Annotated in this window: 54 protein-coding genes and 1 pseudogene; 41 read left to right on the top strand and 14 right to left on the bottom strand. The window is 62.0% G+C overall.

The features are described 5' to 3' along the window. Positions 1–10: 10 nt before the first annotated feature. The 33 genes and pseudogenes from U5A65_RS35890 to U5A65_RS35730 all read left to right on the top strand — a co-directional run bounded on the left by U5A65_RS35890 (position 11) and on the right by U5A65_RS35730 (position 36,929). Positions 11–844, top strand: a complete 834-nt coding sequence (locus tag U5A65_RS35890; protein ID WP_321949216.1) for a phytanoyl-CoA dioxygenase family protein — start codon at positions 11–13, stop codon at positions 842–844. A 17-nt stretch (positions 845–861) separates the two neighbouring features. Continuing rightward, the gene (locus U5A65_RS35885; protein WP_321917688.1) at positions 862–1,275 is read left to right on the top strand and encodes a RidA family protein; all 414 of its coding nucleotides are present in this window, start codon (positions 862–864) and stop codon (positions 1,273–1,275) included. Positions 1,276–1,354: 79 nt separating this feature from the next. Further along, entirely contained in the window at positions 1,355–2,716 is a 1,362-nt protein-coding gene (locus U5A65_RS35880) for a DUF1329 domain-containing protein (protein ID WP_321917686.1), read from the top strand. A 75-nt stretch (positions 2,717–2,791) separates the two neighbouring features. Continuing rightward, the gene (locus tag U5A65_RS35875; RefSeq protein WP_321949215.1) at positions 2,792–4,624 is read left to right on the top strand and encodes a DUF1302 domain-containing protein; all 1,833 of its coding nucleotides are present in this window, start codon (positions 2,792–2,794) and stop codon (positions 4,622–4,624) included. A gap of 45 nt (positions 4,625–4,669) precedes the next feature. Beyond that, on the top strand, positions 4,670–7,030 hold the full coding sequence (locus tag U5A65_RS35870) for an efflux RND transporter permease subunit (RefSeq protein WP_321917682.1): 2,361 nt from the start codon (positions 4,670–4,672) through the stop codon (positions 7,028–7,030). A 16-nt stretch (positions 7,031–7,046) separates the two neighbouring features. Continuing rightward, a complete protein-coding gene (locus tag U5A65_RS35865; RefSeq protein WP_321917680.1) occupies positions 7,047–8,012 on the top strand; it encodes a WD40/YVTN/BNR-like repeat-containing protein in 966 nt (321 codons plus the stop codon). 89 nt (positions 8,013–8,101) lie between these two features. Then, a complete protein-coding gene (locus tag U5A65_RS35860) occupies positions 8,102–9,589 on the top strand; it encodes a flavin monoamine oxidase family protein (protein WP_321949243.1) in 1,488 nt (495 codons plus the stop codon). Continuing rightward, entirely contained in the window at positions 9,590–10,270 is a 681-nt protein-coding gene (locus U5A65_RS35855) for a c-type cytochrome (RefSeq protein ID WP_321917678.1), read from the top strand. 221 nt (positions 10,271–10,491) lie between these two features. Then, entirely contained in the window at positions 10,492–11,625 is a 1,134-nt protein-coding gene (locus tag U5A65_RS35850) for a saccharopine dehydrogenase family protein (protein WP_321917676.1), read from the top strand. A gap of 58 nt (positions 11,626–11,683) precedes the next feature. Next, positions 11,684–13,237, top strand: a complete 1,554-nt coding sequence (locus tag U5A65_RS35845) for a class I adenylate-forming enzyme family protein (RefSeq protein WP_321949214.1) — start codon at positions 11,684–11,686, stop codon at positions 13,235–13,237. Between the two features lie 25 nt (positions 13,238–13,262). After that, positions 13,263–14,504 (top strand): thiolase family protein, encoded by a 1,242-nt coding sequence (locus tag U5A65_RS35840; RefSeq protein WP_321949213.1) that lies wholly within the window; start codon positions 13,263–13,265, stop codon positions 14,502–14,504. A 178-nt stretch (positions 14,505–14,682) separates the two neighbouring features. After that, entirely contained in the window at positions 14,683–16,026 is a 1,344-nt protein-coding gene (locus U5A65_RS35835) for an FAD-dependent oxidoreductase (RefSeq protein ID WP_321917695.1), read from the top strand. A gap of 102 nt (positions 16,027–16,128) precedes the next feature. Continuing rightward, the gene (locus U5A65_RS35830; protein WP_321917693.1) at positions 16,129–16,971 is read left to right on the top strand and encodes a TetR/AcrR family transcriptional regulator; all 843 of its coding nucleotides are present in this window, start codon (positions 16,129–16,131) and stop codon (positions 16,969–16,971) included. Positions 16,972–17,137: 166 nt separating this feature from the next. Beyond that, positions 17,138–18,427 carry an acyl-CoA dehydrogenase family protein gene (locus U5A65_RS35825; protein ID WP_321917672.1) on the top strand — a complete coding sequence of 430 codons (1,290 nt, stop codon included), beginning with the start codon at positions 17,138–17,140 and terminating at the stop codon, positions 18,425–18,427. Between the two features lie 135 nt (positions 18,428–18,562). Further along, on the top strand, positions 18,563–18,991 hold the full coding sequence (locus U5A65_RS35820) for a DUF4148 domain-containing protein (protein ID WP_321917670.1): 429 nt from the start codon (positions 18,563–18,565) through the stop codon (positions 18,989–18,991). After that, the gene (locus U5A65_RS35815) at positions 18,988–19,737 is read left to right on the top strand and encodes an electron transfer flavoprotein subunit beta/FixA family protein (protein ID WP_321949212.1); all 750 of its coding nucleotides are present in this window, start codon (positions 18,988–18,990) and stop codon (positions 19,735–19,737) included. The genes U5A65_RS35820 and U5A65_RS35815 overlap by 4 nt, the downstream gene beginning before the upstream one ends. Before the next feature lie 14 nt (positions 19,738–19,751). Beyond that, entirely contained in the window at positions 19,752–20,684 is a 933-nt protein-coding gene (locus U5A65_RS35810; RefSeq protein ID WP_321949211.1) for an electron transfer flavoprotein subunit alpha/FixB family protein, read from the top strand. A 405-nt stretch (positions 20,685–21,089) separates the two neighbouring features. Further along, positions 21,090–22,577 carry a flavin monoamine oxidase family protein gene (locus U5A65_RS35805; RefSeq protein WP_321949210.1) on the top strand — a complete coding sequence of 496 codons (1,488 nt, stop codon included), beginning with the start codon at positions 21,090–21,092 and terminating at the stop codon, positions 22,575–22,577. Between the two features lie 9 nt (positions 22,578–22,586). Continuing rightward, positions 22,587–23,243: a c-type cytochrome gene (locus U5A65_RS35800; RefSeq protein WP_321949209.1), complete on the top strand. Its 657-nt coding sequence runs from the start codon at positions 22,587–22,589 to the stop codon at positions 23,241–23,243. A gap of 34 nt (positions 23,244–23,277) precedes the next feature. Then, complete coding sequence (locus U5A65_RS35795) at positions 23,278–23,955, top strand: hypothetical protein (protein WP_321917663.1); 678 nt, start codon at positions 23,278–23,280, stop codon at positions 23,953–23,955. Between the two features lie 43 nt (positions 23,956–23,998). Further along, the gene (locus U5A65_RS35790) at positions 23,999–24,706 is read left to right on the top strand and encodes a hypothetical protein (RefSeq protein WP_321949208.1); all 708 of its coding nucleotides are present in this window, start codon (positions 23,999–24,001) and stop codon (positions 24,704–24,706) included. Between the two features lie 36 nt (positions 24,707–24,742). Further along, entirely contained in the window at positions 24,743–25,039 is a 297-nt protein-coding gene (locus tag U5A65_RS35785) for an EthD family reductase (protein WP_321917660.1), read from the top strand. Positions 25,040–25,129: 90 nt separating this feature from the next. Further along, positions 25,130–26,716: a Re/Si-specific NAD(P)(+) transhydrogenase subunit alpha gene (locus U5A65_RS35780; RefSeq protein WP_321949207.1), complete on the top strand. Its 1,587-nt coding sequence runs from the start codon at positions 25,130–25,132 to the stop codon at positions 26,714–26,716. A gap of 13 nt (positions 26,717–26,729) precedes the next feature. Continuing rightward, positions 26,730–28,145: a Re/Si-specific NAD(P)(+) transhydrogenase subunit beta gene (gene pntB / locus U5A65_RS35775; RefSeq protein WP_321949206.1), complete on the top strand. Its 1,416-nt coding sequence runs from the start codon at positions 26,730–26,732 to the stop codon at positions 28,143–28,145. 98 nt (positions 28,146–28,243) lie between these two features. After that, the gene (locus U5A65_RS35770; RefSeq protein WP_321917655.1) at positions 28,244–28,555 is read left to right on the top strand and encodes a high-potential iron-sulfur protein; all 312 of its coding nucleotides are present in this window, start codon (positions 28,244–28,246) and stop codon (positions 28,553–28,555) included. Between the two features lie 204 nt (positions 28,556–28,759). Continuing rightward, on the top strand, positions 28,760–30,328 hold the full coding sequence (locus U5A65_RS35765) for a methyl-accepting chemotaxis protein (protein ID WP_321917653.1): 1,569 nt from the start codon (positions 28,760–28,762) through the stop codon (positions 30,326–30,328). A 1,108-nt stretch (positions 30,329–31,436) separates the two neighbouring features. Further along, positions 31,437–31,805, top strand: a pseudogene (locus tag U5A65_RS35760) (cupin); the annotation flags it as partial. Positions 31,806–31,940: 135 nt separating this feature from the next. Next, entirely contained in the window at positions 31,941–32,318 is a 378-nt protein-coding gene (locus U5A65_RS35755) for a DUF3564 family protein (protein WP_321949242.1), read from the top strand. Between the two features lie 522 nt (positions 32,319–32,840). Continuing rightward, positions 32,841–33,023 (top strand): hypothetical protein, encoded by a 183-nt coding sequence (locus tag U5A65_RS35750; protein ID WP_321935603.1) that lies wholly within the window; start codon positions 32,841–32,843, stop codon positions 33,021–33,023. A gap of 21 nt (positions 33,024–33,044) precedes the next feature. Further along, a complete protein-coding gene (locus U5A65_RS35745) occupies positions 33,045–34,391 on the top strand; it encodes an MFS transporter (protein ID WP_321949205.1) in 1,347 nt (448 codons plus the stop codon). A 30-nt stretch (positions 34,392–34,421) separates the two neighbouring features. Further along, positions 34,422–35,081, top strand: a complete 660-nt coding sequence (locus U5A65_RS35740; RefSeq protein ID WP_321949204.1) for an RraA family protein — start codon at positions 34,422–34,424, stop codon at positions 35,079–35,081. Between the two features lie 76 nt (positions 35,082–35,157). Beyond that, positions 35,158–35,952, top strand: a complete 795-nt coding sequence (locus tag U5A65_RS35735) for a class II aldolase/adducin family protein (protein WP_321949203.1) — start codon at positions 35,158–35,160, stop codon at positions 35,950–35,952. A 50-nt stretch (positions 35,953–36,002) separates the two neighbouring features. Next, positions 36,003–36,929, top strand: coding sequence for a glyoxylate/hydroxypyruvate reductase A (locus U5A65_RS35730; protein WP_321949202.1), 927 nt, complete (start codon positions 36,003–36,005; stop codon positions 36,927–36,929). A 15-nt stretch (positions 36,930–36,944) separates the two neighbouring features. Here the strand turns inward: U5A65_RS35730 and U5A65_RS35725 are convergent, their stop codons facing one another. Next, entirely contained in the window at positions 36,945–37,901 is a 957-nt protein-coding gene (locus tag U5A65_RS35725; RefSeq protein WP_321949201.1) for a LysR family transcriptional regulator, read from the bottom strand. Between the two features lie 140 nt (positions 37,902–38,041). Between U5A65_RS35725 and U5A65_RS35720 the strand changes: the two genes are divergently transcribed. The 3 genes from U5A65_RS35720 (at position 38,042) to U5A65_RS35710 (ending at position 41,719) form a co-directional block, all read left to right on the top strand. After that, positions 38,042–39,271: a Zn-dependent hydrolase gene (locus U5A65_RS35720; protein WP_321949241.1), complete on the top strand. Its 1,230-nt coding sequence runs from the start codon at positions 38,042–38,044 to the stop codon at positions 39,269–39,271. A 78-nt stretch (positions 39,272–39,349) separates the two neighbouring features. Then, positions 39,350–40,264, top strand: coding sequence for an HpcH/HpaI aldolase/citrate lyase family protein (locus U5A65_RS35715; protein WP_321949200.1), 915 nt, complete (start codon positions 39,350–39,352; stop codon positions 40,262–40,264). A gap of 135 nt (positions 40,265–40,399) precedes the next feature. After that, complete coding sequence (locus tag U5A65_RS35710; protein ID WP_321949199.1) at positions 40,400–41,719, top strand: MFS transporter; 1,320 nt, start codon at positions 40,400–40,402, stop codon at positions 41,717–41,719. Between the two features lie 591 nt (positions 41,720–42,310). Here the strand turns inward: U5A65_RS35710 and U5A65_RS35705 are convergent. The 12 genes from U5A65_RS35705 to U5A65_RS35650 all read right to left on the bottom strand — a co-directional run bounded on the left by U5A65_RS35705 (position 42,311) and on the right by U5A65_RS35650 (position 51,733). Further along, a complete protein-coding gene (locus U5A65_RS35705; RefSeq protein ID WP_321949198.1) occupies positions 42,311–43,012 on the bottom strand; it encodes an aspartate/glutamate racemase family protein in 702 nt (233 codons plus the stop codon). Between the two features lie 7 nt (positions 43,013–43,019). After that, entirely contained in the window at positions 43,020–43,724 is a 705-nt protein-coding gene (locus tag U5A65_RS35700; RefSeq protein ID WP_321949197.1) for a hypothetical protein, read from the bottom strand. A gap of 65 nt (positions 43,725–43,789) precedes the next feature. Further along, positions 43,790–44,857 carry an asparaginase gene (locus U5A65_RS35695; RefSeq protein ID WP_321949196.1) on the bottom strand — a complete coding sequence of 356 codons (1,068 nt, stop codon included), beginning with the start codon at positions 44,855–44,857 and terminating at the stop codon, positions 43,790–43,792. A gap of 1 nt (position 44,858) precedes the next feature. Continuing rightward, on the bottom strand, positions 44,859–45,266 hold the full coding sequence (locus U5A65_RS35690) for a non-heme iron oxygenase ferredoxin subunit (protein ID WP_321949195.1): 408 nt from the start codon (positions 45,264–45,266) through the stop codon (positions 44,859–44,861). Next, positions 45,263–46,201 carry a dihydroorotate dehydrogenase gene (locus U5A65_RS35685; RefSeq protein WP_321935617.1) on the bottom strand — a complete coding sequence of 313 codons (939 nt, stop codon included), beginning with the start codon at positions 46,199–46,201 and terminating at the stop codon, positions 45,263–45,265. Before U5A65_RS35685 ends, U5A65_RS35690 begins: the two co-directional genes overlap by 4 nt. Then, positions 46,195–47,079, bottom strand: coding sequence for a dihydroorotate dehydrogenase electron transfer subunit (locus U5A65_RS35680; RefSeq protein WP_321949194.1), 885 nt, complete (start codon positions 47,077–47,079; stop codon positions 46,195–46,197). The genes U5A65_RS35685 and U5A65_RS35680 overlap by 7 nt, the downstream gene beginning before the upstream one ends. Further along, the gene (locus tag U5A65_RS35675; RefSeq protein WP_321949193.1) at positions 47,076–47,741 is read right to left on the bottom strand and encodes a nuclear transport factor 2 family protein; all 666 of its coding nucleotides are present in this window, start codon (positions 47,739–47,741) and stop codon (positions 47,076–47,078) included. Before U5A65_RS35675 ends, U5A65_RS35680 begins: the two co-directional genes overlap by 4 nt. Next, positions 47,738–49,117 (bottom strand): NAD(P)/FAD-dependent oxidoreductase, encoded by a 1,380-nt coding sequence (locus U5A65_RS35670; protein WP_321949192.1) that lies wholly within the window; start codon positions 49,115–49,117, stop codon positions 47,738–47,740. Before U5A65_RS35670 ends, U5A65_RS35675 begins: the two co-directional genes overlap by 4 nt. Before the next feature lie 10 nt (positions 49,118–49,127). Further along, a complete protein-coding gene (locus U5A65_RS35665) occupies positions 49,128–49,502 on the bottom strand; it encodes a cupin domain-containing protein (RefSeq protein ID WP_321949191.1) in 375 nt (124 codons plus the stop codon). 14 nt (positions 49,503–49,516) lie between these two features. Next, complete coding sequence (locus U5A65_RS35660) at positions 49,517–49,921, bottom strand: cupin (RefSeq protein ID WP_321949190.1); 405 nt, start codon at positions 49,919–49,921, stop codon at positions 49,517–49,519. Positions 49,922–49,967: 46 nt separating this feature from the next. Beyond that, on the bottom strand, positions 49,968–50,387 hold the full coding sequence (locus tag U5A65_RS35655; RefSeq protein WP_321949189.1) for a hypothetical protein: 420 nt from the start codon (positions 50,385–50,387) through the stop codon (positions 49,968–49,970). A 14-nt stretch (positions 50,388–50,401) separates the two neighbouring features. After that, positions 50,402–51,733 (bottom strand): aromatic ring-hydroxylating oxygenase subunit alpha, encoded by a 1,332-nt coding sequence (locus U5A65_RS35650; RefSeq protein WP_321949188.1) that lies wholly within the window; start codon positions 51,731–51,733, stop codon positions 50,402–50,404. A 137-nt stretch (positions 51,734–51,870) separates the two neighbouring features. Here U5A65_RS35650 and U5A65_RS35645 point away from each other — a divergent pair, with 137 nt between their 5' ends. From U5A65_RS35645 to U5A65_RS35625, 5 genes are all read left to right on the top strand, one after another. Continuing rightward, on the top strand, positions 51,871–52,452 hold the full coding sequence (locus tag U5A65_RS35645; protein WP_321949187.1) for a TetR/AcrR family transcriptional regulator: 582 nt from the start codon (positions 51,871–51,873) through the stop codon (positions 52,450–52,452). Positions 52,453–52,617: 165 nt separating this feature from the next. Further along, positions 52,618–53,118, top strand: coding sequence for a TetR/AcrR family transcriptional regulator (locus U5A65_RS35640; protein ID WP_321949186.1), 501 nt, complete (start codon positions 52,618–52,620; stop codon positions 53,116–53,118). Between the two features lie 246 nt (positions 53,119–53,364). Beyond that, entirely contained in the window at positions 53,365–54,672 is a 1,308-nt protein-coding gene (locus U5A65_RS35635) for an MFS transporter (protein ID WP_321949185.1), read from the top strand. A gap of 101 nt (positions 54,673–54,773) precedes the next feature. Then, the gene (locus tag U5A65_RS35630) at positions 54,774–55,928 is read left to right on the top strand and encodes a porin (protein ID WP_321949184.1); all 1,155 of its coding nucleotides are present in this window, start codon (positions 54,774–54,776) and stop codon (positions 55,926–55,928) included. Between the two features lie 94 nt (positions 55,929–56,022). After that, positions 56,023–57,105 carry a porin gene (locus U5A65_RS35625; RefSeq protein WP_321949183.1) on the top strand — a complete coding sequence of 361 codons (1,083 nt, stop codon included), beginning with the start codon at positions 56,023–56,025 and terminating at the stop codon, positions 57,103–57,105. A 184-nt stretch (positions 57,106–57,289) separates the two neighbouring features. Here the strand turns inward: U5A65_RS35625 and U5A65_RS35620 are convergent. Continuing rightward, the coding region (locus U5A65_RS35620) for a LysR substrate-binding domain-containing protein (protein WP_321935630.1) at positions 57,290–57,671 on the bottom strand (382 nt) is incomplete at its 5' end.

Genomic DNA, 57,671 nt, shown 5'->3' with positions numbered 1-57,671 from the left:
GAGTTCAGCAATGGATGAAGCCACACGCAAGGCCTTCGTGGAGGACGGCGCCGTTCTGGTCAAGGGCCTTCTCAGCGAGCAACAGTTGGTCCGGTGCCGACAGGTCTTCGACTGGGGTATAGAGAACCCCGGGCCCATGGCCTGCAGCCTCTTCGAAGGCACAGTGCACAAGACGCACAACGACAACGCCAATCCGTATGCGAAGGGGCGTCTGGACGAGCTCGCTGGCGAGCTGCCGTTCGGCCGACTGTTCGCGGATCTTTGGGGTTCAGACAACGTCTGGTATTTCGCCGAGGAACTGTTTCTCAAGAGTGGGGGTAGTAGCGGCCGCTCGCCTTGGCATCAGGACACGTCCTACCTGCCATGGAAGGGGAAGCACTTCGGCAATGCCTGGATCAGTTTCGAGGCGGTGCCCAAGCAAAATGCGCTCGAGGTCGTGCGTGGGTCGCATCAAGGCCCACGTCACGACGGCACGACCTTTCAAAATGCTGAAGATCCGACTGAACCCTTGCATGGCGGCGATGTCTGGCCTCGCTTGCCAAATATCGAAGTAGAGCGCCGCGCTAACCCGGGTGCCTACGACATCATTTCCTGGGCGACCGAGCCGGGTGACGTCTTGCTATTGCATCCGGGCGTACTTCACGGTGGCGGCGCGGTGGATCCGGCGTTTCCGGATCGCCACACGCTCGTGCTGCGTTTTTTCGGCGACGACGCGGTTTTCAGCCCCCTTCCGCAACCGAGTATCTCGGGCTTCACACCGGCGGGGGTCTTGTTCGTTGCAGAACTCGCCGCGCTGAAAGACGGGGATCCGTTTCGCGCAACGTGTTTCCGTCAACTCGTCTGATCAAAGGAACTACCATCATGGCAATGCCCACTTCGCGGCAATCGATTATCCCGACGTCGTTCCAGGCGTTCTACGACGCCTATCACTTTTCGCCCGCGACTCGCGTGGGGGACACGATCTGGGTCTCCGGTCAGGTTGGCGTCGGCCCGGATATGAAAGCGGGCGAGGGCATGCAGGCGCAAGCCCGCATCGCCTTCGAGTCCCTGAAGCTTGTCCTCGAGACGGCGGGCGCGAGCCTATCCGACGTGGTGGAATTGACCACGTTTCACACTGACCTTCGCGGCGAGTTGGAGGACTTTTCGGAAGTCAAGGACGCGTACTTCCCGGCGCGCTATCCGTCGTGGACGGCAGTTGGCGTAACGCAACTGGCGCTTCCGGAGTTGTGCATCGAGATTCGGGCCGTGGCCGTGGCAGGGTGCGGCGGGGGCTGAGCGGGCTGGTCCGCCGATGTCGGGTTTGAATCAATCAATTTGTAGTGCGAACGAAAGTGGGATAGGACGGAGAGTCAAGATGAGAAAGCACACAATCGGAGCTGCTTCCGCCATCGCGGCCGCATTATTGCTCGTGGCCGGAGTGGCCGTTGCCGAGGACCTTACGCCTTCAGGCGCCGAGCGCGCGGCCAGCAAGGACGGGCTCGTGCCCGCGTTTGCCGGTAGGGAAGCTTCGCCCGCAGGATGGGAATGGGGCAAGGCTCGCGGCGACTTCTGGAAGTACAAGAATGAAAAGCCCCTGTACACGATCGACGCGTCGAACGTCGACAAATATGCCGACAAGCTCTCGCCGGGGCAGACCCAGCTCGTCAAGCAACTGAAGGGCTATCGCATGGATGTCTATCCGTCACATCGTGAATGCCAGTTGCCGGAATTCGCCGAGCAGAATTCGAAGGCAAACCTCACGACGGCGAAACTCGCTTCGGACGGCGAGACGGTGCAGGCTGCAGTGCTGCCGGGGGTCGCCTTCCCGCAGCCAAAAAACGGCGCCGAAGCGATTCTGAATTACGAAACGCGTTACCGCGGCGAAGGTATCGAGTGGTCACCGGTTGTTACCGCCATTTCCCCGCGCCCCGGCAGTAGTGACTGGATCGACGCAATCGGTCCGCAGGCGTTCTATTTCCCAGCGGGCAAGGAAGGCAAGACGTCGCCGCAGGACGTCGACCAGTTCAACCTGGGCGCCTACTTTTCGGTCGATTCGCCCGCTGCGCTGGCTGGTCAGGCATTCGTGCAACGCCAGTACTTCGACAAGGACTCGGAAACGTACTACTACTTTCCCGGCCAGCGTCGCGTGAGGCGTATGCCGGCCTATACGCACGATGCACCGCTGATAGGCTTCGAAAATCAATACCTGATCGACGAATCCAACATGTTCAATGGATCCATTGACCGGTTCAACTGGAAGCTCGTGGGCAAGCAGGAAATGATTGTTCCCTACGATGATTTCGGCATCTACACCTTCAAGGACAAGTTGCACGACGTCGCCACGCCCACCGGCATTTCGTCCGATCATCGTCGCTACGAGGTGCACCGCGTCTGGGTAGTCGAGGCAACGCTTAAGCCATCGGCGCGGCATGTCGCTTCGAAAAAGATCTTCTATCTGGACGAGGACAGCTGGCTCGCGCTCGTGGGCGAGGACTATGACGCGCAGGGCAAGCTCTGGAAGATGCGTGAGAGCTACCCTATACCGGTGTGGGAACTGGGTGGCGCGTGCGACAACGAGCCGATGGCGCAGTACGACCTCAACAACGGACGCTACGTTTTTGATGCATCCTCGATTGGCCAGGGCAAGGATATCCGCTGGTACCAGCAGGTCAATGATCCTCGCTTCAAGACAGATTTTTACTCGGCCGAATCCCTGCGATCGGTGAGCGAGCGCTGAAATCTGGCAAACCAAAAGGGGGGCGGCGCGCACCGTGGCGCGCGCCGGTTATGAAATTGGCGGCAGGGGAGAATCATGAAAGCGAAGACAATAGGAAGGACTGCTACAGTTTCACTGGCTATCGCCGGTGCGGCGGCAACGTCCAGTGCGTACGGCTACGAGTTTACGACCGGGATCAACGATCTCTCGGGTTCGTGGGTGACCAACCTCACGGCAGGCGGAGGCATCCGCACCAAAAACCCGAGCTGCTCGCTCACGGGCGACCCGAACGCGTTCGGCTGTGGAGCAGCGGCTAATGTGAACCAGTGGGGCGTTGGCGACAACGGCGACCTGAACTATCGCAAAGGTCAGCCTTTCAGCACCTACATCAGCGCGACCAGCGAACTGCTGATGAAGATGCCGAGCGAGGGACTCAAGTTCATGATCCGCGGCACCGGCATGTACGACTTTCTCGCCGGTGACACGAACAGAACCCCGCTTTCGAGCAGCGCATCGGCGCAGATTGTTTATGACGTGCAGTTGCTCGACCTGTGGGGGGAGAAGGATTTCACGATCGGTGGCAACGCCGCGCATGTTCGGCTCGGCAATCAGGTGATCAACTGGGGGGAAAGCATTTTCGCGATGGGTGGCGTGAACGCCACGAATTCGCTGGATGTCCAGAAGCTGCTGATTCCCGGCTCGCAACTCAAGCAGGCGCTCCTGCCCGCGCCGATGATCAGCTTCGCCGCCGATCTTTCTCATGGATTCAGTACTGAGGATTACTATCAGTTTCAGTGGAACGGCAACCGCTATCCGCCGGTGGGATCGTACTGGTCAGTGTCGAACAGCCTCGGCCGCGGTACGGAGCCCTATACGGTAAGCACCAACAACCTGAACGTAGCCGGACCGAGTGCGGGCACGATCGCCGGGCCTGCAAGCGGCAACCAGAACGCACTCAATGGTATCTACACCGGGCTCGTGAATGGCGATTTCGCCGGGCCGCCGAACAACGTCATCGGCCTCCCGGTCAACTGGGAGGCACCCTCGAAGTACAAGCCGCAGTTCGGCGTGAAATTCAACTATTCGCCGCGTTCTTTCGACGCGAACTTCGCGATCTATTACCTGAACTACACCGACAAGTCTCCGGTGCTTTCGTCACTGGCCAACGGGACACTTCAGTGGTCGTATCTGCAGAACCGTCAGCTCTTCGGCGCGAGCGCGAACTTCGGGCTCGGCCCCTGGGCGATCGGCACAGAACTTTCGTACCGGCCCCATGACGCCGTGGCGCTCTCCAGTTGTTATGGCGCCGGCGGGCCGCTCGACCTGAATACCAACGGCGTGACCGGCGTCGATTGCCAGCAGTGGGCCGACAAGAAGCGATTCCAGTACGACATCAACGGCATCCTCGCGCTCACACGCAGCGAATACCCGTTTCTCAAACTGATCGGCGCGGACGCTGCGGCGCTGACCTGGGAACTGACGTGGATCTACTACCCGGGTCTGAGCTCGAGCGGCGTCACGCGCACGGTTAACGGGCAGACCGTCACACAGGTGCCGATGGCGGGATATTTCCCCTGGTTGAACAACAACTCGAGCCTGGGTTACCCCATCGCCATGGCGCAGGGCTCGTCGAGCTCGGTAGGGGCGACGGTCGATTTCAACTGGACCTATGACGGCACGCTAATTCACGGCTGGCAGGTAACGCCGGGCGTTACGTTTGCCGATGGCCTGTACGGCTACACCCCGACGCTGAGCGCGAACTACATGCAGGGGGCGAAGTCACTGAACCTCTACGTGCTGTTCAACCAGAACCCCACCGTATGGCAGGCCGGAATCAACTACACCCTGTTCTGGGGAGGGCACAACACGGTCGGACAGCCGTATGCGGACCGAAACTTCGTCGGGATGTTCGTCACCCGCAACTTCTGACGATGCCATGCCGTACGCCATTGAATCATCTGAAGGGATATTGCCGTGTTAAATCGCCTGGTAAAAACGCTGGAACGGTTCTTCTTCGGTCACCGTGCGGCGGTGCTCGTGAGCATCGGCCTGTTCACCGCCGTCATGGCCTTTTTCGCGGTGCAGCTGCGCATGGACGCGGGCTTCGAGAAGCAGATGCCGATCGGCCACGAGTACATCCAGACCTTCCAGAAGTACCGCTCCGACCTGCTCGGCGCCAACCGGATCACCGTGGTCGTGCGTGCACACAAGGGCTCGATCTGGACGAAGGAAGGGTTGACGCGACTGTACAAGGTGACCCAGGCGGTGACGTACCTGCCGAACGTAGACCGCATTGGCGTGCAGTCGCTGTGGACACCGAACGCCTACGTGAACGAGATCACCGAAGAGGGTTTCCGCGCAGAGCCGATCATCTCCGGCACGATCACACCTGACCAGCTCACGCCCGACGTTGTCGCGAAGGTTCGACGTGCGACGACGCTCGGCGGCTATATCGGCACGCTCGTTTCACACAACGAAGACAGCGCGATGATCACGGCCGAGCTCAACGAACGCGACCGTAACGGCAAGGTGCTCGATTACGTGGCGTTCAACCACCTGCTCGAAGCGCAGATCCGCAAGCCGTTCGAAGACGCGGGCTATGAAATCCAGATCATCGGCTTTGCCAAGCAGATTGGCGATATCGCCGATGGCGCAACGGCCGTGCTCGGATTCTGCGGCATTGCGCTGCTGCTCACGGCGCTCGCGGTGTACTGGTACTGCCATTCGGTGCGCTTCACCGTGCTGCTCATTTCATGCTCGCTGACATCGCTCGTCTGGCAGTTCGGCACGCTGAAGCTGCTGGGCTTCGGGCTGGACCCGCTCGCAGTGCTGGTGCCATTCCTCGTGTTCGCGATTGGTGTTTCGCACGGCGTGCAGCAGGTCAACTTCATCGTGCGCGAGATCGCGCACGGCAACAGCTCGTTCGATGCGGCGCGCCATAGCTTCAGCGGCCTGCTGATCCCGGGTGTGCTGGCGCTCGTAACGGCATTCGTATCGTTCATCACGCTGTTGCTCATTCCGATTCCAATGGTGCGCGAACTGGCCATCACTGCCTCGCTCGGTGTCGCCTACAAGATCGTGACGAACCTCGTGCTTCTGCCGGTTGCGGCGTCGTGCTTCAACTTCACGAAGCGCTATGCGGACAGCGCACTCGCGCGCAGCGAGCGGCGCTCAGCGTGGCTGCGCGGGCTCGCGCGCATCGCCCAGCCGCGCTACGCGGGCGTCACCGTGGCATTGACACTGATCGTGTTCGCACTCGCCGCGTGGCAAAGCCGCGACCGCGTGATCGGCACGCTGCAGCCGGGCGCGCCTGAACTGCGTGCGGGTGCGCGCTTCAACCGTGATGCTACGTCTATCGCGAGCAACTACGACATCGGCCTCGACTGGCTCACTGTCGCGATCGAGTCGGCGCAGAAGGGCTGCGACAACCCGGCAGTCGGTCTGTATGAGGACGACCTCACGAGCGCGATGCGCACCGAGCCAGGCGTGGTGTCGGCGCAGTCGTATTCGGCGATGCTGCGCCGCTACAACCAGGGTTACAACGAGGACTATCCGAAGATGAACGTCGTGCCGATTGACCCCGAAAACTACGGCGCGGTGTCGGTGGATGTAGGCCGGGTGAAGGGCTTCATGAAGGCGGATTGCAGCATGACGGGCGTGCATCTGTTCCTCACCGACCACAAGGCCACGACGATCAGCCGGATTCTGGACGACGTGAAGACGTATCGCGCTACGCATCCTTTCCCGGGCATTACGGTGCGTCTCGCGGCTGGCAATGCCGGGGTACTCGCCGCAACCAATGAGGAGGTGGCGGCGAGCGAGCTGCCGATGATGCTCTATGTCTACGCCGCCATCCTGATCCTCGTGTTTCTCGCCTACCGCGACTGGCGCGCGATGCTGGCGTGCTGCCTGCCGCTCTCGGTGGCGACCTTCATCGGCTACTGGTTCATGAAGGAACTGCAGATCGGCCTCACGGTAGCCACGCTGCCGGTGATGGTGCTGGCCGTGGGCATTGGCGTGGATTACGCGTTCTATATCTATAACCGGCTGCAGGTGCACCTGGCGAGTGGGCAGAACATCGTCAAGGCTGTGCAGCACGCGATGCTGGAAGTGGGCGTGGCGACGATATTCACCGCCATCACGCTGGCAATCGGCGTGGCGACGTGGAGCTTCTCGGCGCTGAAGTTTCAGGCCGACATGGGCAAGCTGCTGGCGTTCATGTTCCTGGTGAACCTGCTGATGGCGATGACGGCGCTGCCGGCACTCGCCTCGGTGCTCGAACGCTGGTTCCCGCGCCGCAAACCGGCGCGCGCGCCTGGACTCTTCAGTCACTAACATGGGAGACGCAGTCATGATCAAGATGCTTGTTGCCTGTGCTGCGCTGTGTGCGAGTGCGGCAGTCTGGGCCCTTCCACCAGGAACCGTTGCGGACTGGGCCGCTAAACCGGCGCATTCGTGGACTGCGCCAGCGCACATGATGTTGCTCGACGCCGCGCGTGCCGGTAAGCGCATCGTCTCCGTGGGCGAGCAGGGTGTGATCATCCTTTCGGATAACAACGGCAATACTTGGCGCCAGGCGAGCCATGTGCCAGTTTCGGCCACGCTCTCTGCCGTCACCTTCACGGACGCGCAGCACGGCTGGGCCGTGGGCCAGTGGGGCGTGATTCTTGCGACCGACGACGGCGGTGAGACGTGGCAGAAACAGCGCATGGACATCTCGGTCGACCAGCCGCTGTTCTCGGTGATCTTCACGAACGCACAGGACGGGATTGCAGTGGGCCTGTGGTCGCTGATGCTCGCGACGCACGACGGTGGCAGGACGTGGACGAAGGTGATGGTACCGAAGCCGCCAGGCGCTGGCCGAGCGGACCGCAACCTGTACCACATCTTTGCCGATCAGAAGGGCACGCTCTATATCGATTCGGAACAGGGCATGGTGCTCAGGTCCACGGATGGCGGAGCGAACTGGAGCTATCTGGCGACGGGCGGCAAGGGCACGCTGTGGACGGGCGTGGCGTTGCCTGACGGCCGGATCGTCGTTGGTGGCCTGCTCGGCAGTCTGTTCGAAAGCCGCGATGGCGGGGCGACGTGGGCGGCACTGAACGCGGGCACGAAGAGTTCGATCACCGATCTTGTAGCGACCCGAAACGGACTCGTGGGCGTCGGACTCGATGGCCTTGTGTTCCGGCAACGCGAGGGCGGCACGTCGTTCGAGGTTCAGCAGCGCGACGATCGTGCGACGCTCACCGCCGCATTGATCGATGGCACCGGCAAACCCGTGCTGTTTTCGCAGGGCGGGGTGCTGACGGCCCGTTGAGAAACGGTCGTCGCTGCCGTGTTAAATCGTTCTCCTTAAGAGCGGGCAAGAAAAAGGGAGAAGCAATGATACTGAATTGGGCATCAAGGATGGATCGGAAACGTAAGCCGGACGCACAGACCCGGCGCCAGCTTCTACGCATTACAGCGATGGGCGCGGCGTCACTGGCGACCGGCGGCATGTCGCTGGCACAGGCCGCCGCAACGACCGCAACGAAGCCACCGAACGGCGACATTCTGGACGTCGCAATCATTGGTGCGGGTCTTGCTGGATTGACCGCGGGTCGTGACCTCAAACTGGGTGGATGCGATTCGTTCGTCGTGCTCGAGGCACGCAACCGCGTCGGTGGACGCACGTATAACCATGACCTCGGACACGGGGTTGTTTCCGAAGCGGGAGGTCAATGGATCGGTCCCGGCCAGACGGCGATTTTCGATCTGGCACGTCAACTTGAGATCGATACGTTTCCGAGCTGGTATGCGGGGAAGACCATCGTGATGGCGCAGGGTGCTACGGTGGCACAGGATTTTCACGGCGGTACGGGCGGTGACGACGCGATCGGCAACCGGCTTGCCGAACTCTCGCGCGGCGTGCCGTCCGGCGCGCCGTGGAAGGCCGCGCATCTGGCGGAGCTGGACAAACTCTCTTACGGCGATTGGCTCCTGCAGCAGGGCGTGAAATACGCGGACGGATACTTCCTCGCGCTAGCCGCGAAGCTGACCACGGGCGGTGCGCCAGCACAACTGGGTCTGCTGCACTACCTATCGATGATCAACAGTGCAAGCTGCAACTACACGCAACTCGAAGCGTTTAAGGGCGGCGCGCAGGAAACGCGCATCGTCGGCGGCTCACAGCGTCTGAGTATCAAGATGGCCGAGCAACTCGGCGACAAGGTCAGGCTGTCCTCGCCAGTGCGCAAGATTGCCGGCTGGGACCGCGATGTTGTGGAGGTGCATACCGATCTGGGCGTGGTCAAGGCGCGCCGCGTGGTCGTTGCGATGAATCCTGCCCTGTGCAATCAGGTGGTTTTCGATCCGCCGTTACCCGTTGGGCGGGCGCAGCTCCAGCAGAACTGGCCCACAAGTGCCCCCATGCGCAAGACGGTACACGTCTACGACAAACCGTTCTGGCGCGACGCGGGCTACTGCGGAACGATCTTCCAGGTCGGCGGCCCGGTCTTCATGGCATACGACAACTCGCCGCCCGATGCTTCTCTCGGTGTGATCGCGGCATTCGTTGCGCCGGGGATGTTGCCCAATGATCCCAACATGGCCGAAAAAACGCTTTCGGCCACGTTTGCGAAGGCATTCGGCGACCGCGCGCTGCATCCGGCGCAATTCCACGACTACGACTGGGGCCGGGTCGATCCTTGGACCCTGCATTGCATCAATCCCATGCCACCGGGCTTCTGGTCGAAGTGGGGCAAGTATCTGCATCCCGAAGTGGGCCGCCTGATCTGGTCAGGGACCGAAACGGCCGACATCTGGGCTGGCGCGATGGACGGCGCCGTGCGTTCGGGTCACCGTGCAGCCTTGCAGGCGCTGGCCGGTTTCACTCAACGCGGCGAGGTGGCGTGAATGAAACGGGCATGGATCGTAAGTGCAGTCGTTTTGCTGGCAGGCGTCGTGGGTGTGGGAGCGCTCTACGGGCGCGAATACCTCGACGGCATGCATTTCGAAAAATCGATGAGCGAAGTCGAAAAGACGGAAGTCGCCAATGGAGGCCCGTGGCCGCAGCCGCAGGAGACCTGTGTCTTCTGTCACGGTGCGCACGGCCAGTCCGTCAACGCCTGGTATCCGGCGCTGTCCGGACAACCCGAGGCTTATCTTGCTGCCCAGTTGCACGCGTTTGCCAGCGGGCAGCGATCCAACCCCTACATGGGTGCGATCGCGAGGGAGCTGACAGACGAGCAGATCAAGTCGCTGGCTGCTTATTTCGCGCGGCAGACGCCGTCCCAAAGCGAAGCGGTGCACGCCCAGACGGCGCTCGAAAAGCAGGGCATGGCGCTCGTCTCGGCGAAAAGCTGCCAGGCCTGCCACGGGGCGTCGTTGCTGGGCAGGGGGCCGGTGCCGCGTCTGGCGGGCCAGGGCGAAGCCTATCTCGCGAAGCAGCTTGCTGCCTTCAAGACGGGCGAGCGTCATGACCCAAGCGGCGCAATGAACGGGATGGCGACCACCCTGTCGGGCGAAGACATCCACGCGGTGGCCGCTTATCTTGCTGGCCTGATGCCGGGCGGCAGCGCCGCAGGCCCGCAATAGCCGACGTGGCCTAACGGGCGGGAGCAGCGGAGAGGCAGGGAAATATCCTGTCTTTTTTAGTCACTCAAAGTTTGTAATATGACCTATGTTTTGTATTGTGTTCTAGCAATTTGACATGCATCATCGTAGCACGGGCTAACGGCGCGGATCATCGACCGTTGGCGACATCCCAGGCATTCAAAAGACGCAGCATTTGACCCATCACGTATCAGGAGACAAGCATGGCTAAGCATCCCGTCGTCGTATATGGCGCAAGTGGTTATACCGGCATGTTGATCATGGACTGGCTCATCGACCAGGACATTCCCTTTACGGCGATCGCACGTAATGCGAAACGCACGCACGATATGATGGCGCAGCGCGTCGTGCGCCTCGAATCGGCGAACTACGAAATCATCGAAGCCGAGCACAACGTCGATTCGCTCGTGAACGCTTTTCGCGGTGCAAAGGTCGTGTGCAACACGGTCGGGCCGTTCTTCAACTTCGGCCTCACTGCTGTGGAAGCGTCGCTCAAGGCTGGCTGCCACTACCTCGACACGACTGGCGAGCAGCACTTTATCCGTCAGGTTCGCGAGCAGTTTGGCGAGCAGTTCCGGCAGGCCGGGCTGCTGGTGTCGCCTTCGAATGCCTACATGTACACGTTCGCGGAAATCGCAGCCGAACTGGCACTCGAAACGCCCGGTGTAGATGCACTGGAGACGGCCACGCTCACGCGCGGCCCGCGCGGCGCCGGCGCCGGTGTCAGCGTGGGCTCCACTGCGACCATCTTTGAAGGCTATCGCCAGGAATCGTCCTATCTGTGGGAGAAGAAGCTTGTGCCGCATGACAGGCACGCTTCGTTCAACATCGCTTCTCCCGATTTCCTGCAGCCCGTGTTCGCGCTGCCGTGGGGCGGCACTTCGCTGCCGGTGTACTTCGAGCACGATCCGCGCGTGCGCAGCTGCGTTTCCTGCGTAGGCTTCTACGACAACAACGCGATGCAGATGGTCCACGCGCTCGGACAGAAGTGGGAAGCCGAGTACGCGAACTTGCCGCGCGAGCAGCAGGACGCGGTGCTCAAGCAACTCGTCGATTCGACTACGCCAGCCATGCCGCCGCGCGAACGCACGTCGCTTCATCGCACCGTTGACTTCGCGATCGGCCGTGGTCAGCTCGCGGCCGTTCGCGCAACCGTGCACGGCATCACGCCTTACATCGCGACCGGCGCTATCCAGACGGCCGCAGCAATCAAGCTGCTCGACGGCGATGCCGCGAAGGTGGGCTTTGCCTCGGGCTCAAAGGCATTTGGGCATCGCTATCTGCTTGGGTTCCTCGAGCAGCGCGGCCTTGCGCGCGCGACCGTCACGCAGCTGTAAGCGCCGCGAGCGCGCTGTTTCGGTACAGATTCAGGACAGACTCAGGGAAACATGGGACATGGCAATCATTGACTTCTTCGACCGCGGTTGGCGCATCAATCCCGACGCAATCGCCTACATCCAGGACGAGCGCAGCTATTCGTTCGATGAGGTGCACACGCTGTCGTGCCGCATCGCCAACGGGCTGCTTGCGGCCGGCTTCGAAAAGGAAGCGAAGGCAGCGGTCTGGGCCGACAACGACGTCACGGCATGGACCTGCACGCTGGGGCTGTGGCGTGCTGGCGTGGTATGGATCCCGGTGAACGGGCGCAGCGCACCGCAGGAGAACCAGTACCTCCTCGACGCGTTCGATTGCGAAGCGCTGTTCTTCCATCAGGCGTTTGCACCAGCGGTTGAAGCGCTGCGTCCGAGCCTGCCCAAGGTCAGACTCTGGATCTGTATTGATGCCGATCTGCCGTGGGCGACGTCGCTCGAAAAGTGGAGCGCGGCGCAGCCCGCGACCGAACCGCGTGTCGATTACGACATGGACGACATCGTGACGCTTTCGGGCACGGGCGGGACGACGGGTTTGCCCAAGGGTGTGATGAACACGCACCGGGCGTTTCAGACCTACTTCGCTCAGTTCATGATGGCGTTTCCGTATGGCGTGGAGCGCCCGGTGAATCTTGCCGCGGCGCCCATGACTCATACCGCGGGGATGCTCTCGCTGCCGTGCACCGCGCGCGGCGGCACCGTGGTCGTGCTGCCCAAGCCGGAGCCGGGCCTGCTTCTCACGGCGATCGCGAAGCATCGGGTCACGGAGTTCTTCCTTCCGCCGACGGTTATCTATCGCCTGCTCGATATTCCCGGCATCGAGGACCAGGATTTTTCATCGCTCAAGTGCTTTTTGTATGGCGCTGCGCCGATGTCGGTGGAGAAGCTCAAGCGCGCGATCGAGGTGTTCGGGCCGGTCATGGCGGGCGGCTACGGTCAGACGGAAGCTCCAGCGTCGATCTCCTATCTCACTCCGGCCGAGCACTTCGTGGACGGCGAGCTTGCGCCGCAAGAACGTCTCTCCTCAGTTGGCCGCCCCAATCCACTCGTACGCGTTGAAATCATGAACGATCGCGGGGTAATTCTGCCCCGAGGCGAGACTGGTGAAATCTGCGTGCGCGGCGACCTCGTGATGAAGGGCTACTACAAGGCGCCCGACAAGACAGCGGAGACCGTCGTCGACGGATGGCTGCATACAGGCGATATCGGTCATCTCGACCCTGAAGGATACCTGCACATTACCGACCGCAAGAAGGACATGATCATCAGTGGTGGCTTCAACGTCTATCCGAGCGAAGTCGAGCAGGTCATCTGGGCGCACCCGGCAGTCCAGGATTGCGCGGTGATCGGCGTGCCCGACGAAAAGTGGGGCGAAGCCGTGAAGGCAGTGGTGGAGCTCAACGCCGGTCAGAGCGTGAGTGCCGAAGAGCTCGTGGCCTTGTGCAAGGAAAAACTCGGCTCGGTCAAGGCGCCGAAGAGCGTGGACTTCATCCGCGCGTTGCCACGCAGCCCAGCCGGCAAAGTGCTGAAGAAGGACCTGCGGGAGGAGTACTGGAAGGGCGTAAGCCGCCGGATTTGAGTCAGACACGCACGAATAAATCACCATGAGCGATATTTACATTGCCGGTATTGCGATGACCGTGTTCGGCAGGCACTTTGAACGCAGCATTGACGATCTCGCGGGCGAAGCACTGCGCGGAGCGTTGAAGGATGCAGGTTGCGACGCGACTGCGATCGGCGCGGCTTTCTATGCCGGCATTACCAACGGGCCGCTGCAGGGCCAGCTATCCATTCCGGGGCAGGTCGTGTTCAGCAAGATCGGGATCGAAGGCATTCCGGTCTACAACGTCGAGAACGCCTGCGCATCGGGCAGCACCGCGGTGCATCTCGCGGTCCAGGCACTCAGGTCGGGCGCCTGCGATGTCGCGCTCGCGCTCGGCGCGGAAAAGATGAACGTGCCGGACAAGGCGAAGTCATTCGCCCTGTTCGAGGCGGGGTGGGACGTGTCGCGCGTCGACGAGAACTTCGCCAGCCTGATGAAGCTCGGCGAAGGCATCGAGCCGCCGCCCGGATCGGAGTCCGACCGGCCCTATAGCCGCTTTATGTCTGTCTATGCCGCGCTGTGCCGGTATCACATGAAGACCTACGGCACCACTCAGCGCCAGATCGCCGCCGTGTCGTCGAAAAACCATCTGCATTCGGTGCATAACCCGTATTCGCAGTTTCGCCAGGCGTTCACGATCGACGAGGTCCTTGCAGCGCCACCGATCACATATCCGATCACACTGCCCATGTGCGCGCCGGTTTCGGATGGCGCGGCGGCGGCGATCCTGTGCAGCGGGGAGGGGTTGCGGCGCATCGGTGCTGACCGCAGCCGCTGCATCCGGGTTGCAGCGAGCGTCGTGCGCAGCTTCACGCATCGACGTATCGACGAGCCGGAGAGGAACATTGGCCGTCTTGCGGCGCTGCAGGCCTACGAGCAGGCGAGCCTCGGCCCCGAGGACATGGACGTCGCCGAAGTGCACGACGCATCGGCGATGGGCGAAATCATCCAGGCCGAAAACCTGCAACTGGTGCCGCCCGGTCAGGGCGGTCCCGCTGCCGAGCGCGGCGAGTTCGCCCTCGGCGGGCGCATTCCCATCAATACATCGGGCGGCCTCGAATCGAAGGGACACCCGCTGGGTGCCACAGGAATCGGTCAGCTCTACGAACTGGTTGCTCAACTGCGTGGAGAAGCGGGCGCGCGCCAGGTGCCGGGTGCACACCACGCGATTCAGGAAAACGGTGGTGGATTTCAGGGCATCGAAGAGGCGGCGCTTGCCGTCCACATTCTGAGCAAGACTTGATGGAGCATGTATGAGCGAGACAACGGAAGCACAGACAGGACAACAGGGCGGCCCGCGGCCCGGAGTGAGCCGCCGCACCTTCATCAAGGGCGCGGCGGCAGCAGCCGTGGTGGTGCCGGCGGTGGCGGCTACGCAATGCTCGCGCGTCGAATCGCCTGGCCCTGTGGAGGAAGCCAAAATGACTGCCGACCTGGAAAAGTACCGCGCGCTCGGCGGCTGGGTAGAAAGACCAGGCGACATGCGGCCAGAACTCACCGGCGACGTGAATGCGGACGTGGTCATCGTCGGCGCCGGTTTTGCGGGGCTTTCGGCTGCGCTGGAACTGGTCAGGCATGGAGCGAAAGTGGTCGTGCTCGAGCGCGAATTTGCCGGCTTTGGTGCAAGTGGTCGCAATGCGGGCTATCTGGCTGGCGCACTCGCGCTCGAATACGATCTCTTTCTCAAGAGCGTGGGTAACGAGAAAGGGAAGGAGATCGTCCGCTACTACGAGGACGCCGTTCCCTTCGTGGAGGGGAAGCTCAAGGAGTACGAGATCGACTGCGACTACAACCAGAGCGGCATTATCCGTGCGGGTATTGATCCTGCACAGGAGGAGAAGGTGCGCGAGGACATGCAAACGGGCGCCGGATTGGGCTTTCAGTCGGAGTTTCTCGACCAGGCCGAGATGCGCGCGCGTGGCATTCCGCCAGCGTTTTTGTTCGGCAATTACGTGCCGCGCGGCGGCACGCTCCACCCCGGCAAATACGTAATGGGGCTCAGGCGCGCGGCGTTGCGCGCAGGCGTGAAGATCTATGAGAACACGCCACTGCTGTCTTACACCGAGGGGCCGGTCATCAAGGTGCAAACCCCGCGCGGCAGTGCGAGTGCTCCGGCGCTGATCCTGGCCACCAACGCCTATACGCCGCAACTCGGCCTGCTTGCGGACAAGGTTGTGCCGCTACGGGTCTCGGCGATCGAGACCGAGCCGCTCTCTGATACCCAGCGCAAGGCATTGGACTGGCCGCGACGCGAAGGCATCGTGACGGCACACTGGACCATGGAGAGCCACCGCCTGACCGTCAATAACACGCTCGTGGTGACGACGAAGCGTATCCATTACCCATACGGCTCCAGGACGCCGAACGTGCCCGACTATGAGTCCTATCGCGAGCTGCGCACGGCCCTGCATGACCGCTTCCCAACCCTCAAGGGCATCGCGTTGAGGGCATGCTGGAGCGGCTATATCAGCCTGGCCAATGACGCGCTTCCGGTTGTCGGAGCCACGGGGTCGCATCGGAACATCTTCTACAGTGCCGGGTGCTCCGGACATGGCGTGGCCGCGCAGTCCATGGTGGGCAACATGATTGCCGGGCGGATTCACGGCATCGATAATCCGCTCCTTTCGGCGCTCGATCACAAGACGCCATCGACACTGCCCGAGCCGTTGCGATGGTGCGTTATGAACGCGGCGTTAGGCGTGGTAAACGCGCTCGACGACCGCGTGAACAGCAAGGCGCGCGCCGCCCAGGCGCTGCGGGCGTAACGCGCGTCGAGGTAAGGGACGCCTTCGGCAAACACACGTCGACGCGGCCTCATTGGGGCACTGTGCGAGCGATTCGGTGTTTGGCTATAGCGTTTGAGCGTGATGAAGAGCGCGCACGAACGCTATAGCGGGCCATGCCATGCCATGCGGATGGAGTTTCAGCCTGGTGTAAGGTATAGTCATGTTTACCTAGGAAGCGGTTTGTGTGACCGCGTTGCCTCTCCGGCGAGGCGTCTAGCTCACTCAAGGCGGAAAGCGATGACAGTGCCAAAAGAGCCAAGCACCCGTAAGCGGCGCACGTCGAGCGCAGCACCTTCCACGGGAACCCCCCCCGACGGCCTGCGGGCTCAGGGCGTACGTACGCGCAATGCCATTATTCGTGTGGCAAGGAAGCTTCTGCTCGAGAATGGCCCCATGGACTTCTCGCTGCGTGCTGTCGCCCTGAAGGCGGGAATCAGTGTCAGCAACCTCCAGTACTATTTCCCGACGCGACCTGACGTCGTGCGGGCGGTGATGGCGCCGGTGATCGACTCGTATCTCAATGTCCTGAAGCAGGCTCTCCAGAACAACGCTTCGCCGCGTGCGACGATCGAAGCCATTCTCGATCAGTCAGTGCAGGACGCGAAAGACTCGAAGAACATCCCATTGTGGTGGCATTTCTTTTCGTTTGCCTCTACCGACCCCGAGTGCGCACAGATGCGGGACGAATGGTACGACACCTTGACGAGCGAACTCGCCAAGCTCATTCGTGCCGCGAATCCGGAGCGTGGGGCGGCCGAGAGTACCCATATCGCCGTACTGCTCACTTCGATGGTGGATGGTATGACCATCCATCTGGGCACCCCGCGCAGCAAGCGCGCGTATATGCGAGGGTTTGAGGCGATGTTCCTCGAGACCGCGCGTAACCTGGTATGGGGGAAGACGGTGGACGCCGAGACGGCCTAGCAGCCACGTAACTCTGCCAGCGAAGAGAAAGACAGGGGAATACCCTGTCTTTTTTTTTGAACTCGTGTTTTGTATTGTTACCTATGTTTGTCATGTTGATCTATAAATGAGGCGACCGGGTTGCGGGGCAGTCCGGTCCACATGTGTCCAGGAGAGGAGTACCGAAATGATTCGACTGCACAAGTCCGTAGGGTTGCCGCTGGCAGGATTGACCGGTTTCGAAACGCCAATGAGCGAGGAGGAACGTGCGATACAGGATACGGTTCACCGTTTTGCACGTGACGTGCTGAAGCCCGTCGGCCGCGAACTGGACCGCATGGCGCCGGAGGAAGTGATCGCGCCGGGCTCGCCGTACTGGGTGGCCATGATGGAGAGCGCAAAGTTGGGCCTCGATCCGCAACTGCTTGCGCAGCTCCCGCCAGACATGGCCGTGCGCATTGAATCGCTGATCGGCGAAGAGCTCGGCTGGGGTGATGCAGGGCTTGCCGTCTCGATCGGCGTGGCGCCTGCTCCGTTGATGATGGCGCAGTCAGTCGGTAATCAGGAGCTGATCGACATGTGCACCGGCAAGATTGGTTGCTGGATGAACACGCAGCCCGACCGCGGCACCGATGCCGCGATTCTCTACCGCGAAGAGATCAGCGCTGCTGGCAAACAACCTGTGGGTAATTTGACTGCGAAAGTGGGCGCAGACGAAATCGTAATCAACGGACAAAGTTCCGCGTGGATCTCGAATGGCTCGGTCGCGCAGGTAGCGCTTGCGTATATGGCGGCGGACTATGGCGATGGTTTCTATGGCGCCGGCGAGCGAAGTGCATTCACGAACGGCATCGGCATGATTCTTCCGCTCGATCTGCCGGGTATCTCGCGTGGCAAGCCACTCGACAAGATTGGCCAGCGCTCGTTGCCGCAGGGCGAGATCTACTTCGACAACGTGAAGGTGCCCAGGCGCTTCGCCATTGCACTGCAGGATGACTATCTCGGCAATCTGGCCTCGACGTGGTCCTTCGCCGGTACGCACATGTGCCAGGTGTTCGTCGGCGTGGCGCGCGCTGCGTTCGAACTCGCGCTGGATTATTGCCACGAGCGCAAGCAAGGTGGGGCGCTGTTGATCGACCACCAGATGACTCAACTGCGTGTGGGTGAGATGCTGCGCCGACTGGAGATGGCGCGTGCGACTGCGCGACGCAGTCTCGCTTTCTCCCGTCTGTCTCCAAAGAGCCATCCGTACGCAACGGCCCAAGCCAAGGTCAGCGTGACTGAAGAAGCAATGAAGATCACGAATGAGGCATTTCAACTCTTTGGCGGCAACGGCACCACCCGCGAGTTCCCAATTGAGAAGCTGTTCCGCGATGTGCGCTCTGCGCTGATCGAAGACGGCGAGAATTATCACCTCACGCTGCGTCTGGGCGTGCTTGCAGGAAGACTCTATCAGGACGGCTGGACGAAGGAGTGACCAAGCCGTCGGCGGCGATGGATTTGCCTCGCGTTGAGGCTCCATGGCACCTGGATCGGGTCGTCAGGTAGTCGCTGGTTTGTCGTGAGTGCCATCAATTTGGTTTCGAATTCATTTATTTTTTAGGAGTACGACATGAATGTTGGTGCCATATTGAATCATGCCGCTCTCGCTGCTGTGCTAACGGCCGTCGCCATATCGGCTCAGGCGCGTGGTGGTGGCGCTCCCCGTCCTGAGCAATCCATTTCGCATTCCGTGTCCGCCGCGCGTGGAGTGGAGAATGACCCGAGTGCGCAAACCGAGGCGGCTCGCGTGGCCGGGCAGACGGGTGCGGACGTCGGCCCGGCGCCGGGCAAAACCCGCGCACAGGTCCGGGCCGAGCTCCTGCAGGCCGGAGAGGAGGGGATGCTTCCGACGCGTTGGGTCGATTATCCGCCCAGTGCCGCGACCAGGGCACGAAACAGGGAAGACTTCCTGCGCGTCGAGCAGGTGTGGAAGGCAGAAGGGATCATTCCGGCGACAAGCGTAAGCAGCACAAATGGATTGAGCGAGGAGCAGCAATGAAATTGTTGGTGGCAGTGAAGCGGGTCGTGGATGCCAACGTGAAGGTCGGCGTGAAGTCTGACGGAGCGGGTGTCGACATCGCCAACGTGAAGATGTCGACGAACCCGTTCGACGAAATCGCTGTGGAAGAAGCGGTGCGTCTGAAGGAAGCGGGCGTGGCGACGGAAGTCATCGCCGTTTCCGCGGGCGTGACGCAGGCGCAGGAAACGCTGCGCACGGCGCTGGCGATCGGCGCGGATCGCGCGATCCTCATCGAGTCGAACGAAGACCTGCAGCCGCTGGCCGTCGCCAAGCTCCTGAAGGCGCTGGTCGACAAGGAACAGCCGCAACTCGTGATCCTCGGCAAGCAGGCCATCGACGACGATTCGAACCAGACCGGCCAGATGCTCGCCGCGCTGGCGAACCTGCCGCAAGCCACGTTCGCATCGAAGGTGGTCGTGGCCGACGGCAAGGCGACCGTGTCGCGTGAAGTGGATGGCGGCGCGGAAACGCTTTCCTTGAAGCTGCCCGCAGTGGTCACGACGGATCTGCGCCTGAACGAGCCGCGCTACATCACGCTGCCGAACATCATGAAGGCGAAGAAGAAGCCGCTCGAGATCGTCAAGCCGGAAGACCTGGGCGTTGACGTCACGCCGCGTCTGAAGACGCTGAAGGTTGTCGAGCCGCCCAAGCGCAGCGCTGGCGTGAAGGTGCCGGACGTGAAGACGCTGGTCGAGAAGCTGAAGACGGAAGCCAAGGTGCTGTAAGGAGCGAGACGAAAATGACGAATCTGGTTATTGCCGAACACGACAATCAGTCGATCAAGGCCGCGACGCTGAACACGGTCGCAGCAGCACAGAAGATTGGCGGCGATGTGCACGTGCTGGTCGCGGGCCACAACGCGCAGGAGGCAGCCGACGCAGCCGCGAAGATCGCAGGCGTTGCGAAGGTGCTGCTCGCCGACGCGCCGCAACTCGAACATGGTCTTGCCGAGAACGTCGAAGCGACGGTTGTAGCGATCGCGAAGAACTACTCGCACATCCTCGCGCCGGCAACGGCAGCGGGCAAGAACGTCACGCCGCGTATCGCTGCGAAGCTCGACGTCGCGCAGATCAGCGACATCACCGCTGTGGATTCGCCGGACACGTTCGAGCGTCCGATCTACGCGGGCAACGCGATTGCGACGGTGCAATCGGTTGATCCGGTCAAGGTCATCACGGTCCGCACGACCGCATTCGATGCAGTCGCGGCAGAAGGCGGCAGCGCAGCGGTCGAAAAGCTCGAAGCCGCAGCAGACAGCGGCCTCACGCAGTTCGTCGGCCGTGAAGTCACGAAGCTCGACCGTCCGGAACTCACAAGCGCGAAGATCATCGTCTCGGGTGGCCGCGGACTTGGCAGCGGCGAGAACTACACGAAGGTGCTGGAGCCGCTCGCCGACAAGCTGAACGCCGCACTGGGCGCCTCGTGTGCAGCAGTGGACGCTGGCTACGTGCCGAACGACTATCAGGTCGGTCAGACGGGCAAGATCGTCGCGCCGCAACTGTACGTAGCAGTCGGCATCTCGGGCGCGATCCAGCATCTGGCCGGCATGAAGGACTCGAAGGTCATCGTCGCAATCAACAAGGACGAAGAAGCACCGATCTTCAGCGTGGCCGACTACGGCCTCGTGGGCGACCTGTTCACGGTCGTGCCGGAACTGGCGTCGTCAACCTGAGCGCATAGCCTGGAGTTGCTCGTGTGATTTCCGGGCAGATGCCGGGCTGATCCTGATCATTTGAGCGGATCGTCAAACTCGCTACATGGCGCCGCGCGTTGGTGCCTTGGCGGGCGTCCGAAAGTGGGATGTCACGAAGCATCTTTTGAAAAAACCGGGGAATACCCTTTATTTTCTCGTTCACGAAGTTGGTATCATGACCTATCTTTGGTTGTATGTTCTATAAATACGCCGCCGGAGCGGCGGATCTCGCGGTACCGGCCGCGGCGCACGAATGATTCGCAGAGGCATTCGAAGGCGTTGCGGGGCGTGGTGTATCGACCGGATATCGAGCACGGCGCCTGAGCGGGGCGGTTTCCTTGACACGCGCAGAGCGAGAGCCTTCTTCACGTAGACAGAGGCACTATGGTAAAAAAATCTTCCCCAGACGGCGCTGCAAACCTGCAGCGCAGGCAATGGCTCAAATATGCCGGTGCCTCGGCTGCTGCCGTGGGTACGCTCGCCATGAGCACCCAACAGGCGTATGCCGCGGTCACCAAGGCCGCGCCAGGCGCGGACGGCATTCTCGACGTCGCCATCGTAGGAGCGGGGCTGGCCGGACTGACCGCCGCGCGCGACTTGCGCCACGCGGGCTGCGAGTCCTTTCTGGTGCTTGAAGCCCGCGATCGCGTGGGTGGGCGAACGTTCAATTACAACATCCCCGGCGGGTACGTCTCGGAAGTTGGCGGGCAATGGATTGGGCCCGGCCAGACCGCCGTCGCGGATCTCGCACGCGAACTCGGTGTCGGCACCTTCCCGACCTACTACGACGGAAGTACGGTCATGCTGGGCGGTGACGGCCGCGTGGCAGTCGATCTGAAAGGCACGTTCGGCACCGATGAGGCGATCGCGGCCAAGCTCAGCAAGCTCTCACGCGACGTACCTTGTGGTGCACCGTGGACGTCCCCGAAGGTCGGCGAACTGGACAAGCTTTCGGTTGGCGACTGGCTGGAAAAGCAGAATATCAAGCCTGAAGATCAGGTCGCATGGAATGACAGCATCACGCTTTCGGGCGGCGCGGCGCCGGCGAAGATGGGGTTGCTGCACTTCCTGTCGATGGTTAATTCTGCGGATTGCGATTACTCGCAACTCGACAGCATCAAGCACAGCGCCCAGGAAACGCGCTTCATCGGTGGCTCGCAAATTCTCAGCATCAAGATGGCCGAGCAACTGGGCGACAAGGTGCGCCTGTCTTCTCCGGTCCGCCTGGTTTCCGGATGGGACAGCGACGTCGTCACCCTGCATACCGACCATGGAGAGGTGCGGGCACGAACCGTCATCATGGCCATCCATCCGGCTTTGTGTCATCAGGTGCAGTTCGACCCACCTTTGCCTGAAAAGCGTGCGGCCCTGCAGCGCGCCTGGCCCGCGCATTCCCCGGCACGGAAGACGGCCATGGTCTATCGCCGTCCGTTCTGGCGCGACAAGGGTATGAACGGCAGCATCTTCCAGGTCAATGGCCCCATCCTCTGGGCCTACGACAATTCCCCACCGGGCGGCGAGATCGGGGTCATCAACGCGTTCATCGAGAATGCAAAGGTGCCGTCCGAACGGGACGCGGCGATGACCATGCAAAAGCAGTTCTATGCGCAGGCGTGGGGCGATGAAGCACTGTCTCCCATCGCCTACCACGATCAGGACTGGGCCCGGATCGATCCGTGGACCCTGACCTGCGTTTCCGCCATTCCGCCGGGATTCTGGAGTACTCACGGCGAGGCGCTTCGCCCGTCGTGCGGCAAGCTGATCTGGTCGGGGACGGAGACTGCGAATATCTGGGCCGGCTATATGGATGGCGCCGTGCGTTCCGGCCATCAGGGCGCGCTTCAGGCGCTCAATGCGCTGCGCCGGGCGTAGGGGGTAACGATGAAAAAAACACTATTGATTGGCATTCCTCTGGTTATTGCCCTGTTGCTGGCCATTTTCGGCTCGGATCTGCTGGGTCTATACCGGCTGCAGCGCTATCTCGCAGCATCGACCACGGCTTACCTGGCTGACGGCGGCCCCTGGCCGCATGTGACCGACGTCTGCATGGGCTGCCACGGCGTCAAAGGCAATTCACTCCATCAGGGGTATCCGAGTCTCGCCGGGCAGCCGGCACCCTATCTGGAGACCCAGCTTCACAATTTCGCGAGTCAGGCGCGCCGCAATCCGAACATGGGACCCCTCGCGATGACAATGAGCGATCCGCAGATCAAATCGCTGGCTGAATATTTTGCCGGGGTGACTCCGGTCGCGAATCACTACTTCGAGCCGGATGCGCAACTGCGTGAGAAGGGACAGCGTCTGGTGGCCGCGGGCAATTGTGCTGCCTGTCACGGCGCTCAATTGATGGGCCACGACCAGTTTCCGCGTTTGGCTGGTCAGGGATACGACTATCTGCTCGCGCAGTTCGACGAGTTCGCTTCCGGCACCCGCAGCGAACCCACAGGTGTCATGAAAAACCTTGCAACCGGTTTTTCGCCCGAAGACCGCAAAGCCATTGCCACCTATCTGGCAAGCCTTGACCCGAAGAAGAATTGATCCATCAAATGCAACCTGCGTTGGGAGTTTAGTCATGGACCTCAGATCTGTAGTTCTTATGCTTTCCAGTGCCTTGCTGGCACTGAGCTCGTTTTTCTACGGCTGGAAGATCGTCAGGAAGCGAAACTATCTTCTTGGTCTGGAGATGTGGATCGTCGGTACTTCGGCGACGAACGCCATTGGTTTTTTTGCTACCGGAAATGCAGTTTCCTATGAGGTCGCACACTTCTTCGATGCGTTTTCTCGCGGATTCGGTATGCCCATCATCGCTGTCGCGGGCCTGATGGCGATTACGCATGGATACAAGCCGTCAATTCGTCAAGACGTCACGGCATTCGTCGTCTCGTTTGCGCTCACATTTGTTCTAGTGGGAGCAGATTTCATCGCCGGGATTTTGCCCTACTTCTATCTGACGATGTGGATTCTGCTATCGGTATATCTCGTGTACTTCATCAAGCGGCTTCTGGAAATTGGCGAAATGCTGAGTGCTCTGGCCGTAGGGGTTGCTCTGGTAACGTCGCTGGGCATTGCCGCCATTTACGACTTTTACAAAATACCGGGCGAAGAAACGAACGTCTTTCTCAATTTTTTTACGCTTGCTTTGTGCTCATGGGCCTACTTCATGCCGGCGATCTATTACGGCTACTGCGCTTTGGAGCGCGCCAAAAATGGCAGAGTCGCGCTGAACTCGCCCACGCCTTACCGAACCTGACCTTTCCCGGAGATCAATGATGAATCAAACCTCGCATAAGGCCATGCTCTTCACGGCCTGGAGCGCAATCATCGGTGGAATTCTGGCGTACGCGAATGTCGGCTTGTCATTCGTGGTCACGGGCCCGGATGCGGATATGGTGCTGCACGGAGCATCGATGCTGGCCTTGCAACCGGATACTCGCGATCTGTTCCGCTGGTGCATGGTCGCCGACACTTTTGGGTTCTATCTGCCTTTCCTCGTCATTGGCGGATACTTTGTGCACGTATTTCGCGAAGAGCTGGGTGCGCTTGGCAACATGGTGGCGATGGCCGTCGTGTTGTACGTCATGGTTGGCGTAACCGGCGCTGTCATGCAGTTTGCGATCCTTCATCCGCTGGCCCATCTTTACGCGGGCGGCGACGATGCCACGAGAAACGCTGCGGCGGCAGTATGGACTGCGATAGCCAACGGGACGCAAAACGGCCTCTGGTGGATTGAGGGCCCGCTCGTGCTCTTCTGGACGCCGATTGCCGCCAACGTGCTCAAGAAGGATGGCTGGAAGGGATCGATTCTGCTCAAGATCGTCGGCTGGGCTTTCGGGATCTTCTTCCTGTTCGGCTTGTTTCCGGATCTCGACGCGTTTTCGAATGCCAGCGAGATGATCGTCGTGCTGGTGCTGCCGCTATGGATGTTGTTGTTCGGCTGGCAAATGCTGCGCCGCGCGCGCGCGATGCCGGCACGAATGCAAGGCGCTGGCGCATCCACCTAACGCAACTCTCAACTGCATCTCAACACGGGACTGAATATGACTACCCTGATCGTGAGTTACCCGAGCACCGAAGGCGGGACGTTTGACCGCGACTACTACCTTTCGAACCATGCTCCGCTTGTCCGCTCGGCGTGGAGTGAGTTTGGTCTGAAGTCGGCCGAGGTCCTGTTTCCGTCGCCAATGCCACAACCCTTCGCATGCGTAGCGATCCTGCGTTTCAGCGATCAGATCGGGATCGATGCGGCGCTTTCCTCCGCCAAAACCGCCGAGGTGATGGGCGACGTGAGGAACTTCACCAACATCACACCGACGATTTTCTGCGCGGGCGACTGACCCGTCGCACGGCTGGTGTGACTTCACCGTCGCTGCCACGCCCGCAATTCTTGCGACGACCGATAGCAATGTGAACATTCAATCTTCCCTATGACATTACTGATTGGTATTCCTCAGGAAGTGGCTGCCGCAGAGCGGCGCGTTGCGACGGTGCCCGAGGTGGTCGAGAAACTGATCAAGCTTGGGTTCCCGGTTGCCGTACAAAGCGGTGCCGGCGCAGGCGCGAACTTTGGCGACGAGGCGTATCGTGCGGCGGGTGCCGAGGTCGTGGCAACGGCCGCCGAACTCTGGGCCCGCAGTGACATCGTTTTCAAAGTGCGCCCCCCGAGCAGCGAGGAAGTGGCGCTGATGCGCGAGGGCGGCATGCTGATCGGCTTTGTGTGGCCGGCCCAGAACCCCGAACTGATGCAGCAGCTGGCCGCGAGGCACGCTACCGTGCTGGCGATCGATTCGCTGCCGCGCACGCTGTCACGCGCGCAGAAGATGGACGCGCTCACCTCGATGGCCGGCATCAGCGGCTACCGCGCGGTGATCGAGGCAGCCCATGCGTTCGGCCGCTTCCTGAACGGTCAGGTCACCGCCGCCGGCAAGGTCCCGCCTGCGAAGGTCTTCATCGCTGGCGCGGGCGTAGCGGGCCTGGCTGCCATCGGCACCGCGGCCAGTCTCGGCGCGATCGTGCGAGCCAACGACACGCGCGCCGAGGTGGCCGACCAGGTCAAGTCCCTGGGGGGCGAATTCGTCAAGGTCGAGTACGACGAGGAAGGCTCGGGCGGCGGCGGCTACGCGAAGGTCATGAGCGAGGGCTTCCAGCAGGCGCAGCGCGCGATGTACGCGCAGCAGGCGAAAGACGCGGACATCATCATCACCACGGCGCTGATTCCCGGCAAGCCGGCTCCGAAGCTCATCACCGCCGAAATGGTGCAGTCGATGAAGCCGGGCAGCGTGATCGTGGACATGGCAGCGGAGCAGGGCGGCAACTGCGAACTCACCGTGCCCGGCGAGGCGGTGGTGCGCCATGGCGTGACCATCGTCGGTTACACGGATCTTGCTTCGCGTCTGGCCAGGCAATCGTCCACGTTGTATGGCAACAATCTGCTGCGCGTGGTCGAGGAACTGTGCAAGACGAAGGACGGCACGATCAACGTCGATTTCGATGACGACGCCATCCGCGGCCTCACGGTCATCAAGGAAGGCAGCATTACCTGGCCGCCGCCGCCGATCAAGCAGCCGGCTGTCGCGCCCAAAGCCCAGCCCGCTGCGGCGGCAGTCGCGCCGAAGAAGGGCCACGGCAGCAGCGAGCCGATGTCGGCGAAGTCGCTGGCCATCGCGTTCGGCATCGGCGCGCTCGCCTTCCTGATGGTGGGGCTGTTTGCGCCAGCCACGTTCCTCTCGCACTTCACGGTATTCGTGCTGGCCTGTTTCATCGGATACATGGTGATCTGGAACGTCACGCCGTCGCTGCACACACCGCTGATGAGCGTGACCAATGCGATCTCGTCGATCATCGCCATCGGTGCGCTGGTGCAGGTCGCGCCGCCGCTGGGCGGTTCCGCGGCGGGTGACCGGCCATCGGGTCTGATCCTGGGCCTGGCTGTGGGCGCGCTGGCACTCACGGCCGTCAACATGTTCGGTGGCTTCGCAGTGACGCGCCGCATGCTGGCGATGTTCCGCAAATAAGGGGACGATAACAATGACTTCCAATCTGACTACCGTCTCCTATATCGGCGCGGCGATTCTCTTCATCCTGAGCCTTGGCGGCCTGGCCAATCCCGAGACCGCGCGCCGCGGCAACCTGCTCGGCATGATCGGCATGCTCATCGCGGTGCTCGCCACGGTGCTCGGTCCGCGCGTGTCGGCCGAAGGCATTCCGTATGTTGTCGCTGCGCTGGTCGTCGGTGGCGCCGTCGGCCTGTTCGCCGCGAAGAAAGTGCAGATGACGCAGATGCCTGAACTGGTCGCGCTGATGCACAGTCTGGTTGGCCTGGCGGCGTGCCTCGTGGGCTTCGCCAGTTACATCGATACGTCAGTACAATTCACTGGCGCCGAGAAGGCAATTCACGAAGTCGAGATTTATGTAGGCATCCTGATCGGTGCAGTGACTTTCGCGGGCTCGGTCATTGCGTTCGGCAAGTTGTCGGGCAAGATCGGCGGCAAACCGCTGCTGCTGCCGGCACGACACTGGCTGAATCTGGCCGCGCTGCTGATCGTGATCTACTACGGTCGCGCGTTCCTGCATGCAGAGACGATTCAGGACGGCATGCTGCCGCTCGTCGTGATGACGGTGATTTCACTGCTGTTCGGTGTGCACATGGTGATGGCGATCGGCGGCGCCGACATGCCCGTGGTGGTGTCGATGCTCAACAGCTACTCGGGCTGGGCGGCGGCGGCCACCGGCTTCATGCTGGGTAACGACCTGCTGATCGTGATCGGCGCGCTGGTGGGGTCGTCGGGCGCGATCCTTTCGTACATCATGTGCCGCGCGATGAACCGCAACTTCATCAGTGTGATTGCCGGTGGCTTCGGCAGTGGCGCGGGCGTGCCCGCAACTGCGGGCGGCGCGAGCGCGCAACCTGCCGGCGAGGTGGTGGCGGTGAGCGCCGCCGAAACTGCCGAGCTGTTGCGCGACGCGAAGAGCGTGATCATCGTGCCGGGCTATGGCATGGCCGTGGCGCAGGCCCAGCACACGGTCTTCGAACTGACGAAGCTGCTGCGCGAGAAGGGCGTCGACGTGCGGTTCGCGATTCATCCGGTAGCGGGGCGCATGCCGGGCCACATGAACGTGCTGCTGGCCGAAGCGAAGGTGCCGTATGACATCGTGCTTGAGATGGACGAGATCAACACGGATTTCCCGGAGGCGGACGTTTCGATGGTGATCGGCGCGAACGACATCGTGAATCCGGCGGCGCAGGAGGACCCGGCGAGCCCGATCGCCGGCATGCCGGTGCTCGAAGTGTGGAAGGCGAAGACGTCGATCGTGATGAAGCGCAGCATGGCCTCAGGCTATGCCGGCGTGGACAACCCGCTCTTCTACAAGGACAACAATCGCATGCTGTTCGGCGATGCGAAGTCGATGTTGAGCGAGATTTTTGGGGCGCTGAAAACCTGATCCTGTCCATACGCCAATCGTCGCTCACTTTCGGGCCATAGATTCTCAATAACCCTGTGCCTTGGTCGCACGCGATGTAACAATGAAGGAGTATTTGAATGAGGAAGTCTCGCCGTACTTTTATGATGACGACCGCGGCTGTTGCTTCGGGACTAGCACTGTCCCGTGTTGCTTTTGCCGATCAGGCCAAGGTGTCGGAAGCCGATTCGGCGTCGCTCGCGCTCGGCTACAGGGCGGACGCAACAAAGGTCGACAAGGCGAAGTATCCGAAGTACACAGCGGGTCAGGTGTGTAGTAACTGCACGTTCTATCAAGGTAAATCGAATGATGCGTTCGCTCCGTGCCCGATGTTCGGCGGCAAACAGGTCGCGGCCAAAGGTTGGTGTGGTGCCTATAACAAAAAAGCTTGATTGCTCATAGGCTGCGTGTACACGGAAAGCGTGCGCATGCAGCACATTATCGCGCCGCCCAGCGCACAACTGATCGGCGCGGGCGAGTGTCGCTGGGTTTACGCTAGATAGTGTGGAAGACGTCGGTGGAAGTATCGGATCGCCAGTATGCCTGTCGACCAGGCACTATGGTTATAAGGGTTCCTTAGTATATGGACTTGTTCAATGAGGGCATTCACAGGCACTATCCGGTTCAAGATCATGCTGGCGCTAGGCGTTTGCGTCGCGTTGATGGCGTCCATTGGTGTGATGGGCATTCGCGGTCTCGCCCGGCTCAGCGCAGATATGGGCAGCATGTATTCGGAGAGCACTGTGCCAATCGAAGATCTCGCCGCCGTACAGGCGGCGGCTCTGAAGATTCGCCTTCAGATGCGTTACATTCAGGCGTTGCGTGACCAGGACAGGGCCGCAGAACTTGTTGCAAGCATCGGCGAAGAGCAGCAAAGGCTCGATCTGGCCTGGCGTGACTATTACCCAGCGAAGATTGCCACGCCCGATGAGCGCCGACTTGCTGATCGGGTGGCGAAGGAACTCTCAGTTTTCCGAACGCAGTCGGACGACGTTGTCTCGGTGCTACGCGCTGGAAATCTGGACATGGCAGCATTCACGATCGATGAACTCACGGAAACCGGCGATGCGGTGTCCGACGCGATCGGCCGCGACGTCGCGTTGAGCGCGATGCAGGCGCGGCGGTTGGCTGAACGGGGCAACGCCACGTTCAACGCATTGCGACGGACGGTGCTTGGCGCAATCGGTCTCGGCATAGCTGCAGCCACCGCCGCGTCCGCCTGGCTGGTGTGGGCGATTACGAGTCCGTTGAAGGTCGCACTTGGCGTAGCCCGGCGAATCGCCGAAGGCCGGCTGGGTCACGCCGAGGGAATCAGCTTGCGGGGTGAGTTCGGGCAGTTGCTGCGGGCACTCCGGGCGATGGACAGGCATCTCGCAAGGACCGTTCTGACGATCAAGGTTTCAAGCGACGCGATTATGAATGCGTCCAGTCAAATAGCCGACGGTAGTACCGACCTCTCGGCAGGCGTGAGGCGGCAAGCCGCGTCGCTAGAGGAAACGGCGGCAAGTATGGATGAACTGATCCTGTCGGTTCAACGTAACTCGGATCATGTGCGCCAGGCAGCGGAGTTTGCCAACGCGACGTCGCTTGCGGCCGATACCAGTATGGCCGCAGTCGAGCAGATGAGAGGTACGATGGACAACATCTCCGCAAGCTCGGCGAAGATCGTGGAGATTACCGCGCTCATCGAAGGAATCGCTTTTCAGACCAACATTCTGGCGCTGAATGCGGCTGTTGAGGCTGCGCGCGCAGGCGAGCACGGGCGGGGTTTCGCGGTTGTCGCCGGAGAAGTCCGCAGCCTCGCGCAGCGCGCAGCTATCGCAGCGAAGGAGATCAAGGTTCTGGTCCGGGTCTCGGCCGATGCGATTTCCGGCGGGGCCGTGCACTCTGGCCACGTCTTGCAGGCGATGGTGGACGTTCGGGGCGCGATCAAACGCGTGGTTGAGATCAACGACAACATTTTCGACGCGTCAGAAGAACAGCGCGGGGGGATCGGGCGGGTCAACGAGGCCGTGAGTCGTATGGACCAGGTGATTCGCAAGAATGCGGTGGTAGTGCAACAAGCGGCAGATGCGGCGGCCTCGCTAAACGAACAGGTGGCCGCCCAGCGCCGCGCCATTGCCGTATTCGAGGTCCATTCGCAAGCGGAGCCATCGCCGGTCTGATCCTCCTCTGCCAGGACGTACCGTCCAGGCCCGGCGAACGGACGGCGCGTGCCCGTGACAATCGCGGGTGTGACGTCCGGCGCTGCGCGTAACCGATACGGTCCAATCCGTGACAACTACTGCGGTGGGAGGCGACCCACCCACAATCAGAGACGGGGAACAAAACGCACATGTGCCGCCACAAACACTTTGTCGCGGCCGCGCTGACGAACTGGATAAACGCACGCTGCTCTGTCCGACTCTGTGGTCACGCTTCAAATTTAACATAAGGTTATTTATCGCATTCGTCAAAATGTTTGTGAACATTATTGGCTCTTCGCACACCAGCTCTCGGCGCCGCCAATGCACCACTGAGTCAATCTGCTAATGACGGTCTCCGCGCGATCAATCGATCAATCCATCCTCGCTCGCTCGGGAGTTATGCACCCGCACGTCCTGCGGTGCCATACCATAGGCGCGTCAAAAGGCACTTGTGAAGTCGGACGCGCTCGTAAAGCCGTGGGCATACGCGACGTCCTTGGCGGGCACTCCCGGCCACGCGACCAGTCACCCCGTTGACCACCACGACGCCGCCGCGTGTGACCGCCCTCAGGCTGTCCGTCCAGGTCACGGCCCCGATGTTGTCGACGATTGCCCAGCGCGGCGCGGCAACTGATCGCCGTGGTGGGATATACGGTTGGCGCAGAGGCGCTCGCCGATCGCGGCACCCCCGTCATTGCGCGTCGTGGCCCACACCTCGAAGCAAGCAGCACGGCCCACCTGAATGAGCGCAGTCGATATGCCGCCCGAAGCGCCCTGCGCCAGCAAGGACGGTGGACGCTGCGCTCGTACTCTGCCGTTGACCGGGGCGCTCTCGCGAACTTTCACCACGTATCACATATGAGGCGAAGTGCCACGAGGGCTGGCTCTCGCGGAAACGGTGTACGTCAGCCAGAAGCGAGGCGTCGATGCGAGCCAGCCCACGGATAGCTCGAAGCCGATCTAGTTCTGTCACAAATCGGGAAACAGGGCACCCACCACCGGGTGCCAAGCCAAAATTAGGATGCTGGAACGCGTCGTGCTTGCTAAACCTGGTGCCTCTTCTTCCATCGCACTCGGGAGATCTGCCATGCAAACCGGACTTACCACGGGTCTTTCGCACGTCAAGCCGCAGGACACGTCATTCACGCGCACTGGGCTGCGCTATTTCTTTGTCTATCGTGATCTGGAAATCGTGAGGGTCACAGGTGGTCACGCAACTTTTTAGGGCAAATCTTGCGCCGAAGTTGGGCGCGGGCTGGCACCGGCATGAGGCAGATTTTCAAATCGTCAGCATGCTCAAAGACTGGGCGCGCTTCGTGTACGGCGACAAGGAAACGCTCGTCGAAGCGGGCGATTGCGTGCATCAGGCGCCGTCCTCTTCGAACACGAGCCAGACATCGAGTACATCAAAATCGTGAGCCCTGCCGAATTCAAATCGGTAGACGAGGAACCGCCGCGGCGCCCTAGTAAGTATAAAGCGGCAACAAGCGACACCCTGACGCATGTACAAGCTTGCCGCTGCACGTACAGTCGATATGTCCGCCGACTGCTGCAGCAGATCACGAAGCCACGAACACGACCGGAGAAATTCATGCGAATCACGCTCCATCTCGGCACTTTCGACCGTCTTGACCCGAGTGCCTATGCGATCCTTTGGCTCGACAACGACACCCACAAGTGGTCGCGCGAAGGTCATGCCGGCCTCCAATTTCCCGACTGGGGAAAGCTGCGGGTCGATGAGCGCGGCACGGTGGTGTGCGATCAGCATGATGCGCGCCCCCTGTTCATCCTCGACGGCCTCGCCATGGAAGCCCAAACTGGCCCGTTCGAGGGGGAATCAGGCGAGGCACTCTGGTGCTGCACTGAACGCGAAAGCGGATCAAGCGTTGTTGGGCACTGGCACGTGCAGTGCGTCGACAAGGACTCCGTGCTTGCCGAGCACAGCGTGTTCGCTGAGGACGAGATCTGACCTCGGGGCGCTCAGCCGTCTGACGTCGCAATCTTTCCGCATTCGGTATCGTGGGTGGAGGTGCTATGGGCTTGATGTGCAAGAAGATAAGTAGCTCGAATATATTCGAACCACCCGTAATAATACGAAATTTGTCAAAGCCATTTTCAGATGTCCGAAGCGGACATCTGAAAATAGCCTGAACAAGATGAAATTTCGGCAATTTCTATTATGTAAATGACATTATGGCCGAATCGCATACCATTCCGAAACCGTTTGCCGCGATCGACAAGATGGCGCGGAATCGCGCCTAGCATGACCGGAGAGGACTACGAGTCGTATTGCTTGAGCGTCGAGGCACTGATTAAGCCCTTGGGGCGCATCGATGGTGCAGACGTGGAATGTTGGATTTTTTCTGATCAGAGGTCTGAGTGGCGGCTGTTCCTGAAGCGACTTGACTGGGAATTCAAGGAGGAACAGCAGTAATTGGTGCTATCTCTTCGGGAAAACAGCTCAATAGTTAGGGCGAAGATGCACGCTAGTATGAAGGAAGGCAACAGACAAGCCGTCGCCGACGATGTCCTCACTACGGCGCATGAGCAGCCACCAGCAATCATCAACGCCATTAATACAAAGGATCAAAAAACACACTTTTACTTATTGTTTTTGGCTTCCGATAAAGGCGTCAGTGCCGTGCCCGTCGCGCGGCCTCTCACTCAACGCTGATCGCCCCATTCGGAGAACGCCATGGCCACGGTTCGACCCGCCGCCTCTTCCCCCGTGCATCACTCGCGCCCCAATGACATGAAACGCATCGCTATCGCGAGCGTGATTGGGACGACGGTCGAATGGTACGACCTATTCGTGTTTGCTACCGCCTCCGCTCTCGTCTTCAACAAGGTGTTCTTTCCGAGCTTCGTGCCGCTCGTCGGTACGCTGCTCGCTTTCGGCACATTCGCATCTGCGTATCTCGCGCGCATCGTCGGCGCGGCATTGTTCGGCCACTTCGGTGACCGCCTCGGCCGCAAATCGATGTTGCTGGTGTCGCTAATCTTGATGGGCTGCGCGACATTTACAATTGGCCTTCTACCCGGCTACAGCGCGATCGGGATCTGGGCACCCATTCTCCTGCTAACGCTACGCATCGTTCAGGGGCTGGCGCTTGGTGGCGAATGGGGCGGCGCGGTGCTAATGGCCGTCGAACACGCGCCTGCGAGCCGCCGCGGTCTATTTGGTTCGTGGGTACAGATCGGCGTGCCTGCGGGGACACTCATCGCGAACCTCGCATTCCTCGCTAGCAGCGCCGCACTTTCGCCTGCCGATTTGCTCTCGTGGGGCTGGCGCATACCCTTCCTCGCGAGCGCGCTGCTCGTTGGCTTCGGCCTTTACATCCGCCTGAACACGTCCGAGACACCGAGCTTCGAAAAGCTCAAGGACACGAGCGCGCACGTCGAGCTGCCACTCGCGACCGTATTCAGTCGCTACGGAAAGCAGGTTGTGCTCGGCGGCATCGCAACAATGTCGACCGGCACCTCGTTCAATATGATGGTTGCATTCGGCCTCACGTACGGAACCCAAACCCTCGGCTTCTCGCGCAGTGCAATGCTCTCCATCGCATTGTTCGCCTGTGCCACGTGCATCGCTATGCTGCCCATCTTCGGCAGACTATCCGATCGTATTGGTCGCAAGCCGGTAATCATCGGCGGCATCCTCGCCGAGGCGCTGCTCGCGTTCCCGATGTTTTGGCTACTCGACACTCGCGAGTTCGTATTCGCGCTCGCTGGCTACCTGCTGATGATGACTGCGTTCGCGGCAAACTATGGGCCGATCGCGACGTTTCTCGCTGAGCTATTCGGCACCGAAGTGCGTTACTCAGGCCTGTCGGTCAGCTACATGCTGTCTGGCCTGCTCGGAAGCGCTGCCACACCAATCGTCACGACCGCTTTGCTCGCCGCCACCGGTCGCGGGTCGTCAGTCGCCTGGTTCATGGTCGTATCCGCGCTGGTGTCTGCCGCCGCGTTACTCTTGTTGACCGAAACGCTTAAGCGCGATCTCACTGTCAGCCCTAACGCCACGACATCAGACCGCGCGTGACGTGCTCGCAATATGGACGGGACGACCACCATGACAGTCACACTCGATCAATCGCTCGCACAACGTCTGCGCGACGTCAGCCTGCCCACACTCGGCCACTACCTTGAAGCAGGCTTCGCGAGCTACGCACTCAGGGCACTTGTACCGAACGTGAAGGTCGTCGGCCGCGCTGTCACGCTCCAGTTGCATAGCCCTGACGCGATTGCCGTCAATCGCGCGTTGGCACAATTGACGCCCGGTGATGTGCTCGTAATCGACATGCAAGGTGATCACGAACACGCTTGCGTGGGCGCAGTTACGGCAACCGCTGCGCAGTGTGCGGGAGCGGAGGGAATCGTGATCAACGGCGTCGCTACCGATCTTGTTGAATTGCGGCAGATAGGGCTCCCTGTGTTCGCACTCGGCACAAGTGCACTGACAACCAAGCGGCTCGACGACAACCTGAGCGGGTTCAACGTACCGGTACAGTGCGGCGGCGTAACCGTCGCTCCAGGATCGATTGTCATCGCCGACGACAATGGGGTTCTCGTCTCCGACACCGAATCGCTCTTGATGGTCATCGACGCAGCGCTGGCATCCGACCGTGCGGAACCCGGCATCCTTGCTCGCCTGCGCGCAGGCGAGCAAGTGCGCGACATTCTAGTGTGCACGACGCCACAGACCATTCGCGCGTCTAATGCAGACCATTAGAACATTGAAATTGACGCAGCACCCCGACTGAGCGAAAACTACCCAACCCCATCCGCACGAACAAAGAGAGCCACTGATGGAATCCCTCGAAGCTACGCACTCGAATACCGGCACGCATGACTACGCGCCCGAGGAATGGGCAATCCGTACCGACCTTGCTGCGCTCTACCGCCTCGTCGCGCATTTCCGCATGACGGACATGATCGACACGCACATTTCCGCACGCTTGCCAGGAGACACTCCGACGTTCCTTATCAACCGCTACGGCATACTTTTCCATGAGATGCGAGCGTCGGATCTGGTAAAAATCGACGCGCACGGTAACGTGGTCGACGAACGCGCAAGAGACAATCCCGAGCGCTTTCGCGTGAACGCGGCGGGCTTCACAATCCACTCTGCCATCCACTCTGCACGCGCCGACCTGCATTTTGTCGTGCACACGCATACGGCATCCGGCATCGCGGTATCTGCCCAGGAACGCGGTCTTCTGCCGATCAGTCAGCATGCGTTGAAGTTCTACGATAACCTCGCCTACCACGACTACGAAGGTATAGCCCTCGACCTCGAAGAGCGCGAGCGCCTCGTGCACGACCTCGGTTTGCATAAGGCGATGATTCTCCGTAATCACGGCCTGCTCGCGGGAGGCGCGACAGCCGCCGAGGCGTTCCATGAAATCTACTTTCTCGAGCGCGCGTGCCAGGCACAGGTACAGGCAATGGCAGGCGGTTGCAAACTAATCGTCCCAACGCCTGACGTCTGCCGGCGCACGGCTGGTCAGTTCAAGCGCGACGATTCAGCCGAAATCGCAGAGACTGCGTGGCGCGCGGCACTCCGCCTGATTGACGATCCGACGTCCGACTACCGAAGCTGATTCTATCCGTCACGAACTGGTGCCTTGCACCGGTGTATGCCCTCTTCCTCATGACAACCATCGCACTCCTTAGCAAAAGCTACGACATGTCCCATCTTGTCGACCCAATCCAGCGCGCCGCCCCCTGGTTGCAGGTCGTCTTGCACGACGAACCCGGCGCCGCTGACGCGGAAATCGTCGCCTGTTGGGATCCACCACATGGCGCGCTCGCCTCGATGCCGAACCTGCGACTCATCCACAGTATCGCCGCCGGCGTAGACAACATCCTTGCGGATCCCGCGCTGCCAACGCTACCGTTGTGTCGAGTCGTCGACCCCCAGCACGCACGCGGCATGAGCGAATTCGTTACCTGGGGCGTACTACATTTCCATAGACGACTCGACCTGGTACTGGGCAACCAGCGCGATGCGCGCTGGTTTCGTCCAGCTCAAGCTCACCCCTCCGAATGCAAGGTCGGCATCATGGGGCTCGGAGAAATCGGTGGGCGCGTCGCCCTCGATCTTCGACAGCTTGGCTTTACGGTACGTGGATGGGCGCGGCAGGCGCGCGCGCTTCCCGGTGTCGAGATTTTCGAGCACGAGGCCGGCCTGCACACGTTTCTCGCGGACACCGACATTCTCATCTGCCTGCTGCCACTCACGAGCGAAACGCGCGGCATCCTGAACGCGGCAACATTCGGTGCACTGAAACCCGGCTCGAAGCTGATTCACGTCGGACGCGGGGAGCATCTTGTAGTACCCGATCTCGCTGCAGCACTGGGTAGTGGGCAGCTAGGCGGTGCGATAGTCGACGTATTCCCGGTCGAGCCGCTTCCGGTCGACGACCCTCTGTGGCGTGTGCCAAACCTGATCGTCACGCCACACATGGCGTCAGTCGCAAGCTCAGACACGATTGGCCTGCAGGTTGCGCAGAACGTACGTCGGCTGCTGGACGGTGAACCGCTAAGCAACGTGGTTGACGTCGCGCGCGGCTATTGAGCCGACGGCTCACTCTCAGGACTTCCCAACCGGGGCTGCCTGTTCGTCGAGGAACGCGTTTAGTGCATCGACAAAGGCAGACTCAGCTGCACTCAGCCTGCGGTCCTCTGCCCAGAGAAAATGGATATCGACGTCGGCGACGCCGCCTTCCGGCGGCAACTGTCGAAACTGACCTTGTGCGACTTCATTGCGGACAATGTGTTCCGGCATACAACCGATGCCGAACCCCGAAAAAATGAAGCGCCTGACCTCGGCCATATTCGCTGACGTAGCGATAACGGGCCCCGTGAGGCCCATTTCGTCACGGAAGATCGTTAGCAGTGACATATGGTCACCGAGCTTGTCGCCAGAGAACGAAACGAATGGTTGACCCGTGAGTTCGTCGAGCCTGATGTCGTCGCGGTCGAACAGAGGATGGTGCCTGCCGCAGAAAAGCGCATACCTTTCTCGCTGAAATATTCGGCCATCGATTCGCTTTGGCAGCGCGCGGCGCGGCGTCAGGCCAATCGTCGACGCCTTCTGCTGCAGGCTGTTGACAACGTCCGCGCTTCGCATCACCTGACTTTCGAATTCGATGCGCGGAAAGTTACGGTGAAACTCCGCAAGGAAGTCGTCATATGCGGGGAAATCAACGCCGCTCACCATTGCGATCCGTACCGTGCCGGAGATGTCGTGATCGGCGTCGACATCGGCAAGCGTGAGTCGCGAAATTGTGCCGTAGATGTCTTCCGCGATCTTCTGCACTTCGATGCCGGCCTGCGTCACTGCAATTCGAGGCCCGTGCCGATCGACGAGTCGCAGGTTCAGTTGCTCCTCGAGCCTGCGCAGCGCCTGACTCACGGCAGGCTGTGTGAGATGGAGACGCACGGCAGCGCGGCTCACACTTTTCTCTCGCGCGATGGCGAGGAAGGTACGGAGCAAGTTCCAGTCGAGTCGGTCGTTCAGGTAGGTGTCGGGACGGTCTTTGCTCACGGTAGCTCTCACGCACTTAAGTATTCTTGAAAATTATACTCAGGATAAGAATTAGAAATTGGACTAATTTTTTTGAATTTCCGATAAAGACGTCATGACGACCCCCGCCCTTTCAAGGCCAAACAAACGGAACCCTGATGATGCTCAAGATCAATTCAGACCGGCTCTGGCAGAGCCTCATGGACATGGCAAAAGTTGGCGCAACCGCGAAAGGTGGCGTACGCCGCCTCGCCCTGACGGAAGCAGATACGGCAGGACGCGCACTCTTCGAGACCTGGTGCAGAGACGCGGGGCTCACGCTGTCCGTCGATCGCGTTGGAAACTTGTTCGCACGTCGCGCCGGCCGCAGTGAAGACGCGGCCCCTGTGGCCAGCGGTAGCCACCTGGATACGCAGCCTGAAGGCGGCCGCTTTGATGGCGTGTACGGCGTGCTTTCTGCGCTCGAGGTCATACGCACGCTGAACGACGCTGGCATCGAAACTGAACGACCGCTGGAAATCGTCGTGTGGACCAACGAAGAAGGCGCGCGCTTTACGCCCGCTATGCTTGGGTCGGCTGCGTTCACGGGAGCCATGGCGCTCCACTCCGCGCTCGAATCGCGCGACGCAGCTGGAACTAGCGTCGCCGAGGCACTTCGTGCTTCCGGTTATGCAGGCGAGCGCGCGGTCCCTGGCACCGTATTCGATGCCTATTTTGAAGCGCACATCGAGCAAGGGCCTGTACTCGAGGAAAGCGGAGTGCCGGTCGGTGTCGTCACGGGCGGTCAAGCGATCCGCTGGCTCGATGTACGCGTCACGGGTCAGGCAGCGCATGCGGGTACGACACCAATGCAGTACCGAAAGGACGCACTCTTCGCTGCAGCTGACATGGCCGGCGAACTCGAATCCATCGTCGTGGACTTCTTCCCGCAGGGCCTGGCAACAATCGGCGAATGGCAGATCCCTAACGCATCGCGCAATACGATTGCCGGCGATGTTGCGTTCACGGTCGACCTGCGCCATCCACACGACAGTGCAATTGCTGACATGGAGACCGAGGTCCGCGCGCGGTTCGGCTCGGTAGCCACACGTCGAGGCGTCAGCGTTGAAATTAGCCAGCACTGGGTCAGCCCCGCGACCCCGTTCGATCTGGCCTGCGTCGACGCTGTGCAGCGCGCGGTCGACGCCCTCGACTACCCGAACCAGCGCATTATCAGCGGCGCTGGGCACGATGCAATCCATCTCGCGAAGTATTGCCCGACGGCCATGGTCTTCATCCCGTGCGTCGGGGGACTGAGTCACAATGAAGCCGAAGATGCGCTCCCGACTGACGTCGCGCGCGGTGCGGATGTCTTGCTGCACGCGATGCTTGAGCGTGCTGCGGCGGTGTGACTATTCCAAAGCGCCATTAGCCCACTACTCACTCCGTCATTCGTGGCGCCACCAGTCCTTTTGCGAGATCGTCAGTTAATGCCTGCACCCTATTCTGCCCGCCCGCTTGCCGCGCTGCGACGCGTGTGGCTCTTTGTACCTGGAGCGAATACTGCCGCACACGCCGCCGCGCTCCAATCACAAGCCGATGTGATCGTTGCCGACCTCGAGGAAATGACCGCTCCTACTGATCGGCCGGCCGCTCGCGAGCGTATCGTCGCACTACTTGCCGACGCCGCTACCTGCGGCGCGGTCGGCGCCGTCCGCATCAACCTGCTGGAGCACGACGGTTACGCCGATCTCGAAGGCGTGATGGCGGGACGGCCGAGCGCCATCTTCCTTCCGCATGCGGAAACGCCCGAGCAAATTGCGGTGCTCGCCGAAGCGCTTACCCAACTGGAGGCCCGCTACGGCATTCGCCACGAGGCGACAGAGATAGTTCCGACGATTGAATCAGCGCGCGGGCTGGTTCATCTCGCAGCGATACTGAACGCAAGCCCGCGCATACGGTATGCAATGCTCGCGGTCGAAGACCTCGCCTCGAGCCTGGGCGCGCGCCGCACGCCCGGTGGACTCGAATTGCTACACGCGCGCAGCCGCTTCTTGATCGACTGCATCGCGGCCGGTCGCAAGCCGATCGACCTGCCGTGCACCTACCGCGCGACCGATGTTCTTGCTCTCGACCTCGAGACATCGACACAACTTGGCTTCCGGTCGAAATGTGCAGTGTTCCTCGATCACGTCGATCCAATCAATCAAGCCCTAACTCCATCCGAGGCGGACGCATGTGGGGCGCAAGCGGTACTGGACGCGCATCGCGAACAGACCACAATCGGTGATCGCAGAACGAGCGGCTGGATCGACGCGCCAGACGCGAACAACGCACGACGCGTTCTCGAGCGCTACGAGGAATCCCTGCACGTCCGTCAGCGGCTGGGCACGCAGGAAGCATAAGCAACGCTAATGCTCTCGATTATTGACCAGAATTTTACATACGCATATCGGCGAGGGATAAACCAACTAGCTGTGTCGTGAACATCACGTCCAGTGCCGCCACTTCGCGCCGCAAGACGACCAACAGGACAGCCCATGTCTCACCCAGCCCCAACCACCACTTCGCAGCCGGTACGCGCCGCAACGGCGGCTTTTATCGGAACCGCCGTCGAGTTCTACGATTACTACACGTATGCCACGGCCGCTGCGCTCGTGCTTGGAGACGTATTCTTCCCGAGCAGTAACCATTTTCTGAGCACCATGGCGTCGTTCGGCACGTTTTTTGTCGGCTTCGTCGCGCGGCCCTTGAGCGGAGCTGTGTTTGGGCACCTCGGCGACCGAGTGGGTCGCAAAAAGATGCTCCTGCTCACAATGTTCCTTATGGGCGTTGCGACGACCGCCATCGGCCTGCTACCCGGCTACGCGTCCATTGGTGTGTGGGCACCGATCCTGCTGGTGTTACTGCGAATCTTGCAAGGTATCGCGGTCGGAGGCGAATGGGGAGGCGCCGTGTTGATGGCCAGCGAACACGCGCCGCAGGGCCGCAAGACGTTCTTTGCCTCCTTCCCACAGATGGGCAGCCCGGCGGGTTTGATCCTGTCGATTCTCGCATTCCGGGCCGTAACGTCGCTCGATCACGAAAGCTTTCTCGCATGGGGCTGGCGCTTGCCGTTCCTCGCGAGTTTTGTCTTGTTGATAATCGGCATGGCGATCCGTCTTGGCGTCAAGGAGTCGCCGGAATTTGAGCGAGTGCGAAGCACCCAGGCAGTTGCAACATACCCGGTCGCAGAAGTTCTGCGCACTGCCTGGAAGCCGATTTTGTTTGCGGCCGCCGCGACCACAATCGGCTCCGCCGGCTTCTTCTTCACCAACACGTTCATGATCTCCTATGTGACGACGTATCTTGGTATGTCCAAGTCGTTCATCCTCGACTGTCTGTTCGTCGTCACCATAATCCAACTGCTCTCGCAACCCGTCTCCGCCTTGCTCGCGCAGCGATTTGGCGAGACACGTTTCCTCACGTACGCGGCGATACTGTCAATGTTGACGCCGTACCCGATGTTCCTGCTCGTGCAAATGAAGAATCCAATTGCGATCGTCGCAGGCGTCGCGTTCGCGGTCGTCACTCTGTCGGCGATTTACGCGGTCATCGCCGGCTTCATTACGCCTGCGTTCCCGACCCGAGTCCGCTATTCCGGCATCTCTATCGCCTATCAGCTCTGCACGACAGTCGCGGGCGGCACGACCCCTCTGATCGGGACGTTGCTCGCGCAAAAGTACCACGGCGAATGGCTGCCCCTAGCGCTGTACTTCTCACTTCTGTCATTTGTCTCACTTATCGGAATCGTCGGATTAGGCCGATATCACGAAGCGCAATCCGAGTGCGAAGCGAATACACTTGGTGCACAAGTGTAGGTGAATACAAGTCAGAACTCCCGTTAAAGACACGCTCAGCATCGTGTAGCCGCAGGAGGTAAGGGCGTTTATTGCGTACTCACTTTTACCGAGGACCGTGGTGCACGACGCGGAGCGCGGTCCCGAACATCGGTGTGCGGATCATCGTAATCCGAGGGCTAACATTAAAAGTACCCTACATTGCGTTACCACTCGTCGCCCCCCGCGCGCGACAGTGCCTCACGCAATCGCAAGAGGCACTGTCGATATCCCGCTTGCCCCACCTTGCTCCTGCTCGCCCGTCGCTCAATAGGTGTGCTAGCGGAATCAAAGAATACGTTGAACACGTTAGCAAAACCAACGGAAATCAAATTGTTCGACCTCCGTACGCTGTCTGGCCCGGGCGAGGCGCCCGCATAGCGACACATGAAGCGCGAGGCGTCGGCAACTCGGTAAAATTGCTGTATTCCCGCATGGTCCTGTCGCGAATGCGGTATGCAGCGTCGGCCGGAATTCGAATATCTTCGCCCGTCGAACCGATTGGGGACTATAGGGGAAGAGCCGGTTGATATGGTGCCTGTGCGATGAATCCGAAAACTAAAAAAAATGGGCTCAGTCCAACAATGCGCCATACCCTACTGGCCGCGCACCGACACTCAGCCGTTTCAGGCAATACCAGAGCAAAGCGGCATTACTCGTGATGACGGGACGCCCCACCGCGTCCTCGATCGCCTGGATCACGCCGCTCACGCGGATTCCCGCGCAACTGATCAGCACGGCGTCGAACTCGCGTGGCAAGGCCGTGGCAAGCTCCAGCCACGTTTGCTCGGGCAGTGTGCCCTGCTCGTAAGGCGTCGAGCACGCGTGGCTCCCGTCCGTGACCACCTCGAAGCCGCGCGCAGCGAGAAACGTCTTCTCCGTGGCCACCACGTGCTCGCCGTAGGCCGTTACGAGGCCGAGTCGCTTGACGCCAAGCTCGGCGCAGGCCGCAAGCACGGCTTCGATCGTCGTCACCGCCGCGATATGCGTCGCCGCCTCCACGCGTGCGTTGATCGCTTCAGGCCCGTTGACAACGCCCGCCGCCGTGCAATTCGTGGCGATGAGATCCACTTTCGCGTCGGCGAGCAGTTGCGCATGCGTTTCGATATCGTCGATCAGCGTGCGGTCGGATTCGATCGATGTGTCGCGAAACGGCAGGCGCGTGGTGACGAACTGCACCCCCTCGGGCGCCATCGCCTGAATCTCGAAGTCGCACAATCCGCCCGATGGATAGAGATGGCCGATGCGCGCAAGATGTCCGAATCCAATGCTCACAAATGCCTCACCTGGCAAAGTACGTGGTGCGGGCCGCCATCGGATGATGGATGTTACTGCCCGTGAACGGCGGAAATTGTTCGAAGTCCTGACGCATTGCGTGACGCACTGGCGAGTGCATCGCTTCCGTGATCGCCTGCGCGCTGTCGAACATCAGCTTGTTGCGCTGCATGTAGTGGACGCGTGTCCACGGCATCGCATCAAGCCAGTCGATGCGCGTGAAGATCTCGATCTCGCGCACGCCCGGAAAGTCGAACATGATCTGCGGATGATGTGTGAGGTAGTAGTTGATCCACTCGTCGAAGTCGATCGCATGGCCCGGATAGTGAACCAGAAACTGGCACGGCAATGCGCCTTCCGGCACGCACGCATGCGCATCGGCCACGGGAAACGGCCGCCGCAGCATGGCCTGCTGCTCGACACGGCAACCCGCGAGGCTCGGCAGACCGGCGGCCGCGAGCGCCTGCAAATGCCCGCCCGCGGCGATCGGCGCTTCGAGATCGAAGACCGTGTCGTAGTCGAGTTGCATCGCGAAGATCGGCGAGGGGCCGTCCTGTGTGTAGTAGTCGTCCGCGGACTCGGGCGTGTAAAGCCGCGAGCGGCGCAGCGCCGGCGTGGCGTCGACGATCGCGGTGATGCGCGCGAGATCGTCGGCGGCAATGCGCGCCGACGCGTCGGCATCCACCCAGGTCACGAGATAAGAAAACTGCATGATTCGATTGACCTCCTTGTGTGCCGAAGCGTGGCGGGACAATACGCGGCGCTTCGGCCATCGTGTCACAACGCCAGCAAGAGCGTCTGGATTCGCTCGCGTTGCTGCGCGGCGTCGTGGAGCGTGAGTGCGAGCATCAGGGCGATGCGCAATTTCTGCGGGCTCAGATCGCCGCCCGCGATCACCCCGTCGCGCGCGAGGAACGCCTGCGGCGGCACCACGCCGCGCGCGGCCCGGCTCGACTGCACGACGACGACGCCCGCCTCCACCGCCTGACGATACGCGCTCGCCTCGCCCGCCGAGGGACGTCCCGGCACGAGCCCCGCGCTGATCAGTCCCTTGCTGCCCGCCGCGACGAAACTCTCGATGGCGACGCCGTCCGCGCCCGCGTACGACATCACGATATCGACGCGCGGCAGCGCGATCGCCGCGTCCGGTTCCAGCAGCGCGCGATCAAACCACGGCGTGGCATCAGCGCCAAAACGAGGCATCGCGCCGCGCCGCCAGGTGACGCGCGCATCGGCGTCGATGCGCGCGAGCGGACCATAGCCCGGCGACTCGAACGCATGAAGCTCGAAACTGGCCGCCTTCGTCACGTCGCGCGCCGCAAACAGCGCGCCGTCCATCGCGACCAGCACGCCGTGCGCGGCGCTCGCGGGGTCGCGCGCGGCGGCGATCGCGCCGCGCAGATTGGCGAGCACGTCGCTGCCCGCGGTGTTGGCAGGCCGCTGCGCGCCGGTCACGATTACCGGCTGCGCGATATCGAGCACGAGTTGCAGGAACCACGCTGTTTCTTCGAGCGTGGCCGTGCCGTGCGTCACGATAAAGCCTGTGATGGACGGGTCGCGCTGCGCCGTGCTGCGGATCAGGCGCGCAAGCTCGACCCAGTCCGCGGGCCGGATCGCGACGCTGCCGAGGCTGCGAAACGTGACCGGCAGCAGGTCGACGTCGGGCGCGAGTTCGCCGAGCGTGGCCAGCAGCGTATCGATCGGATGCACGACGCCGCTTTCCGAATACTCGATCCAGTCGAACGGGTTGCGAGCATGCATCGCGAAGGTGCCGCCCGTGCCGATCACCGCGATCCTGGGGCGGTGCGGCGCGCGGGCGATGGGTGAAGTGCGCTCGTCGGTCATGTCAGCGGCTCAGGCGAACGTAGAGATTGCCGTCGTCGATACGCACTTCGTGGCAACGCGTATCGCGCGTGATCGGCGACGTCGTGCCCTTGCCGGTGCGCACATCCACGAGCCCCGCGTGCAGCGGGCACTCGATCTCGTGGCCGTCGAGAAACCCCTCGCTCAGGAGCGCGTTGCCGTGCGTGCAGATGTCGTCGAGCGCGTGAATCTCGCCGTTGATGCGAAAGAGGCCCACCTTCACCGAGTCGATCGTGACTCCCAGGCAATCCTTACCGTCGAAGCAGGCCTCGACGGCGCCAACGTGCCGCCACGCATCGGCAGCCACGGATGTCGCACCGCCCGCTTCCACTACGGCCTGCGCGGCGTGCAGCGTGCGCGTGCACGCGGAGGCAATGGGAATGACCTTCACAGCGCATACTCCTTTTGAAGGTTGATGACGTCATGCTGCTTCATCGCGCCGATCAGATCGGCGATGCGTGCAATGCCGCGCCGCTCGCAGAACGCGCGCATGCCCTCGATCACACGCGGCATTGCGGTGGGCGAAACGAAATTCGCCGTGCCGACCTGAACGGCAGTGCAGCCCGCGAGCATGAACTCGATCGCGTCTTCGGCAGTGCTGATGCCGCCACAGCCGATCACCGGAATCTCGACGGCCTGGGCGCACTGATACGCCATGCGCAGCAGGATCGGCTTGGTCGCCGCGCCCGTAAGGCCGCCCATCACATTGGCCACGCGCGGCTTGAAGGTCTCCACGTCGATCGCCATGGCGAGAATCGCGTTGCTGCACACCAGCGCGTCCGCGCCGGCGGCCTGGGCGGCAAGCGCCACTTCGACCAGGTTGCCCGCGTTCGGCGTCATCTTGACCCACACCGGAATGCCGGTGCTCGCCTTCATCGCGCTGATCACCTGGAAAGTCGCTTCCGGGTCCATGCCGAAGGCCTTGCCGTTTTTCTTCAGGTTCGGGCAGGAGACGTTCGCCTCGATTGCCGCGATGCCGCTCGCGCCGATACGCGCCGCAAGCTCGCCGAACTCATCGGCGGAATTCGCGGAGATGCTGCCGACCACAGGCGGCGTGTAGCGCCGGTAGAACGGCACGGTCGTGTTGACGTAGTAGTCCGCGCCCTTGCTCGGGATGCCGATCGAGAACAGCGTGGCGTCCTTGAATTCGGCGACGCGCGGCGGCGGCACGCCTTCGCGGATATCGGCCGTGATCGTCTTCGTGACGATCGCGCCGAGGCAGTTGAGGTCGAACACGCGCGCGTTGCCGTCGGCGAAGGTGCCCGAGGCGGGCATGACCGGATTCGCGAGCGTGAGTGCGCCCACCTTGACGCTCAGATCTACCATGATGTCGTTTCCTGCAAGTCGAAGACGGGGCCGTCCCAGCACACGCGCCGGAACGTCAGACGCTCGGATTGCGCGTGCTCGCGAAACGGCCGCACGCATGCATAACACGAGCCGATGCCGCAGCCCATGTGCTGCTCGATCGCGGTTTGCCCCGCAACGCCCCATGCCTTGCCGAGCTTTTGCAGCAGCACGAGCAGGCGGTTCGAGCCGCAGGTCGAGAGAAAGTCGAACGGCTTTTGCGCGTGCAGCGTGTCGAGCAGGGCTTCGAGTTGCGCGGGATCGCTGTTGCCGTCGGCGTCGGTGACGATATGCACCGTCGCGCCGGCCGCGCGCAAGCGCTCGGCGGACATCACGAGCGCCGGGCTGCGCGCGCTCAGCACCGCCGTCACGCTCGCCCCGCGCGCAATGGCGTGCGCGGCGAGCGGCGAGAGCGTGGCAAGGCCCACGCCGCGCGCGACCAGCAGCACGTGGCGCGCGTCCTTCGGCGGCGCGAAGCCCTGGCCGAGCGGCCCGAGCGCGTCGAGCGTGTCGCCGGGCTGCAATGCGGCGAGGCCCTGCGTACCGGCGCCCTGCACCTTGTAGAGAAACTCGACGGTGCCGAGCAGCGGATCGGCGCCGTAGACACTCATCGGCCGGCGCAGAAACGTCGAGCCCGACGCGCCCGGCGGGCACGCCAGATGGAAAAACTGGCCCGGCTGCGCGTTGGCGGCGCCTGGCGGGGCGGCCACGATCATGTGCCGATACTCGGCGTTGACGGGCGTGTTCTGCAACACCTCGCACGCGTGCTCGGCGATCCCGGCGACGAAATCGCCACAGCAGCGTGACGCCGAATCGGCGCCGGTATGGGTCGCGCAAGGCGACGAAACGACTTCTGTCATGACTGACTATCCTGGGTTCGCGGGTTGCGCGGGTTGTACTGCTCGCGGGCGACGCGCCGTGCGTCCAGGTCCGCGAAACTTCTGGCGATCGGCAACGGGCCGTCGGCCAGCGTCATCATCTGGAGCGTGTCGAACTTCATGTAGCTGATGCGCCAGAGGCCGCTCGAAGCGTCGCGCCGGTAGCGCTCGGTCGTCACCGCGCCGAGCCATACCGCGCCCGCCTGTGCGCCCTCGCCCTCGCGCAGCGCCACCTGCATCAGCCGCCACCTGGCTTCGGCTTCGCCGCGCACGGCGTCCACCTGCAGGCTCTCGCTCACGTAGTAATGCATCGCGAAGCGCCACGGCGACGTGAGAAACCAGCGCGCGATGGCTTCGCGGCCCACGAGGTCGCCGCCGAAGCCGTCACCGCCCGCCCACACGGCGTCGTCGGTAAAGCACTCGGCCTGCTGGCGCGCGATTGCGGCGAGCGCGCCGGCTTCGATCTTGCGGTAATCGTCGGTGTACTTCGCGTCGGCGAGCGCGCCGTAATGCGCCTTGAGCGCGCGAATCGCCTCGATCGCTTCGAGCCGTGCCACGCGCGCAGCCAGCGTGGCGAGCGTCACGTCGCGCGCCTCACGCGAGTTGTCGTGCGCGAGCGCGAGTCCCATCGAATTCGCATTCACGGCGCAAGCTCCCTGAGCGGCGTATGCGCGTCCGCGAGACGCGCGAGATCCACGGGCGCGCCGCTTTCGACGAGCTTTTCGAGGAAGCGCCGCTCGCGGCCCGCGTTCACGAGCACGCCCGCCACGACGCGTCCGTCGCGCACGCTGAACGCCGCGCACGGTCCCGCGCCGGGCGCACCGCGCATGACGACCTCGTCGCGCGGATCGGGCTGACCCACAACCTGGACGTTGTAGCCGAGCTGGTCGGTCCACATCCACTGCGTCTCGCGATAAGGCCGCGGCTCGCCGACGATCGACTGCGCGACTGCGAGCGCCTGGTTCTCGGCGTTGCGCCACGTTTCCTGACGCAGCCCCTGAGATGGCGATGCGCCGCCCAGCACATGCGCGACGTCGCCGACCGCGTAGAGCCACGGCGCGCGCGGGCTGCGGCACGTGGCGTCGACATCGACGCCCTGGCGGCCCGCAAAGCCGGTGCCGTCGAGAAACGCCGGCGTGCAGTCAACGCCGATCGCGATGAGGATCGTGTCGGCCGCGACGTCGAACGTCGCGCCCGCGCTTGCGGCAAGACCCGCCGCATCGACGTTCGCCTTGCGGCAACGCACGACATAGCGGCCCGGCTGGCTGGCGCCATTCGGCTCTTCATCGGCAGCGGCGATTTCCTCCACCGCCACGCCCAGTTCCACGCGCACGCCGTGTGTCAGATGCTCACGCAGCAACCACTCGGACATCACAGGCGGCAGGCAGCGGGCGAGCACGCGCGGCCCCGCTTCGAGCACCGTCACCGGCACGCCCAGTTCGCGCGCCGACGAGGCGACCTCCATGCCGATCACGCCTGCGCCGATAATCGCGAGACCGCGGCTCTCGCGCAGTGCGCGGCGCAAGGCGACGCTGTCGTCGATCGTGCGCAGCAGATGCACACCGGGCAATCGCGCACCGGGAATCGCGCCGTCGCGCGGCGCGCCGCCCGTGGCCACCACGAGGCGGTCGAACCGCAGTTGCGCACCACTCGCGAGCGTGAGCACGCGTTGCGCGGCGTCGAGCGCGACCGCGCGGTCGTGCAGACGGTCGATGCGCGCATCGCGCAGCGCCGACACTTCCCAGAACGCGCCGGGTGCGAGCGAGAGTGTCGATGCAGGCGCGGACGTCGATGTGACTGCGGCCGAAGCTTCCTCGCTCCACGGCTCCTGCTCACACGTGAGCCATTCCTTGGAAAGCGCCGGGCGCTCGTAAGGCGGATGACGCTCGTCGCCGACCAGCGTGATGCGGCCAGCGAACCCGAGCGCGACGAGATGCTGCACGACGCGCCCGCCCGCATGCCCCGCGCCGACCACGATGATATGCGCGGCGGCGTTATGGGTTGATGGATCGTGACTCATGCGCCCTCCTTCATGCGGCGGCCGGCGGCGCGGCTCGCAATTCGGTCCCAGGCAGCCCGGCGCGAAGTCCTGCACGATAAAGCACACCCTGCGCGCCGACGCATGCGAAGCGGCGCGGCTCGCGCTGCGGAATCAGGATCGCCTCTCCCGCGACGAGGCGATAGTGTTCGCCCGCCGCATCGATATCGAATTCGCCTTCGAGAATCGCGACGACTTCCTCGCCACGCGCATCGGTGTGGTCCTCGCGCACTTCGCCCCCAGCGAAGACCGAAAATTCCGCGGCCAGCAACTCGCCCTGCGCGCGCGCATCGTGCGGATTGCTCACGCTCGTGGCCGCGGCGAGCGTGGTGATGCCGTCGGCCGCCATGTCAGCGCCAGATTTCATTTGCGCTCCCCCTTTCATCGGTTCGCCAGCGGGTAGTACGGCGTATCGTCCTGCGCGGCGTACTCCGCGCGCGGCGGCGACACGATATTGAGTCTCATGCTCACGCCCTCGGGGCCGTAGCCGTTCTTGCCGTAGTGGCTAAGACCCGCGGGAATGATCACCGCGTCGCCTTGCGCGAGCGGGCGCTCCACGTCGGGCACGCCGGGGCGCACCTCGAAGATCGAGCACGTGCCGAGCACCTGAAGCGAAGCTTCCTCGCCGTGGTCGTGCGCCTTCGCTGGCAGGTTTGTGCCTTCCTGTTCGACGAACTTGATGACGGCGACGCTCATCGTCTCGCCCATCATTGTTTTCATGTACAGGCCGTTTTCGACGACGGTTTTCAAACCGTGGTCGATACCGAACACGCGGCATTTCGCCATTTCGCAGCTCCTTCAAAAACGGGCCGGACGCGCCGGCCGACAGCGCTCAGGGCAACGGACGCATGACGAAGGACTCGTCGGCGCGAAAACGCGCTGACTCGTATCCGTCGATCACGGCCGGCTGGTTGTAGAACTCGATGGCAGGCGCGATCTCGGCGAGCGAGAGCAGCAGGTACATCAGCGCCTTGGCTTCGGGATGCTCGTCGAGCGTCTCGAGTGCGTAGCGATTCAGGTACGCCACGACGTCGTCGACCTGCGGCAGGATCGCGTCGCGAAACGCGAGAATGGCATCCATGCCAACAGCGTGACGCTGTGCGTTGCGCAGCGTTTCAGTTTCGAGCGCCCATGTCTCGACGAACGGCGCGAGCGATTCGAAGCCGGCCGGCAGCGCTCGCGCGGCGGGCGCCTTGCGCGCGACGAAATTGACCGGTTGGGCGTGCAGCGCAGTATTCGTGTTCGGATTCATGTTGAAACTCCTGATCAGGCCGCGACAGCGGAACGGGCAGCGGCTTCAGCGGCGGCGCCTTGCGCGAGCAAGCGCTCGACGACGTGAAACGCGTGGCGCACAAGCAGTTCGTTATCCTGAAGCACCATCACCTTCTTGGCGCCCGTTTCCGCGGCGCGTTGCGTGCGCTCGAGCGTACTGAAGTCCTCCAGTAGCACGTCGCGCAGTGCGACCTTCATGTATTCGAGGAAAAAGCGCCCGCCCGGCGTGGTCATCTCGGGGTAGTAAACGCGCGCGTCGACAAGCGTCTGGTTGTGCGAGATCGGACGGAAGTTGTACGCCTGGCAGTAGTTCGGGCGCAGCGAAACATAGAAGTCCGGAAAGATCACGTTCATGTCGAACAGCCAGTTCGGGCTCTTCGTCCAGTTCACGCCCGGGGGCAGCGCATCGAGCGGGAACGCATGCTTCGCGCTGCCGATGCCCGCGCGCAGCGCGGCGGCCGCGATCGGGCGCTTCTGCCCCGCGTCGGACAACGCGTTTTGTGCGGCGGCACCGCCTTCGGTCACAGCTTTCGGATTGCCGTACACGGACTTCTGGTTGCCCGCTAGCGAGAGACGGCGATGGAACTCGCCGCACAACGCATCGAGCGGCGGCATGCTTTCGTTTTCGGTCTTGTCGATCGCGTCGGCGATCGAATTGCCGTGCACATAGGCGACGTGATACGCCTCCTGGAACGCGTCGAGCGCGAGCTTCCAGTTGCAGTTCACCACCGTCTGCCAGCCGAAGCCCGCGGTCATCTTGTCGAACGGATAGCCTTCGATATCGCCGAACATCGGCTTCATATAATCGGCGAGCGACACCGACGGATTCGGGTTCATGTTCACGAAGATGAAGCCCTGCCACACCTCGCACGCCACGCGTGCAAGACCGAACTGCTCGCGGTCGAGGCCGAAGAAGCATTTCTCGTCTGGCACGCCGGTGAGATTGCCGTCGAGGTCGTAGGCCCAGCCGTGGAACTTGCAGAAGAATTTGCGCGTGTTGCCGCACTTGTCGTAGACGATCTCGTTCATGCGGTGCGCACACACGTTGTGCATCGCGCGAATTTCGCCCTGGCGGTTGCGCACCACGATGATCGACGTATCGCACGCGGCCAGATCCTTGACGAAATAGTCGCCGGCCTTCGGAATTTCCTCGACGCGGCCGACATGCAGCCAGGTCTTCTTGAAGATGTGTTCCTTTTCGCGCTCGTAGTAGTCGGGCGAGATGTACGGCTCGACCGGGATCGTTCCGGAGCCAAGCTCGGGATAGCGGCCGGTCAGCGTGCCTGCCGGCGCGGGGACTTCGGGGGACAACAAGGTCGTGGACACGATGGCATCACCTCAAAAACGAACACCGTTTAATAATGAATGGTATTCTGTTTTGGAAAAATTTGCCCGTCAAGGGCTTTTTTATCCATGGGTGAAGCGGGGAATCGGTTCGGCTCCCCGCGACGGGGGGCGACGCAATGAACGGCGACAAACGGGAGCAGATTGCGCAGGCCGCGCTCGAACTCTTTCAGCGGCAAGGCTTCACGGCGACGAAGATGGCGCAGATCGCCTCGGCAACTGGCATGACGGCCGCCAATCTGTACGTCTATTTCGACTCGAAGCTGGCGATCCTCTATGAGGTGTTCCGGCCCTGGCTGAGGAACCAGCTCGAAGCGTTGAGCGCGCAGGTGCGTGCGCAGGCGGGACCCGAGCAGCGGCTACGCCGGTTGCTCGTCGGGCTTTGGCACGACATTGCGGGCGCTGACGCGAACTTCGCCAACGCGTTGATCGACGCGCTCGCGCAGCGTCGTTCCGCTGCGCAAAGGTCCAGCGCTTTCCTGCACGAAATGGAGGTCGCGGTTGGCGCGCTGCTGCGCGAGTCCATCGGAATGGAATCCGCCGCACGCATTTCGTGCGCGGACGAAGCGATGCTGTCGCGCCTGATCTGGATGGCGTTCGACGGCTTTGTCATCAACCGGCGTCTTGGCGACGTGCGCGACATCGAGGCAGTCGCTGCGTTGATTGTTGCGCTGGTGCTGAATGAAGCCGCGGCTTCCTGACAAAGGCGACGCACGAACGCGGATTGATAGAATTGGCCGCATCGGGTTACAGCCACTCCACTAGAGAGACCTCAATTGCCGCAAATTAAAAAAGCCGTCAAGCGGGAAGCAATCCTGGCGGCCGCGTTCAGCGCCTTCAGTGAAAAGGGGTATTCGGCGACGACGATGACCGAAATTGCTCGCCTCGCGGGCACCACCGTCGCCAATCTCTACGTCTACTTCGACTCCAAGCTCATCATCCTCTATGAGATCTATGAGCCCTGGCTCATCGAGCAACTGCACCGGATGCGCGCGGAAGTCGCGTTGCTCAACGGGCCGCGCAAGAAAGTCGAGCGTATCCTGCAGGGTATCTGGGGCGATATTCCCGCCGCCGACAACGCCTTCGCGAACGCGCTGATCGACGCGCTCGCAAGCGCCCCGGCGGGCCTCGCCAAACCCAACAGCCTGCTGGTTTCGGTGGAGAATTTCCTTACCCAGTTGCTCAAGGATTCGCTGCCGCCGGAGCGCAGCGCGGCGCTCGGCGGCGAGCTCTTCGCGCATGTGATCTGGATGGCTTTCGACGGCTTCGTCATTAATCAGCGCATTGGCGACCATCGCGACATCCAGCGCATCGCCCAGCTCACGGCCACGCTACTGCTCGGCGAGGCGCCGCCCGAATCCGCCTGAGACGCCGAGCGCGGCATAGGGATTTTCCCGAACCAGGCACAAATCTTTTTTGAAATCTTTGACGCAACCAATATGGAATGACATTCTTTATTCGAGCGCAGACTGAATCCATGGCCTGCGCCGGGCAGGCAAGCTCAAGGAATGGGGTGCGCGATGGCACCGCATTGCGCGCCGCGAGGTCACGCACGAGGACTGGCATGGCGCTTGCCTGATTCTTTCCGGCAGTTTCGATCGAATGAGTCACCCATGGCGGCCATCTCCGAAAGTCCTCACGCTATCGCCCTCGACCCGCCCGCGCGCACCACGCGCCGTGTGCTGGCCCTTTGCTTCCTGACGATCGTCACCGAAGGCTATGACATCGGCGTCATGGGCACGATCGTTCCCTCGATGCTCGCCGACCCGGTCTGGAAGCTCACGCCCATTGAAGTCGGCGCCATGAGCAGCGCGGCGCTGTTCGGCACGCTGTTCGGCTCGTACTTCATCAGCGTGCTCACCGACCTGATCGGCCGCAAACGTCTGCTGATTGCGTGCGTCACGCTGTTTTCGCTGTCGATGCTCGGCGCCGCCGTCGCGACGACGCCGTTCCTCTTCGGCGTCATGCGATTCATTGGCGGGCTGGGCCTTGGCGGTGTCATTTCTGCGGCGGCGGCGCTCACTGTCGAATATTCACCGGTCGCCAAACGCAACCTGAATTTCGCCGTCATGTATTCCGGCTACGCGATCGGCGCATTGGTCTCGGCGGTGATCGGCATCGCGTTTCTGGAATCGCACGGCTGGCGCTTCGTGGTCGCGCTGGGGGCGCTGCCGCTGCTCGGCGTGCCCGCGCTCATCGTGATGCTGCCCGAGTCGCTCGCCTATCTTCTCGCGAGCGGCAAGCGGCGCGAGGCCGACGCGCTCGCCGAACGGCTTGGCCTCTCGATTGCCTCGCTCGATACGGCGCCCGGCGAAGCGCCGGCCAAGCCTTCGCTGCGGCTCGTGTTCAGCGAGGTGTTTTCGCGCGGCAATCTCTGGTCGACGCTTTGCCTCTGGGTCGCGCAAGTGGCCGCCGTGCTCGTGATCTACGGCCTCGGCACCTGGTTGCCGCAACTCATGCGCAAGCTCGGCTACGACCTCGGTTCGAGCCTTTCGTTTCTCGCGGTATTCATGCTCTCGTCGGCAATCGGCGGCATTCTGATCGGCCGCGTCGGCGACCGGCTGGGACCGCGCAAGACGATTGTCGGCGGCTATGTGATCGGCGCGCTCGCGATCTGCGGATTGACCGTAAAAGGCGGCGTCTTCACGAACTACGCGCTCGTGGCGCTCGCCGGGCTCGGCAGCATCGGCGTGGCGATGGTTCAGCTAGGCTACATCGCGAGTTTCTACCGGCCGTTCGCCCGCGCCAGCGCGACGGGCTGGGCAGTCGGCATCGGGCGGCTCGGCGCGATGGCCGGGCCGATGCTCGGCGCGTGGTTCGCGTCCTCGCATCTGGACGTGCGGCTCAACTTCGTGGCCTTCGCCACCTCCGGTCTCATCGCCGCGCTCGCGATCAGCCTGTGCCGTCCCCGCTCCGCATAAACCACCGCGCGTGACACCCGGTACGGCGCGCCCCGCGCGCCCTCTCCGCGGTCGGGCGACATCGCGCCGATCCGCTTCCCCATACCCAAACCAATAACGACATGCAATCATTCCAACGCGCCACATTCCTGACAATAAGGATTCCTCTTCATATCGCAGCGGCTTTCATCGTCTGCGTTGGTGTCGTCAGCCCACGCCCCGCTCACGCCCAGAGCAACGTCACGCTTTACGGCCTCATATCGGTAGGCATCAGTTATTCCTCCAATGCGGGCGGAAAATCCCTCACGCAGATGACGAGCGGACCGCAGCAGCCCTCGCGCTGGGGACTGCGGGGCAAAGAAGATCTCGGCGGCGGTGTTGCGGCGATCTTCGTGCTGGAAAACGGCTTTTCCATCACGTCGGGCAGCGCCTCGCAAGGCGGTCGCCTGTTCGGCCGGCAGGCATGGGTCGGACTGACCACGCCGCAATACGGCACGATCACGCTCGGCCGCCAGTACGATGAAATGACGCAGCAGTTGAACTGGACCTCTTCCGCCGTGCAATTCGCGACCTATGGCGCACACGTGGGCGACAACGACAACATCTTCAACGTGCTGCGTTTGCAGAATTCCGTGCGCTATGTGTCACCGACCCTGCATGGTTTGTCACTCGCGGCGCAGTACGCGTTTTCGAACCAGGCCGGCGCATTCAACAACAACAGTGCCTTCAGCGGCGGCCTGTCGTATCAGCGCGGACCGTTCCGCTTCTCCGCCGCGATGTCGCAATACAACCGTCCGGATTCGACGAACACCGGTGGCGCGATCGGCGACTCGTACGGCTACACCTCGCCGTTCGCAACCAGTCCCGGCGGCGCTGGGGTCGAGAAGCAACGTATCCTCGGCGTCGGCGCGGGCTACGACTTTGGCTTCGTGCAAACCACGCTTTCGTACACGAACGTCCTGTTCAACTACCTCGATACCACGGGACTGCGCCTGAACAATGTCGAAGTCTCCGTGACCCATAAGATCACGCCGATGCTGCTGGTTGGCGCGGCCTATATCTATACGTTCGGGAAATCGTCCGAAGCGCTCAAGCCGCACTACAACCAGGTGAATCTCGGCGTCGACTACTTCCTGAGCAAGCGCACGGACCTGTATCTGGTCGGCCTTTATCAGCGCGCGGGCGGCAGCGCCCAATACGCGCAGATCGTGACGACGGCTGCTTCCAGCACGAAATCGGAAGCGCAGGTAATTGCCGGCATTCGCACCAAGTTCTGACGAACGCGCATCGCTTCAGCACCCTCCGCAATCGCGCCCCCTCTCCCTTGACGGCGCCCGCGCCGTTTGCTCTTGTTCCACAAATCGAATCATCATGAAAATCAACAACAGAGGATTCCTCTCCATTGCGCTGTTCTGGTCTTGTGTTTCCGTGGCGTCCGCGCAATCAAGCGTGACGCTGTACGGCAGCATCGATGAAGGCATCGGCTACGTGAGCAACGAGAAGGGTAGCTCGGCATGGGTGATGGGGCCAATCACCGTGCCCGACCAGTTCGGCTTCAAGGGCGTGGAAGACCTTGGCGGCGGGACCAAAGCCATTTTCCAGCTTGAAAATGGCTTCTTTTCGAATACCGGTGCGCTCGCCTCGTCGGGCGTGCTGTTCAGCCGCAAAGCGTTTGTCGGCCTGAGCGACGACCGGTGGGGTACCGTGACGCTCGGCAAGCAGTGGGATCTGACCGACGATGTCTTGCTGCCCAACGCGAACGGCGCGGTCCAGTACAACTACTTCCTCTATCATCCGGCGAACATCGACAACGACGCGGTGACGACCGTGAACAACACAGTAAAATACGCAAGCGTTGCGTGGCATGGCGTATCGGCACGCGCGATGTACGGCTTCAGCGATGCTTCGACGGGACAGGGCCGTTACGTGGGCGCAGCCCTCCTCTACAAGTCGTCGGCGCTGCAACTCGGCGCGGTCTACAGCGACACGCGCGACAAGTCGTACGCATTGCATACGTCACTCGGCTACGAGAGTTTTCTCGGCCAGGATCTCACGGGCGGCGCGACATTCAGGGCGAGAGATTCGCGGATCCTGGGCGTGGCGGGCACGTATTCGCCTAACCGGCAGTGGTCCTTCCATGCGGTGCTCGACAGCGCGCACATCGCGAGCGAAACCGATTCCGCGAACGCGACAACGGCGGAACTCGGCGTGGACTGGAACGTCACGCCGTTCGACACGATCTTGCTCGGCGGATACCGAACCTGGTTCGCAGGCAAGAGTTACACGACCGCGGGACTCTCGAATCTGTACCACCTTTCCGTGCGCACGATGCTGTACGCTGAAGCGACGTTCCAGCATGCCGGGGGTGGCGCCCAGGCGGCGCTGCTGTCCTTGTCGCCGGCGTCGGGCAGCAATCAGGCCGCGTTTCGCATTGGTGTACAGCACTTCTTTTGATACGCGCGAAAACGTTGCGCCACCGATCTACCTAAAGCGCGCGATTCGTGCCTTTAGTCAGAAATTAACCTGGCGCCACGATTCTGGATATTCACGTTGCGACCGTCTGTCTGGCCAATCAGCCCAGCATTGCTGTCAGTAAAGCATGCGTCGCGGCGCCAACTAGCGACGCGTTGACGGTGAACTACATGTTCAACGATGCCGCAATTCGCGCCTTCACAGCCGCCACACAATCCAGTGCCGTTGTCAGCACCGGATTAGCCGATGGCTCGCTGTAGTAGAGCCGCACCGTCTCAAGAAAGCGCGCACCGTCGATCGGCAGGATGGCAAGCGTGCCGCGCCGTGCCACGGTCAACGGCATCAACGCAAGAAACGGATACAGGCCGAGCATCGTCTCATTCGCCTGGATCGACACCGACTGCACGCAGCCCGCCGGCAACTCGAAGCCGCCGCGTTGCAGCCAGCGTTCGAGGGCAACGAATGTGGGCGCCTCGCGCGGCGGCAGAATCCACGGCAAGCCAGCAAGATCGGCGCGTTTGACGGTACGGCGCGCCGCGAGTGGATGA

It is taken from the genome of Paraburkholderia sp. J10-1, from assembly GCF_905220165.1.
Taxonomy (GTDB): domain Bacteria; phylum Pseudomonadota; class Gammaproteobacteria; order Burkholderiales; family Burkholderiaceae; genus Paraburkholderia.
The sequence above is the reverse complement of the archived record's forward strand: the minus strand, read 5'-3'. Positions and strand labels throughout refer to the sequence as shown.

What these genes read in the sequence shown, in the direction of transcription:
- U5A65_RS35890 (WP_321949216.1), top strand. Translation starts at nt 11, where the DNA reads ATGGATGAAGCCACACGCAAGGCCTTCGTGGAGGACGGCGCCGTTCTG.
- U5A65_RS35885 (WP_321917688.1), top strand. Translation starts at nt 862, where the DNA reads ATGGCAATGCCCACTTCGCGGCAATCGATTATCCCGACGTCGTTCCAG.
- U5A65_RS35880 (WP_321917686.1), top strand. Translation starts at nt 1,355, where the DNA reads ATGAGAAAGCACACAATCGGAGCTGCTTCCGCCATCGCGGCCGCATTA.
- U5A65_RS35875 (WP_321949215.1), top strand. Translation starts at nt 2,792, where the DNA reads ATGAAAGCGAAGACAATAGGAAGGACTGCTACAGTTTCACTGGCTATC.
- U5A65_RS35865 (WP_321917680.1), top strand. Translation starts at nt 7,047, where the DNA reads ATGATCAAGATGCTTGTTGCCTGTGCTGCGCTGTGTGCGAGTGCGGCA.
- U5A65_RS35860 (WP_321949243.1), top strand. Translation starts at nt 8,102, where the DNA reads ATGGATCGGAAACGTAAGCCGGACGCACAGACCCGGCGCCAGCTTCTA.
- U5A65_RS35855 (WP_321917678.1), top strand. Translation starts at nt 9,590, where the DNA reads ATGAAACGGGCATGGATCGTAAGTGCAGTCGTTTTGCTGGCAGGCGTC.
- U5A65_RS35850 (WP_321917676.1), top strand. Translation starts at nt 10,492, where the DNA reads ATGGCTAAGCATCCCGTCGTCGTATATGGCGCAAGTGGTTATACCGGC.
- U5A65_RS35845 (WP_321949214.1), top strand. Translation starts at nt 11,684, where the DNA reads ATGGCAATCATTGACTTCTTCGACCGCGGTTGGCGCATCAATCCCGAC.
- U5A65_RS35840 (WP_321949213.1), top strand. Translation starts at nt 13,263, where the DNA reads ATGAGCGATATTTACATTGCCGGTATTGCGATGACCGTGTTCGGCAGG.
- U5A65_RS35835 (WP_321917695.1), top strand. Translation starts at nt 14,683, where the DNA reads ATGACTGCCGACCTGGAAAAGTACCGCGCGCTCGGCGGCTGGGTAGAA.
- U5A65_RS35830 (WP_321917693.1), top strand. Translation starts at nt 16,129, where the DNA reads ATGAAGAGCGCGCACGAACGCTATAGCGGGCCATGCCATGCCATGCGG.
- U5A65_RS35825 (WP_321917672.1), top strand. Translation starts at nt 17,138, where the DNA reads ATGATTCGACTGCACAAGTCCGTAGGGTTGCCGCTGGCAGGATTGACC.
- U5A65_RS35820 (WP_321917670.1), top strand. Translation starts at nt 18,563, where the DNA reads ATGAATGTTGGTGCCATATTGAATCATGCCGCTCTCGCTGCTGTGCTA.
- U5A65_RS35815 (WP_321949212.1), top strand. Translation starts at nt 18,988, where the DNA reads ATGAAATTGTTGGTGGCAGTGAAGCGGGTCGTGGATGCCAACGTGAAG.
- U5A65_RS35810 (WP_321949211.1), top strand. Translation starts at nt 19,752, where the DNA reads ATGACGAATCTGGTTATTGCCGAACACGACAATCAGTCGATCAAGGCC.
- U5A65_RS35805 (WP_321949210.1), top strand. Translation starts at nt 21,090, where the DNA reads ATGGTAAAAAAATCTTCCCCAGACGGCGCTGCAAACCTGCAGCGCAGG.
- U5A65_RS35800 (WP_321949209.1), top strand. Translation starts at nt 22,587, where the DNA reads ATGAAAAAAACACTATTGATTGGCATTCCTCTGGTTATTGCCCTGTTG.
- U5A65_RS35795 (WP_321917663.1), top strand. Translation starts at nt 23,278, where the DNA reads ATGGACCTCAGATCTGTAGTTCTTATGCTTTCCAGTGCCTTGCTGGCA.
- U5A65_RS35790 (WP_321949208.1), top strand. Translation starts at nt 23,999, where the DNA reads ATGCTCTTCACGGCCTGGAGCGCAATCATCGGTGGAATTCTGGCGTAC.
- U5A65_RS35785 (WP_321917660.1), top strand. Translation starts at nt 24,743, where the DNA reads ATGACTACCCTGATCGTGAGTTACCCGAGCACCGAAGGCGGGACGTTT.
- U5A65_RS35780 (WP_321949207.1), top strand. Translation starts at nt 25,130, where the DNA reads ATGACATTACTGATTGGTATTCCTCAGGAAGTGGCTGCCGCAGAGCGG.
- pntB (WP_321949206.1), top strand. Translation starts at nt 26,730, where the DNA reads ATGACTTCCAATCTGACTACCGTCTCCTATATCGGCGCGGCGATTCTC.
- U5A65_RS35770 (WP_321917655.1), top strand. Translation starts at nt 28,244, where the DNA reads ATGAGGAAGTCTCGCCGTACTTTTATGATGACGACCGCGGCTGTTGCT.
- U5A65_RS35765 (WP_321917653.1), top strand. Translation starts at nt 28,760, where the DNA reads ATGAGGGCATTCACAGGCACTATCCGGTTCAAGATCATGCTGGCGCTA.
- U5A65_RS35755 (WP_321949242.1), top strand. Translation starts at nt 31,941, where the DNA reads ATGCGAATCACGCTCCATCTCGGCACTTTCGACCGTCTTGACCCGAGT.
- U5A65_RS35750 (WP_321935603.1), top strand. Translation starts at nt 32,841, where the DNA reads ATGAAGGAAGGCAACAGACAAGCCGTCGCCGACGATGTCCTCACTACG.
- U5A65_RS35745 (WP_321949205.1), top strand. Translation starts at nt 33,045, where the DNA reads ATGGCCACGGTTCGACCCGCCGCCTCTTCCCCCGTGCATCACTCGCGC.
- U5A65_RS35740 (WP_321949204.1), top strand. Translation starts at nt 34,422, where the DNA reads ATGACAGTCACACTCGATCAATCGCTCGCACAACGTCTGCGCGACGTC.
- U5A65_RS35735 (WP_321949203.1), top strand. Translation starts at nt 35,158, where the DNA reads ATGGAATCCCTCGAAGCTACGCACTCGAATACCGGCACGCATGACTAC.
- U5A65_RS35730 (WP_321949202.1), top strand. Translation starts at nt 36,003, where the DNA reads ATGACAACCATCGCACTCCTTAGCAAAAGCTACGACATGTCCCATCTT.
- U5A65_RS35720 (WP_321949241.1), top strand. Translation starts at nt 38,042, where the DNA reads ATGCTCAAGATCAATTCAGACCGGCTCTGGCAGAGCCTCATGGACATG.
- U5A65_RS35715 (WP_321949200.1), top strand. Translation starts at nt 39,350, where the DNA reads ATGCCTGCACCCTATTCTGCCCGCCCGCTTGCCGCGCTGCGACGCGTG.
- U5A65_RS35710 (WP_321949199.1), top strand. Translation starts at nt 40,400, where the DNA reads ATGTCTCACCCAGCCCCAACCACCACTTCGCAGCCGGTACGCGCCGCA.
- U5A65_RS35700 (WP_321949197.1), bottom strand. Translation starts at nt 43,724, where the DNA reads ATGCAGTTTTCTTATCTCGTGACCTGGGTGGATGCCGACGCGTCGGCG.
- U5A65_RS35695 (WP_321949196.1), bottom strand. Translation starts at nt 44,857, where the DNA reads ATGACCGACGAGCGCACTTCACCCATCGCCCGCGCGCCGCACCGCCCC.
- U5A65_RS35685 (WP_321935617.1), bottom strand. Translation starts at nt 46,201, where the DNA reads ATGGTAGATCTGAGCGTCAAGGTGGGCGCACTCACGCTCGCGAATCCG.
- U5A65_RS35680 (WP_321949194.1), bottom strand. Translation starts at nt 47,079, where the DNA reads ATGACAGAAGTCGTTTCGTCGCCTTGCGCGACCCATACCGGCGCCGAT.
- U5A65_RS35670 (WP_321949192.1), bottom strand. Translation starts at nt 49,117, where the DNA reads ATGAGTCACGATCCATCAACCCATAACGCCGCCGCGCATATCATCGTG.
- U5A65_RS35665 (WP_321949191.1), bottom strand. Translation starts at nt 49,502, where the DNA reads ATGAAATCTGGCGCTGACATGGCGGCCGACGGCATCACCACGCTCGCC.
- U5A65_RS35660 (WP_321949190.1), bottom strand. Translation starts at nt 49,921, where the DNA reads ATGGCGAAATGCCGCGTGTTCGGTATCGACCACGGTTTGAAAACCGTC.
- U5A65_RS35655 (WP_321949189.1), bottom strand. Translation starts at nt 50,387, where the DNA reads ATGAATCCGAACACGAATACTGCGCTGCACGCCCAACCGGTCAATTTC.
- U5A65_RS35645 (WP_321949187.1), top strand. Translation starts at nt 51,871, where the DNA reads ATGAACGGCGACAAACGGGAGCAGATTGCGCAGGCCGCGCTCGAACTC.
- U5A65_RS35640 (WP_321949186.1), top strand. Translation starts at nt 52,618, where the DNA reads ATGACCGAAATTGCTCGCCTCGCGGGCACCACCGTCGCCAATCTCTAC.
- U5A65_RS35635 (WP_321949185.1), top strand. Translation starts at nt 53,365, where the DNA reads ATGGCGGCCATCTCCGAAAGTCCTCACGCTATCGCCCTCGACCCGCCC.
- U5A65_RS35630 (WP_321949184.1), top strand. Translation starts at nt 54,774, where the DNA reads ATGCAATCATTCCAACGCGCCACATTCCTGACAATAAGGATTCCTCTT.
- U5A65_RS35625 (WP_321949183.1), top strand. Translation starts at nt 56,023, where the DNA reads ATGAAAATCAACAACAGAGGATTCCTCTCCATTGCGCTGTTCTGGTCT.